Origin of the sequence: Vibrio lamellibrachiae (assembly GCF_050337265.1) — a bacterium.
Lineage (GTDB): Bacteria > Pseudomonadota > Gammaproteobacteria > Enterobacterales > Vibrionaceae > Vibrio > Vibrio kyushuensis.
This window is the reverse complement of the sequence record NZ_JAKJSU010000005.1, coordinates 748,638-797,666: the sequence shown is the minus strand read 5'-3', so window position 1 is coordinate 797,666 and position 49,029 is coordinate 748,638. Positions and strand designations below refer to the sequence as shown.

The following is a 49,029-nucleotide window of genomic DNA, read 5'->3' as shown; positions in this document are numbered from 1 at the left end:
CCTTACAACACCGTGATTGATGTGAAAGGGGTGAAGATTGAGCTCAACGTGGCGGCGATGATTGACTCCGAAGGGAATTATGTCGGTAACACTCTAGAGTGGGATGACGTTACCGAGAAGTTCAATCGAGACAATGATGTGGCGCGATTACAAGCGTCTGTGGATCAATCTCAAACGGCGATGATGATGGTCGACCGAGACTTCCTCATTACCTACGCCAACGCTAAAACGTTCAAGTTGTTGCAAACGCACGAAGCGTTATTCCAAACCGTGTGGTCAAACTTCAAAGCAACCGAAGAGCACTTAATTGGTTACTGTATTGATGGTTTTCATAAAGACCCGTCGCACCAACGTCAACTGCTCGCGGATGTAAACAACCTGCCTTACAACACCGTGATTGATGTGAAAGGGGTGAAGATTGAGCTCAACGTGGGGGCAATGATCGACTCGGAAGGGAATTATGTCGGTAACACCCTAGAGTGGGATGACGTTACTGAGAAGTTCAATCGAGACAACGAAGTGGCACGCTTACAAGCGTCCGTCGATCAATCGCAAACGGCGATGATGATGGTCGACCGAGACCTAATCATCACCTACACCAATGCGAAAACCATTGAGTTACTGAAAACCCATGAAGCCTTGTTCAAAACTGTGTGGTCGAACTTCGAGGCAACGGAAGAGCATTTGAATGGCTACTGTATCGATAACTTCCATACTAATCCTGCGCATCAGCGCCAGTTATTGGGTGACCCTAATAACTTGCCTTTTAGCACTGTTATTGATGTGAAAGGGGTGAAAATACAGTTAGACGTATCCGCAATGCTGGACTCAGCAGGCAACTACGTAGGTAATACGCTCGAATGGGATGACGTAACTGAGAAATACGCAAGAGATAATGACGTAGCAAGGCTTCAAGCAGCCGTTGGTCAAGCTCAAACCGCGATGGTGATGATTGATCGTGACTTCCTGATTACCTATGCAAACGATTCAACAATAACGCTATTCGCAACGATTGAAGATCAATTAAGAACCGTATGGCCAGGGTTCACAGCCTCGGAAGAGTGGTTAATGGGGCGTTGTATCGATGAGTTCCATAAGAACCCACCGCATCAACGTAAGCTGCTATCTGACCCTGCGAACTTACCGTACAAAACCGATATTCAAATTGCGGATGTGCTGATTGAGCTGAATGTAGCCGCAATAACCGACGCAGAGGGAGAGTACATTGGTAATACGCTTGAGTGGGCTGATGTAACAGCCGAAAGAGCGAAAGAGCAGCAAATCGGCCGCTTAGCGTCAGCGGTTGAAGGGATGACCACCAACCTGATGATGGCAGACAGTGAAGGTATTATCCGAGACATTAACCCCTCACTGATGACATTGCTGAAATCTCGTGAGTCGGAACTAAGGGCGGTACTGCCAGCCTTTGATACCAATAAATTAATTGGCGCGAACATTGATATTTTCCATAAAAACCCAGCGCACCAACGCAGTATAATAAGTAACCCTGATGCTTTACCGTTTACTTCAAATATTGCCGTTGGTGGTCTGGAGTTCACGTTAACCTGTATAGCGATGCGAGACTCAGAAGGCACTTACATAGGCCCAGCCCTACAGTGGGAAGATATCACTGAGCAGCAAGATGGCCAGCGTCAAGTAGAGTCGCTGATTCAAAAAGCTATTGTGGGTGACTTGAGCGAACGAATTGATACCACTGTCTATAACGGCTTTATGAAAGAACTAGGTGATGGTGTTAATAACTTACTCGATACGCTTGTTAAGCCACTAGGAGAGTGTATCGATGTTATGAGTGGGGTTGCCGACGGTAACTTAAAAGACAGTATGTCTAACGACTACAACGGTGAATTTGCTCGCTTAGCGGATGCGGTCAATACCTCTATCGTGAACCTAAGAAACATGGCCGAAAAAATCACAACCTCTTCGGCCCGTGTAGCCACCGCTTCTTCTGAAATTGCTGATGGTAATGATGATTTGAGCCAACGTGTTGAAGCGCAGGCTGCCAATCTAGAAGAAACCGCAGCTAGTATGGAAGAGATGACCGCAACCGTAAGACAAAACGCTGACAACGCCAAAGGCGCTAATGAACTGGCTGATGACGCTGCGACGAAAGCGGGCAAAGGTGGTGATGTGGTCGGGCAAGCCGTTGCGGCGATGTCGGGCATTAACAACGCGAGTAAGAAAATTGCAGACATCATCGGCGTTATTGATGAAATTGCCTTCCAAACTAATCTACTTGCACTGAACGCCGCGGTAGAGGCTGCTAGAGCGGGTGAACAAGGTCGAGGCTTTGCGGTTGTGGCGGGTGAGGTTCGTAACCTTGCACAGCGAAGTGCCGCAGCAGCAAAAGAGATCAAAGGGCTTATCAACGACAGTGTTGAGAAAGTGGATGAAGGTTCTCGCTTAGTCGATGAATCGGGTGCCACACTTAAAGAGATCGTTGATGCGGTTGCTAAAGTAACAGAGCTTATCGCACAGATAGCCTCTTCAAGCATTGAGCAATCGAGCGGTATCGATGAAATCAACCGAGCCATTGCCACCATGGATGAAATGACTCAGCAGAATGCCTCTCTGGTAGAAGAAACATCCGCTGCCAGCGCCTCGTTGAAAGACGAAGGGAAAGTTCTGCTTAACCTGATGAACTTCTTCACAACAGACAGCAATGTCGCAACGCTTGAGTCTAAAAAAATAGAAACTAAAGCACCGGAAGCTCCTCAAAATAATGTCAGTGAACTACGCTCTAATAAGGCGGTAAATTCTGGTTTTGATATGGGCGAGGATAGCGACGAATGGGAAGAGTTTTAACTCAGGCTGAGGGCACAGCCACGATGGAAAGAGAGTTCGAGCTTACCGATAAAGACTTTAAGTATATACAGTGGTACATGCATAAACACGTCGGGATTTACCTGTCCGACCGTAAACGAAATATGGTTTACGGTCGGTTAAGCCGACGAATGCGGGCCGCAAGAGTGCTTAAATTTGCTGACTATCGGACGATAATTGAAAGCTCAGAAACCGAGCGGATTAATTTTATTAACGCCCTTACAACCAATAAAACCGAGTTCTTCAGAGAGTACCACCACTTTGAATTTCTAGAAGGTCCAGCTATAGAACAGTGGCGACACCAGGGAAATAAAAGCGTCAACATTTGGTCTGCTGGGTGCTCAACAGGGCAAGAGCCATATAGCTTAATCTCTTCACTGTATGTGGCGGGGGCATTTGATTTTTTTGATAACGTGAACCTGTTTGCCTCGGATCTTGATACCGCCGTCCTAAATCATGCAAAAGAAGGCGTCTACGACGAAGAGGCGATAGAGAGTATTCCAGACCGTTATTTAAAATCGTGTTTTGTAAAAGGAAGGGGGACACACCTAGGCAAGATAAAGATTAAGCAAGGCTTGCAGAAGCAAATTATATTCAATCAGCTCAACTTGTTTGATAAGTGGCCGAAGATGGCAAAATTTGATCTTATCTCTTGTCGCAATGTGATGATCTATTTTGATAGGGATACGCAAGCTAAATTGTTACAGCGGTTTTATGAAGCACTAACGCCCACTGGCATTTTGTTTATCGGCCATTCAGAAAGTGCCGCTTCAAGCAGTGATCTTTTTCATCATCTTGGGCATACGATTTACGTAAAAAAACAAGAAGAACAATAGCTAGCTGCCTCCATCAACAAACATAAAGATAATTGGAAAGGTAGAACAGTCAGTCGGTTTAAGAAAATACGTTTCATACAACGAGGCTCATAAATGATGGCATTTCACGTTCAAAAGCGGCACACAGAAAACGCACACTTTAGCCGCTTTTATCATCCTCGGCATCAAAGTCACGTCGTTAAGGTTATGCCGGGTGGCCTTTATTGTACTGATCATGATGAAGTCATCTGTACTGGCCTTGGTTCGTGTATTGCCGCGTGTATTTGGGATAAAGAGTTACACATTGGCGGCATGAACCACTTTCTCTTACCTTTTGATAGCAGTGACCAACTTCGTCACTGGCACGCAACTGAGGTTGTTTCTACCGCATCACGCTATGGAAGCCATGCGATGGAGATGCTAATCAATACCCTTATCTCAATGGGATCTGACCGATCGCATCTACGAGTAAAACTATTTGGTGGCGCACAGATGCTTGGGCGTTATTCAATGATCGGAGAGAAGAATATTGAATTTATTAACCGCTATGTCGAACAAGAGCAATTGATAGTAGAAGCCCATGATTTAGGTGGCTTAGAGCCGCGGAAAGTTATTTTTGAACCAATGACGGGCAAAGCGTGGCTAAAACGAATTCCATTTACTGAAGTTCATCAATTGCAGCATCAAGAAGAGAAATACGCGACAGAGCTGGGTAAAGAGAGTCACAAAAATCATGATGATGATGCGGAGTTATTTTAATGAGAAAAACCAAAGTACTTGTTGTTGATGATTCTCCTGTTTTTAGAGCCTTATTGACTCAGATTATCAATTCAGACAAAGAGCTAGAGGTAATCGCTGCGGCAGAAGACCCGTATGAAGCTCGGCAAATGATCAAAGAGTTTAATCCTGACATCATCACTCTTGATATAGAAATGCCCAAAATGAATGGTGTTCAGTTTTTACGAAATTTAATGCGTCTACGACCTATGCCAGTGGTGATGATATCCACGTTAACTCAGCATGGGGCAGAAGCGACACTTGAAGCGCTTGAAGCCGGAGCTGTTGATTATTTCCCCAAACCTTCAGTCGAAGAGACCGGTGAGATTGTTGATTACAAAACCGAAATAAATGACAAGATTCGAATGGCGGCGAAAGCCAATGTACAAACGGCTAATTCGGTTGAGGCCGCACCAGAAATCGATCCTTGTAGTAAGCAAACAGATATTGAAATTATTGCTATCGGTGCATCAACCGGGGGAACGGAAGCAGTTAAAAATGTTATGTCTGCACTTCCCGCTGGATTACCACCAATTATCATCACACAGCACATAAGCGCGATGTTTACCCGCTCGTTTGCCAAGCGTTTAGATGATGCCAGTGACATTGAAGTGAAAGAGCTCACCGCGTCGAAAGCCCCGCTTGTTAATGGCTGTGCATACGTTGCTCCAGGCGATAAACATTTGACGGTCTTTCGTCGTGGTAACCATCTATTTTGTCAGTTAGATGATAGCCCGCCAATGAGTCGTCATAAACCGTCGGTCGATATGATGTATCACTCTGTCGCAGAAGTTGTTGGTGATAAGGCGATAGGTGTATTGCTGACGGGCATGGGGAGCGATGGAGCGGAAGGCATGCTGAATATGAAAAACAAAGGCGCCATAACCTTAGCGCAAGATGAGCAATCTTCCGTTGTGTGGGGTATGCCAAAAGTGGCTTATGAAATTGGAGCGGTAAAAAAACTAGTGTCGCTCTCACAGGTTCCAAAACAGTTGTATGACTATATTTATAAGTAAGAATGTAGCAATACGGTAAGCGTTAGAAAATAAAGACGCTGTTGTCTATCAAAACCGTCATATATAGATAAATGATAATTAAAATTCACTGATACGTCAGGAAAAAGGCTTATGAATCAACGTAGACTTTCTAAAAAGTCCAAGAACCTTATCGCATTGGCTGTACAAGTTGCCCTTCTTGCTGTTTGGATGTTCCTATCACAAAACATATTTCACCTAGGGCTGATGCTCATTGTTGCAGCCGTTCCGTGGCTTGTATTGTCAGCTGGTGAGCCTGAGGTCATTGACGATGGCAATAGTGAAGAATCAGAGCTGCAACATAGTATTGCTGAAGAGCTAAAACTTATTTTGAAAGATGGAATTCCTAAAGTAGCTGACCCACTGGGAAAGCAACACAGTATTATCGATGAGTCGGTGGAAACACTTAACAACAGCTTTTTTAGTTTGCAAAAAGCCAGTGAAGAGCAGAGTGCGGTTTCAGGCTCTTTAGTTGATGGGTTACTGGCGAACCAAGACAGTGAATACGATCTCGCATCGGTTCTACCTAAAATTGAAAAAATCATTTCAGAATTTGTTGGCACTATGGTCAATATCTCAGAGAAAAGTATCTCCGCTGTGCACAGTATCCATGATATGTCGGACAAGTTAGGTACGGTATTCAAACTATTAGCACAAGTGAGAGGCTTGTCAGAACAGACTAACTTGCTAGCACTAAATGCAGCCATCGAGGCTGCAAGAGCGGGAGAAGCCGGCAGGGGATTTGCCGTGGTTGCGCAAGAGGTAAGAAATTTATCTAAGCAGGCAGAAGAGCTTAACTCGGAGATTGAAAAAGAGATCAATATTGCTCAAAGCACCGTAAAAGAAGCCAACAGCACTGTTGGGGAGATGGCATCTATTGATATGTCCACGGCCATAGAGTCGAAAGAGCAAGTGGATGATATGTTGAAAGGTGTTCACCAAGTCAATATCGAGATAGAGCAGGAAGTGCATAAGATTCGCCAACTTGGTGTTGAAATGCATCGTCACGTGGGGGATGGGGTTCGGGCATTGCAATTTGCTGATATCGTTATGCAGCAGGGTGATTATGCCAAGGAGTCAATGGAATACTTGATGGAAGTGGTGAATGCACTAGAGACTCACCATGAGGATGCAGAGCTTAAAGAGGTGTTATCAGACATATTAAGCCGCTCAAAAAACAGAAGAGCACCAGCTGCAAGCCAATCAAGTATTGAAGAAGGCGAAGTGGAATTATTCTAAGGAAAGCATATGACGGTTGAAACAAAAATAGACACAACTTCGAAAAAAGTGACTATCGCGATTGAAGGTGCATTTGGCTTTAATTTGGTTCAGGAATTTAGAAAAAGCTACACCGATAGGAAGGAGTATCGTTTTACCATCGATTTACGCAAGGTTGATTACATCGACAGTGCGGGCTTAGGTATGTTGCTTAATATGCAAAACTATTTGAGCCAACCTGATGGATCGATCAACATCACCAACACCTTGCCGCAAGTGAAGAAAATATTGCTTATTTCTCGTTTCGATAAGAAGTTTCAAATTGACTAACCCTAGGTTCAAGGGCTTCTACAAAGTCTATTTTTACTAGGGAAGAGCAAGGGAGAAGAGCAATGCGATTAATGATTGTTGATGATCATGTGACCAATCGAGAGTTATGTGCCTGCATACTAGCGGATCTCGCGACTTCTATTGATACGTTTGAAACGGGCGAAGGTGTCGTCTCTTCTATGAAAAAAATGGAAGAACTGCCTGACGTTATTCTACTTGATGTGATGATGCCGAAAAAAGATGGTTTCACCACTGCTGCTGAGATACGTGAAGCCTTTCCCGATATCCATATCCCTATCATCTTTTTAACCGTACTTGACGACCATACGTCTTATGAACGTTGCCTAACCTTAGGTGATGACTTTATTGCCAAGCCTGTGGAACGTAATGTCATTATTGCGAAGGTTCAAGCACACTACCGTATTGTAAAAATGCACAAAGAAGTGGTCCACCAGCGCGATCAACTGAGCCACTTTCAAGAACAAGTACAATATGATTACTCTATTTCTGAGTCCATTTTTACCAACTTGATGGAAGAGATGAGCTCTCAGGTGAGTCATATTTACGGTGTAAATTATATCTCCACGCCATCCACCGTCTTCAATGGCGACTTAATTGTAGTAGCCAACCGCCCTCATGGCGGCGCTTATGTGATGGTTGCAGATGCGACAGGGCACGGGCTTCCTGCTGCTATCTCTGCCATTCCTGCAACTCGAGCCTTTTTTAGTATGGCGGAGAAAGGGTTATCGCTTGGCGAGATCGTTAACGAGATTAATAACTCGCTGTCAAAATTTCTTCCTATGGGAATGATGCTGGCAGCCAGTGTCTTTGAGATCCGGGCTAATGGTTTTGAAGTTTCTTGGTGGGGCGGAGGCCTTCCTGATACTTATGTACTGGATAAAGATGGACAGATCATTCGCCGATTGAGGTCTAATCATATGCCATTAGGGGTTTTAGATTCCCATGAATTTGAAACAGATATTGTGCATCTCACCTTAGAGCCTGATCAGCAAATCTTAAGTTATACCGACGGCGTTACAGAAGCCATGAATGAGAGTGGGGAACAATTTGGTCAAGATCGTCTTGAAGCGGTACTGCAAAATGGAAAGGCGAAAATACCGACTATCTATGATGCGGTAAGAGAGTTTTCCAATATGAAGGCGGATGATGACCTTTCTGTGTTGTCTATGACATTCCCAATCATTAATGGTAACGACAGTGAATCGATACCGACTGACTTTTACTACAGTCATATTCCATTAGAAACCACACTTCATTTTCCTGCGCACGTGTTAAAAACGGTCAGCGTTCTCAGTGAGGTTCGCCAATACTTATCAGGGATCTTAAACGGTGGTCAACATTTAGATTTGGTTTGCTCGGTACTTTCTGAGCTGTTTGCCAATGCGATAGAACATGGCTTATTGGGGTTGGAGTCCTCTTTAAAAGAAGACCCTGATGGTTTTTTTGAATTTTATCAACTAAGAGAGGAGCGTTTAAAAGCACTGAGAGTAGACGCTTGGGTTAAGCTACACGTCGACTATCAGCCGGAAGATGAGAAGCTTACTATGACGTTAGAAAATAACGGGGCGTCATTTGATTATCATCACCTCAATGATATCGATGAGAGCAACAGCTTAACGCACGGGCGTGGTATCGTCCTCGCAGCTGAGTTGTGTGACTCTCTTAGGTACTCTAATGAAGGTAAAAGGGTCACCGCGGTATATCGCTTTAACTCACCACACGGTTTCCCAAGTTCAGCATAGCGTTAGGTCTAGTGTCTGTGGGACTAGTCTAATAGATAGACAGCGGATTCGACCTAGAAAATTAACTAAGAATCACAGGGTGTCCCTGCTTTGGATGAGGCATCACGCTGACGCTAAAATCATAAACCTGTTCAATAATCGTTTCTGTTAAGACCTGCCATGGTGTCCCATCAGCAACAATACTCCCTTGGTTCAAAATCATCACTCTATCGGCGTACTGCGCCGCGAGATTTAGGTCGTGCATGACAATAACGACTGCCGCCCCTTGCTCAGTTAACCGTTTAGCCAGCGATAAGGTTTGGTGCTGATGAGAGAGATCCAGTGCCGACGTGGGTTCATCTAAGAGCAATATTTTTTGTCCGTTAGACTGCGCCAATTGAGTTAATACCCGAGCAAAATGTACTCGTTGCTTCTCCCCGCCAGATAAGCTTGGATACAAACGGTCTGCTAGATGTTCAGTATCCGTAAGTTGCATGTTCTGTTTTGCGATGTCGGTGATAGTCGAGGCACTTGCTTGCAGTGGAATACCGCCTAATTCAACCACTTCTTTAACGCTAAAATTGAAACTCAAACTGCTCGATTGAGGAAGCACGCCAAGATGTTTTGCGAGGATTTGTGGGGCCCATTGTTCAGATTTTTTTTCGAAGAAGTGAATATCACCTTGTGATGAATATTCACCCGTAATCATTTTAAGCAGTGAGCTTTTACCTGTTCCATTAGGGCCAAGCAAGATGGTCAATTCGCCAGCATTAATGTGAGTGCTTACTTTATCTAAAATCACTTTACTGCCAAGAGTTAGACTTACTTGGTTAATCGATATAACGTGCTCCGAAGTGGCAGATGATTGAGTGACAGATAATTGATTGACCGATTGTTGAGCCATAGAGTGTTGAGTAAGCGAGTGGGACAATTGCGCGGTATGAGACATTAGATGCGCCCTTTCTGTTTTATAAGTAGCCAAATGAAAAATGGTGCGCCAATCAAGGCTGTAACGATTCCTACGGGCATATCAAGTGGTGCAACAGCCGTTCGTGCAATCATATCGGCAATGAGCAGCAGCAACGCGCCAATAAGCATAGAGATAGGAAGTAGTGACTTATGATTAGGGCCAATCATCATTCGCCCAAGGTGCGGAACAATTAAGCCAACAAAACCGATCATTCCCGATAAGGCAACGGTGACGCCAACGCCTGCTGCGGTAAGCAAGATAAGTTGTCGTTTTAGCTTTTGCACCTCAACCCCCATGTGCTTGGCCTCAGCCTCACCGAGCAAAAGAGCGTTCAACGGTTCTGCTTTGCGGTAGAACAGAATGAACAGCGTTATCAAAGTGAAAAACGCGAGTAGCAAACCGCTCCAATTAGCGCCAGCAAGTGATCCCATGGTCCAAAGTGATAGGTCACGCAGTGCTTGATCGTCTGCGTAGTAGTTCATCAAGCCAAGGCCAGAACCTGCTAGAGCCCCGATCGCTACGCCAGCTAGAAGCATCATAGTGACAGACGTACCGTTTGCACTTGTTCCTAGGCGATAAACCACCACGGTCGTCAATGCACCACCAATAAATGAAAACAGCGGTACGGTGCCAAACAGAAGTAATTGTGGGTAGCTTTGAGCCAGAGAGCCAAATAGAACAATGGCAATCGCCGCACCAAGCGATGCGCCAGCACTAACCCCAATAATTCCTGGGTCTGCGAGTGGATTGCGAAATAGCCCCTGCATGACGGTGCCACACAGTGCCAGTATAGCTCCCACAGCAATAGCCAATAAGGTGCGAGGTAATCGAATCTGCTGAATGACTAAGGTGATGTGTGCAGGCAGCTCAGCACTTCTTAATGACGTTGGAAGTAGAGCCTGAATGCTATCGATGATCGATATGTCCATTGGCCCTAAAGCGACTGAGCTGATGATGGCGCAGTAAAGAGCGACAAATCCCGTTAGAAATAATAGGCGTGCTGGAATGCGGGTAATGCTTGATACAGACATAAAAATAACTACTTATTGAAACGTTGGTTGAGCTGCTTGGCGACTTCTAAACTATGCAGACCGAACCCCCCAATTAATGCACTGCTTGGAACTGAGATGATTTGTTGTTTACTTCCCGCTGGTGTTGCGGCAAGCAACGGAAGTTTTTTGAGGATCTCTTCTTGCCCACCAAATGTTGCCCAAGAGCGGTCACTCACAAGGATGTAGTCTGGTTGCAGGGCAATAATGGCTTCGTAAGAAAGAGGCTTATACGAATGAATCATTTCCGCAGCTGGGTTCATAGCGCCGGAAAGAGAAATTATTTTATCGACGGGCGTTTCTGTTCCAGCCGCTGTTGCTGGGCGATCTTCACTGAGCATTAGAAAGATAACGTTCGGCTGTGACTTAAGCGTTTTTTTCGTCAGCTGGTCAATTTCGCTGTCTACTTTTTGTTTTAGTTGTTGAGCTTCTTGCTGTTTATTTGCGATATCACCGACAATATCGATACGCTGATGAAGCGCTGATAAAGAGTTATCCGATGGAAGTGTCATTACTTCAACATTACTCGCTTTTAATAGCTGTAACGTTGTCTCTGGGCCCATTTCACTAGAACCAATGAGACGCGTGGGATTCAAAGCCATGAGGCCTTCAGCAGACAGTTGGCGGTGATAACCGACTTGCGGGATCTCCATGTCTTTGACAAAGCTTTTACTCGTCACATCAACCGCAACGAGTTGATCTTCAGCCCCGAGAGCAAAAAACAGCTCAGTAATGTTCGAGCCAGCGCTGATGATACGTTCTTGAGCGAAAGCAGAAAATGACATTGCCGTACAAGTCAGAGTAGTAACCGTAAGTGTTTTAATTAAAAGTGCTTTTACAGCACGAGAAGTGGGTAGGTTGTTCATTATTTTGTCTCTTCATCCATAATGATGCTGGTGGCGTTCATTTGATTTTTTTGCATAAAAGCAAGCAGTTGGAGCATTTTCTCGACCGGTACATTTTTATCAGAACCGATGACTAGATCTCGTTTAGGATACTTAATTGAGGTTGCAATTAGCGCTTTAGAGAATGATTCCCAATCGCTAAAAGTCTGTTGTTCGATGGCCCAATAGGGAGCTTGGACCATGAGATTGATGGCAATCACCTCTGAATCAACTTGGGTCAGTACACTTTGTTGTTCTGTGGTTGGAATATCAACATCCATAGTTTTGATATCGATATTGGCCGTTAATAGTAAGAACACCATGACGATAAAAATGATATCCAGTAGCGGGGTTAAATCCGGTTTGAGATCATCGCCATTAAAGACTGAATTTTGTTTGCTTGTGATCATGCGGCGTGTTTGCTATCTGATGTTGTTGATTGTTGCGGACAAGCCGAAGATAACGAAGATTGGTGTGACTCCGATGCACTGTTTTTTGGAGCACTCTGTTTATTTCTTAAATGGCACTGTTCATTTCTTAAATCACATTGATCAAAACTTATCCCTTCTAGTAGAAGGTTACAGTGGTTGAGACCGTGTTCAATTTTGCTTAAGTTACTATCAGCCCACAGGTTAAACAGCTGAGCGGCTGTGATGGCGGGTAGTGCAATCAGAAGGCCAGCAGCTGTCGTTGACATAGCAAGCCCCAACCCTTCGGCAAGCAAAGAGGGTTCAATCGAACCTTGAGATTCCCCTAGAGTTTGAAACATATCAATCAGCCCTAATACGGTACCTAACAGACCAACTAACGGCGCAATGACACCAATAATGGAGAGGATTTTTAAACCCGAGGTGTACGCTTGGCGTTTTTTTTGTAGCCAAATACTGACGGCTTCTTCTCGCAATGATTTTTCAAAATAACGATGGCTAAGTAGCATCCCCGCGCCTTGTTCAAGCGTGTGCTTTTTCGCGATGAGTACACTTGAATACTCATTGACACTCTCAGCGTTTTTCATATCAAGCTGACGTAGCGTTTGTAGCAGAGATTTACTTCTTGTTCGGGTATTGAGGAGTAAAAAAACAGAGCGTTCTAATAAGATCATGATGACTAGAAATGACATGATCGTAAGCGGCCATGTCATGAGCCCTAGCTGAGAGTGGATAGAATTAAGAATATGCATAATTAGTTTAGTTTGAAATTGACTGGAATTTGAACACGGTGAGCAATTGCTCGTCCGTCATTTTGGTGTTGGCGAAATTGCCACTCCGAGATCCCTTTGAGTGCAGCACTGTCGAGAATTTGATGCCCAGACGAGTTAACGATCAACAACTTAGTTTGATCGCCCTCAGGGTCAAGCCACACTTCGACTAAGACAACGCCCTGGATATTTCGACGCTTAGCGCTACGCGGATAATCGATCGCAGAAGGTCGAGTTTCAAAGGTTGGTTTGGTGATAAGTTTCGGTGACGCACTTGTCGCATTGGCGGTAGTAACTGGTGACTCTGGTTTTTGCTCAACAGGTTCGCTAAGCATCTTTTGTGATGCGAGTTGTTTAGGTTCAGCCTGTTCTGGTTTGTTTGTTTTTTCTTCTGCTGGTTTCTGTGCTGGCTGTTTAATGGGCTTTTTCGGTGTTTTAGTCTGCGCCACTGGTTCGTTTTTTAGCTGTGGCGCTTCCACAGGTTTCGCTTTTGGTTTCTCTGGCTTTACTTTCGGCTGCACAGACTTAGCTGGAACAGATTGAGCTAGTACAGGTTTTGCCAATACAGGTTCAACCTTAGGGTGCGGCTTTATAGTCGATACAGCTTTCGTTTTAGTGGTGGTTTCAGTCTTACTAACTGGATTCTCTTTAGTTACCTCGGGTGCGGTGCTCTGTTCTACAGCAGGTGCAGGGGCAATAAATTGGATACTGACAGATTTTCCAGCAGTAGAAGCAACAGGTGAAATTGTTATAGGTTTGTAGCTTGCAGAGAATGCAGCACTATGAATTGCAACGGAAAGCCCAGCAAAGATAGCGTACCTTTTTAACTCCATATACCTATTCCTTCTGTCCATATCAATCATCAATAAGACTGATTATCCACTATATGCGAATGAGATCAATTATTATTTACATTACTGTTTGGGCGGTATACCATACAGTCAAATTGAACGGCTCGATAAAATAAACATATAAATCTTATGGTTACGATTGATACCTCTGACGTCGATTTAGTCGGCCTCTCTACACCAGACCCACTTCGCTTTGCATTCGGTAAAAAAAAGGGTGCTCATGCAGGTGGGAACATGAGTGCCGTATCGCCCGATAAAGTGCAGATGCAGCTGAATACCGCTTTAAGTGTTTCGGCGACAAAGTTAGGGTCAGCTCGCTGCCTTTACATCCACATTCCGTTTTGTCGAGTTCGTTGTACTTACTGTAATTTCTTTCAGTACGCTTCATCTAAGCAACTCATGAATCAATATTTCGAAGCACTAGTGAAAGAGATTCGTTGGAAGTCTTCGTTTGAATGGACGCAATCTGCGCCGTTTCAAGCTGTGTATGTTGGTGGCGGAACACCAACGGACCTCTCTGCTGCGCATTTAGAGACGTTGGGAAAGCTGATTCGTTCATCATTTCCTTTAACGGCTGATTGCGAGATTACCCTCGAAGGGCGCGTTAACCGCTTCGATGACAAAAAGTTTGAGTCAGCATTAGAAGGTGGCTTTAACCGCTTTTCTTTTGGTGTTCAGAGCTTTGACAATACTGTTCGATTGGCAGCTAAACGTTTAGACAAAAGCGATTATGTGATGGACAGGCTGCAATCGATGGTGAGCTATAACGCGGCTCCCATTGTTATCGATCTGCTGTATGGGCTGCCGCATCAAACCCTAGAAAATTGGCTGCATGATCTTGATAGTTATATTGAATCAGGTGTAGACGGTGTCGACCTCTACCAGCTTATTGAAATGAAAGGGCTGCCGATGGAGCGTGCTGTTGAGCAAGGCAAGTTGCCTATGCCTGCTGACACGGCAATGAAGGCGAGCATGTTTAAAATGGGCGTTGAGTTTATGGCGAAACACCATCAAAGGCGGTTAAGTGTTAATCACTGGGCATCGGGCAACCGAGAGCGCAGCGTTTATAACAGCCTAGCTAAAACAACGGCTGAAGTGTTGCCCATTGGTGCAGGTGCGGGTGGCAATGTAAACGGTTTTGCCATGATGCAATATCGAGATATGGATAAGTACATTGAGGCGATCGACCAGAAGCTCTTTCCTATTAATGGTTTGATGCAGGTTTCTGAGCAAGCCCCTATCAACAGCGCTATTAAGTCTGCGTTTGACCGTGGCGTATTGTCTCAAACAAGTTTAGATAAAATCGCGGGTTATCCATTATTTTCAGCGTTAAAGCCTTTGTTCGATGCATGGCAAAAGAATGGCTTAGTAGAAGCAGATTATCAATACGTACAACTCACGTTAGCGGGTCAGTTTTGGTCAGTCACATTGGCGCAAAATGCCATTCAAGTGATTCAGTCATTTTCTAAACAAAAGATCAGCTCACAAAAATTAGAAACAGCTACCGCAGTAGCGTAACGGAGATAGGATGTTTGTAAGTAATTCATACCTAGAAGTAAAACAAAAAGTAGCGAATGTGTTAGCCCAAGATAACGGCACGCCAGTCTCTTCAATGGCAGAACAGCTCGGCTTGACCGAAGGTGAGGTGACGTTCGCACTCCCTGATGAGTGTGTGGTAACCATTAATGGTGTCCATACAGAAGCGATCCTAACTCAACTTCCAGATTGGGGAAAAGTAACCACTATCGTGCACTCTTTTGGCTCCATTTTTGAATTTAAAAACCCGTTCCCTAAGGGAAAAGTAGCGCATGGCTATTACAACATCATGGGTAAAGAAGGGTTGCACGGACACCTGAAAATTGACTTGGTGAAGCATATCGCTTTTGTCAGCAAACCTTTTAGGTCAATGGAAAGTCACTACATTGGTTTTTATACCCATGATGGAAACTGCATATTTAAAGTTTACCTTGGTCGCGATAAAAGCCGCCAATTAATCCCACAGCAAATAGAAGCATTTAAAGAGTTAAAGAAGGAATTCATCGCGTGATAGATAAACAGCAAAGACTACAAGACCGTCTAGGACCAGAGATTCAAGAGTTTAGAGACAACTGTCAGACACTGCAACTGGCGACGCTTAATAACGGTGTGCCTCATGTTAGTTATGCTCCTTACGCACACACTGAAAATGGTTACTTTATTTTGATCAGTGATATTGCTCAGCATGGCCAGAATTTAAAGCATACCAAGTGTGTGTCTATCATGATGATCGAAGATGAGTCTCAAGCGAAGTCTATTTATGCTCGCCGTCGTTTAAGCTTTGACTCACAAGCTTCGTGTGTGGATAAACAGTCAGAGATGGGTGTTGAAGGTATCACGGCGTTGCGTCAACGCTTTGGTGACATCATTGATAATCTCAGCACATTAGATGACTTTAACCTTTATCAGCTGGTACCAGAACAAGGCCGCTATGTAAAAGGCTTTGGTAAAGCGTTCAATGTTTCTGGTGATGACCTACTCAGCTTCCTTCATCTTTCGGAAGGGCATATGAGAGATAAAAAAGAGGCTCAGTTGGCAGTAGAGCCAAGCTAGTCACTCGTTATTTCTAAATCACACATTATTTCTAAATAACTTAGCACTAAATAATAGATTAGCTCTACTGCTCAATAGAGCCGTTTAAATTAATTAGAACAATAACAAATCAACAGTTAGACCAGTTCATTGTGAGCTGGTCAGGGGACTTTTCGCCTCAAATTTAGGGAATGGATTAACATGTACAACAAAACACCTTTAGCAGTGATGGTCACTGCGATCTTGGCTTCTAACGCTGTCATGGCTGAAGAAGAGGCATTTACCTTAGATCAAGTCGTCGTTTCATCGACTCGCACCAACCAAACGATTCAAGATACCGCCGCTTCTGTCACGGTAATTAGCGATCAAGAGATCGAAGAGAACATGGCTAACTCTGTGGCTGAGCTGTTTAGCTATACGCCGGGCGTTGATGTTCAATCGGATTCTCGCCAAGGTATTCAGAGTATTAATATCCGTGGCATGGAAGGGAACCGTATTAAGATTTTGGTCGATGGTGTATCACAGCCTAACCAGTTTAAAAACGAGTATTCATTCATCAACTCAGGTCGTGTTGATGTTGATGTCGATATGCTGAAATCGGTTGAAGTGGTCAAAGGTGCGGCATCCTCGCTACAAGGTAGTGATGCTATTGGTGGTATTGTTGCATTTGAAACAAAAGATCCAACGGATTTTCTAAAGGACGGTAAAGACTTTGGCGGCCATGCGAAGTTTAACTTTTCGTCAGCAGATAACACATTTAGCGAATCCGTAGCGCTTGCTAACCGTGTAGGCGATCTTGAAACTTTAGTCGCGTATACGCGTCGAGATGGCGAAGAAGTGGATAACTTTGGCAACATGGACGAGCAAAGCTCAGATGCCAATAACCTGCTTTTAAAACTTCAGTATCAAATCAATCCAGCTCACCGTGTTGAGTTTACTGGAGAGTACGTTAACAGCACGGTGAAAACTGACTTTACCGATGATGCTTACACCAACTACACAGGTGAAGATATTAGCGATCGCTACCGTATTGGCCTTAAGCACATCTGGGATATGCAAGCGGCTGCGGCTGATACACTGACTTGGCAGCTTGATTACCTAGCCAAAGATCAGCAAGGCATTACTAATCGTACCTATATTACGCCGAGCCGATCATACAGTGCTGGTAATGTACAAAAGAAAGATTACGTATACAGCGATAAAGGCGTTCAAGCCGATGTTCAGCTAGACAAGTACTTTGAAACCGGATCAGCAGAACACTTTGTGGTGTATGGTGCTTCATTCTCTAACAAAGACATTTCAAACACTAACCATGAATATAACTCAATTCAAGATGACATCACGGTGTTCTACATGCCAGAAGCCTCTGAAACCCGTTATGGTTTCTTTGCTCAAGATGAAATCACCATTGGTAATCTGATTTTAACTCCTGGTGTACGTTTTGACTCATTTGAAACAGACCCTGGCAGTAACTTCCCTGATGGAACTTATGATCCAACTCTTTACAAAAAGTATTCTGATTCTGCAGTAACAGGTCGACTGGGTGGGCTTTACACTGTAAACCAAGAAAACAAAATTTTTGCTCAGGTTAGCCAAGGCTTCCGTGCTCCAGATTTTCAGGAGCTATTCTATTCTTATAAAAACGCGGGACATGGATATTCGTATGCATACTTACCAAACCCTAATCTTGAAGCTGAAGAGAGTATCTCTTATGAGCTAGGTTGGAGACACGATGTTGCTGCAAGCTCTACAGAACTTGCTGTGTTCTACAGTGATTACGATAACTTTATTGATTCTGAACTAGCGAACATTGCTCAAGACGGAACGATGGAGTATCAGAATGTTAATATAGACAAAGCGATAATCAAGGGTGTCGAGCTAGGAAATACCCTTAATTGGTATAAACTGACGGGTAGTGCGGAAGGTGTGACGACTCGTATTGCAGCAGCTTATACAGAAGGTAAAGATGGGGATGATAAACCATTGGAGTCAGTTAACCCTTGGAATGCGGTGATTGGTTTAAACTATGACGCACCATCAAATCTATGGGGTACTTCGCTTAAAGTGACGTATACCGCGAAGAAGAAGCAAAGCGATGTGACACCAGGTACTGACCGTATGGGTAACCCCGAAGCTGTCTTTACGCCAGAAAGTGCTACGGTTGTTGATCTAACCGCTTACTACGTTCCAATGAAAGACGTAACACTTCGCGCTGGTATCTTTAACGCGACAGATGAAGAGTATTACAACTGGAGTGATGTTCGTGGCCTTAGCGCAGAGGACAAATCTTTGACTCAAGCAGGCAGAAGCTTTGCGGTGACAGCAAAATATGAGTTCTAATTTCTCTTTTTAAATAGGGAATGCTTTTCTTAATAAAGAAAATCCTAAGTTACCGCTCTTCTTATGAAGGGCGGTTTTGTTATATTGGTTCGTTATAATTTTTTAAGGTATAAACTTTGACGACATTATTTATTAATCGAACGTGGCTTATTGAGCAAGCTTCTAAGCATAAACGAAAGCTTATTTCCGCGAATATTGTTGCGGTTTTTGCAACGATATTGAGTGTGCCCATTCCTTTGCTTATGCCGTTGTTGATTGATGAAGTGGTGTTGCACCAACCTGCCTCTGGTATTGCTCTGATTAACCAGATAGTTCCTCTGAGTTGGCAAACCCCTTTCGGTTATGTCGTGATAGTAACGGCGCTTGTGGTGATCATGCGAATTGCTAGTCAAGCGTTGAATATCTATCAGACTAGGCAATTTACACTGATCTCTAAATCCCTCACTGGAAAGATACGTGAGCAGTTACTGACCAAGCTTGGCAGAATTAGCATGCGCCAGTATGAAGAGAGAGGCAGTGGCTCATTGACGTCCCATTTCGTGACTGATATTGAAACGATAGACAAGTTCATTGGCAGTGCATTGAGCCGTTTTTTAATCGCGATATTGAGCACCATCGGCATTGCAGCGGTTTTGTTCTGGCTTGATTGGAAACTGGCGCTCTTCATTGTGTTGTTGAATCCTGTGATTGTCTATTTGTCGCGTTTGATGGGGCAAAAAGTCAAGACGCTGAAAAAGCGTGAGAATAAATCTTTTGAGCGATTCCAGCAGCGCCTTGTTGAAACACTAGAGGGTTTGTATCAGTTACGAGCCTCCAACCGTGAGCAACAATACCTGACCAAGTTAAAGAGTGATTCGAATGATATTCGAGTTGATGCCGATAATTACGCATGGCAATCAGATGCCGCCAATCGCATGTCATTTTTAATGTTCTTGGTGGGCTTTGAAATATTCCGAGCAGCGGCGGTGGTTCTAGTGCTGATGGGCGATTTAACCGTAGGGCAGATCTTCGCTATTTTTGGTTACCTGTGGTTTATGCTCTCGCCAATTCAAGATCTACTTAATATCCAGTATTCATGGTTTGGCGCGAATGCGGCGATGAAACGGATTAATACTATTCTCGCGCTTGAAGAAGAACACCGACCAACCCCAACGGTTAACCCATTTAAAGACAATGAATCCTTCGAGATTGAGTGTCGCAACGTCAGCTTTTCATTTGATGGTGAGCGCAAGGTCTTAGATAACTTGAATATTACCGTTGCTAAAGGCCAGAGAGTGGCGCTTGTTGGAGCATCTGGTGGTGGTAAGTCGACTCTGATTCAACTGTTGTTAGGCATCTACCAAAAAGAGAGTGGCGACATATTGATCAATGGTTACCCTATTGAACAAGTGGGTTATGAAGCTCTACGGTCTAAAATCGCCCCCGTGTTACAGCAACCCATGATCTTCAATGACACGGTTAGGCAAAACTTGACGCTTGGTGAGTCCTACACTGATGCTCAGCTTAACGAGGCACTATCTGTAGCGCAGCTTACAGAGGTGGTTGAAAAAATGCCTGATGGACTCAGTTCTCAGCTTGGAAGGCAAGGGGTTCGCCTTTCTGGGGGGCAAAGGCAGCGGCTAGCGATTGCGCGTATGGTACTGACCAATCCTGATTTTGTTATTTTAGATGAAGCGACATCAGCGTTAGACACTGCAACTGAATCTGCACTTCATCAAGCGATGAGTGAGTTCTTAGTAGGTAAAACCACCCTCATTGTCGCGCATCGACTTTCTGCGGTGAAACAAGCGGATGTGATTTATGTACTCGAGGATGGCAATGTTATCCAATCAGGGCAACATCATGAGTTAGTCGAAGAAGAGGGACTGTATCAAACTCTATATGGTTGATTAGATCGGTAAGAAATTATAGAAAGTGATTTAAGAACCCGTTATTGCATTAATGTAGTAACGGGTTTTTTGTATGCTTTGTCCGTTATGGCTTCATTTATGCAAGTTATTGGTAACGCGTTAAAATGCATCTTAATCTACTATTAAGTTACCGTTACAATTTATGGAATAAAGGTCACCTTAGTGATGCATGCCTTAATTTTGAGAATGATGTATTTTTCACCTAAAATAAATTGTATAAACTGTAAAAAATGGACCCATTCCTTTAACAGGTACGTTGTATGTGGAAAAACTTCATCTCTTTTTCAGATGATAAACAGCAAGTCATTGCGCGATTGACAGTAGATATTACGGTCGATAATAACTTCGATGCGAGAGGTCTGGAAGAAGCTCTCACCAATATCGAGGCGGGACATCTTTGTGTTATTGAAGAGAATGTCTTACGTTTTGTTACGCGTGCCAAAGAGCTAAAAAAAGACGCATACGACGGAATATTAGTGGCAGAAATTCGCAACGCCGAAGCGAAAGTCGATCTCTCTGACCATGATATGTTGGCAAGTATTACTGTTACAGGTGCTTATGGTGGACGTGGTTTAAGAGGCAATGAAATTGTTCATTGCCTGTCACAAGCGCACATCACTAAAGGGATTAATAAACTCGCGCTCAAAAAAGTACTGGTGGTGAGTAATCAGCTGAAAGCGGGAGAAACCTTCACTCAGGTTGTGGCCAAAGGAGTGAGCCAGATTCAAGGTAAAGACTCCAAGTTTATCCCTATGGTAGAAGATGTGACTAGCCAAGTGTTAGCGCCTCAAGCAGAAGGTGATGATGACAAAGTTGATATGCTTAACTTGGGCGAGACGATTACCGTTGATATTGACCAGCCGTTAATGAAGCGTATTCCAGCAACGAAAGGCACCGCAGGTATTACCGTACAAGGCAAAGTGATTCCCCCGAAACCAGGTAATGACAAGCCACTTTCTGCGGGTAAAGGGTCCCACATCTCGCCGACTAACCCCAATCTACTACTCGCTAGTCTATCTGGTATGCCTATCTTGAAAGAGAGAACGGTTGATGTAGATAACGCACTTGTCCTTAATAATATTGGTGTCGCAACAGGCCACATAAAATTCAAAGGTTCTATTGTTGTGAGTGGCAATATTGAGTCAGATATGGTGGTGCGAGCAACCGGATCGATTACTGTTGGCGGTTTTATTGAAAGTGCTGATGTACAAGCTCAGGGCGATATTGAAGTGGCTAAAGGGATTATTGGCCATACTACTTCTGAAGGTGATGCTAAAAGTTGTGTCGTTAAATCAGGCGGGCTAATTCGAGCCAATTACGCTCAGTTCTCAGAGTTGCAGGCTGCGGAAGATATCTTTTTGTCAGTACACTGTTTAAATAACGTTTTGCGCTGTGGCAAAGACCTACACGTCAATGATAGTTCAGACAAGCAGGGAACTTTAAGTGGCGGTATTGCTAAGGTTGGCGGTAAGGTGACGTGTATTAACCTTGGTGTGGAAGGTGATACTGCAACGCATGTAGAGGGTTTTGCTAAGTTCCCTATGTTTAAAGAGCGCATTTCTAAGCTAAAAGCACGCTATAAGCTCGCACAAGAGTCGACCATGGAAGTGATTAGGCGTGAGTTAGAGTTTAAGAAAATCCCAAAATCTCAGCGAACTGAAGAACAAGAGAGCGAGCTTGAGGCGTTTAAGCTTCAGGCCAATACTAAGCTCGAAAAAGCCAAGTTTGCGGTCGATTCATGCAAAGAAGAATTTGACGCGTTATTAGCGACGAATACCGTTGAGGTGAAAAATAAAGTCTATTCGCATGTCACGGTACAGTTTGGCGATGATAAAGTGATTACCAAGCGCAGCCACGGACCAAGCGTCTTTACGTATAACCAATACGAAATTAATTGTGCATCGATGATGGGTGATGAAGCGGTTGCAGAGCTATAATGAAGCGGATAATACCTAATTATTTAGATTCAAAAATACTTACATGATAAAAATACTTAGGCTCTAAAAATGTTAAAGCTGGCTATAAGCCAGCTTCTTTTTGGTTAAACATTTTATTGGTAAGCCAGTTTACGGCTTCTTTGCATCTTTATTGGTGTCTTTCCAATACTGAATTCTGACGCGATGCAATTGTGCTCTTCTTGTTTTTTTCATTATATCCCTCACTTTATACAACAGGGCGCTCTTCACTGAGCTAACTATTGACTCTATCTTCGTTTGAGTCTGTATTGAATTTAGCCTTGAATTGCATATTTCGCCACGATCTATCTCACATTATTTAGTAACAATAGTAAGACATTGAGTCGATATTGTGATCTATATTGATGATTTTTGACTGGGTGGTCAGAGTGATTTTCGAGGTGAATTGAAGCGGGATTTCTATTAATCATTAATATATAAGAAAAAAGGGAGCATATAGCTCCCTTAGTCATCATTATTAAAACGAGTTTAAGAGTTACTCTTCAGAGATAAAGCCACCCGTTTGATGTGCCCAAAGTTGCGCATAGATTCCCTTTTGAGTAATGAGCTCTTGGTGCGTACCTTGTTCAACCACACTGCCTTTATCAAGAACGATTAAACGGTCCATAGCTGCGATGGTGGACAGTCGGTGTGCAATGGCAATAACTGTTTTTCCTTGCATCAACTCATTCAAGCTTTCTTGAATTGCAGCTTCTACTTCAGAATCGAGTGCAGAGGTTGCTTCATCCAGTACCAGTAAAGGTGCATCTTTTAATAGCACGCGAGAGATAGCCACGCGCTGGCGCTGGCCACCAGAGAGCTTAACGCCACGTTCGCCAACTTGAGCGTCGTAACCCGTATTACCAAATGGGTCGGTCAGCGCTTCGATAAACTCATCAGCGTGTGCTTGTTTGGTTGCTTTAATCAACTCCTCTTCAGACGCATCAGGGTTGCCGTATAAAATGTTGTCTCGAATAGAGCGATGCAGCAGTGAAGTATCTTGTGTCACCATACCAATATTGCTACGCAGTGAATCCTGAGTAATATCAGAGATCACTTGGCCATCAATTTTAATTTTGCCACTTTCTACATCATGGAAGCGCAGAAGAAGGTTAACCAAGGTTGATTTACCTGCCCCTGAACGCCCAACAAGACCCACTTTTTCGCCTGGTTTGATATCAAGGTTGAGGTTACTAATCACACCTTTGTTTTCACCATAGTGAAAACTGACATCCTCAAAGCTAATCCCGCCGTGAGGTACGGTCAACGGTTTGGCTTCTGGCTTATCTTGAATATCTACAGGTTTGGCCAATGTTTTCATGCCATCAACGACAGTACCCATATTTTCAAATAGAGCGCTGACTTCCCACATGATCCACATCGACATACCGTTTATACGCAGCGCTAAACTGATCGCAATGGCGATGGCACCAACCGTAATCGAACCGTCCATCCATAAGAATATAGATAATGCAGCGACTGAGAAAACCAGTACGTAATTGGTGATTTCGACTAAAACATCAAAACCAGTTACAAGACGCATCTGTTTATAGACAGTGCCAAGGAAGCCTTGCATGCCTTCTTCAGCGTATTCCGTTTCCCGTTTGCTATGAGAGAACAACTTCACCGTAGCAATGTTGGTATAGCTATCAACAATGCGCCCCGTCATGGTTGATCGAGCATCTGCTTGTTCGGCTGCAATTTTCTTGAGTCGTGGTACAAAATAGAGCTGAATCCCAACATAACAACCAAGCCAAACTAGCATTGGTATCATTAATCGCCAGTCAGCATAAGCAAGCAGCACCACCATAGAGCCGAAGTAGACCGATACGTAAACGAATACATCCATCGATTTCATGACGGTTTCACGTACCGCAAGCGATGTTTGCATCACTTTGGTTGCAATTCTTCCTGCAAAATCGTCTTGATAGAAATTTAGGCTCTGTTTTAGTAAGTATCGATGCGCCAACCAACGGATCGACATGGGATAGTTACCCAACAGCGTCTGATGAATCAATAGGGAGTAACCAATGACAAGCACCGGCATGACGATAAGCAATAGCACGCCATAGCCCATTAATGAGCTGCCGTAATCTTGCCAAAATGTCTCAGGGTTACTGGTCGATAGCCAATCAACAAGCTGGCCCATGGCACCAAAAAGTGACACTTCAACAATTGCGACAATCATAGACATGACTGACATGATTATCAGTGGGATTTCAAATCCACGGGTGTAATAACGACAAAATGCAAAAATACCGGTTGGTGGCTGTCCTGGCTCTTCGTCGGGAAAAGGTTTAGTGAAACCTTCGAATTTTTTGAACATAAATCATCCTAATATTAAGCCCATTCTTAGTGTATTTATCAGTTGGTGATAAGTACATAAGAGAAAAAGTAAGGCCAAGCCATGTTATAACGATTGGATATGAAATGTCATCAATATGTTGTGCTGTGGTGGTTACCCACAACGGGTTATATAAATATTTATCGAATACGAGACAGTAAATTTAACTGAAAAACCCTCAGCGCACAGGGAAAACCAATTGTTGCTGACTAATTTATTAGTAACTTCAGTAAAATCATTCTTAACAATGTGTTTACAATTGCAAATCGTAAGTTAAAAAGAGCCAAGACGATGTTGCAAAATAAAAAGCCGACGGCTGCGCCTGACCAAATTTCAAATATGCGTAATGTGCACATTCAAAACGCGAACTGCGTGGTAATGGTGCCACCAAAAGAGTTCTCTTTTAATCCAGAGACCGCAGCAGACAATGAGTTTCAACATCGACCCGATCTAACACCAGAGCAGGTTCATCAACAAACGATGAATGAGTACCGCACGATGGTTGCGGGGCTTCGCGGTGAAGGGGTACAGGTGATCGATTTTGATTATTCGATATCAGATACAGCGACACCCGATGCTGTTTTTCCGAATAACTGGTTTAGTACCACCTCATCAGGTGAACTCTTTACTTTTCCAATGGCCTGTGAAAACCGACGCCATGAAGTAAGGGTTAATGAGCTTATTTCAGCGCTTAACGATGCTGGGCGAAATGTCGGTCACGTAGATACGTTAGAGAGCTACACAGACCAACAAGCGTATTTAGAAAGTACGGGTGTGATGGTGAAAGATCATGGGAACCGCACTATCTATGCCGCTCTATCACAACGCTGTGACAGAGAAGTGCTAGAAGAGTACGCAAAACGTATCGGCTATCACCGTGTGATTTCGTTTCAGACGGCTTTAGAATCAGGTCTGCCTGTTTATCACACCAATGTGATGATGGCGATTGGTGAAGGGTTTAGTGTCATTTGCGATGAGGTGATCCCTGAGTTCGAACGACGGTTTGTGATTAAGTCGCTGTCGAAAAGCAAGCAAGTGATTTCAATCTCTGTCGAGCAGATGAATCAGTTCTGCGGCAACATACTTCAGCTTGAAACGGTGAACGGAAGTAAAGTGATCGCGATGTCGCAATCGGCGTACAATGCGTTTTCGCCTGCTCAATTAGCTCAACTATCCACGCATGGAAAACTGCTGCCCTTTGATGTCAGTACCATTGAGTCGATTGGTGGTGGTAGTGTGCGATGCATGCTTGGTGAGGTGTTCTTACCAACACGCAAGAAACTGCTGTAAACATGAATAAGGGCCATTAATCTCGTGATTATGGCCCTTTTTGTTTTTGTTACCTTTTACGTTGTGCGCTGTAATTTTCGTTATTTACTCTTCACTATCAAAGACGATATTTCCTCGTAGTAGCGTCATAAGAATTTCAGTTTCTGCAATTTCATTCGCTGGAAGCTGCGTTATATCATTAGCCAAAACAACCAAATCAGCAGATTTCCCTAACTCAATCGAACCTGTAATGTCATCAACTCCTAAGCTTTTTGCTGCATTGATGGTGTAGGCACGTATGGCTGCATCAATATCAGGCAGCCCTGTTTTCCCCATCTTTAAGCTGTTCTCGATGCCAACAAGCGGATTGATATCATGAACATTCCAATCACTGCTTAGGGTGGCGTTAGCACCAGTATCGAAAATCGCTCTCGGGTTCATCAATGAATTTGCACGCTTAGCTCCTATAAACGCTTCGGCCCATTGATGGTCATGCTGCGCGACATAATCAGACCCGACTTGAAAATCAGCAGTAACATTAAGTTTTGAGAAACGAGGGATGTCTTTAGAGTCGACTAATTCGGCATGGGTTAATGTATAGGCTTTGTCGGAACCTTGCTTTTGAGCATGTTCGATAGCGTTTAATGACTCATGAACCGCACCATCACCAATGGCATGAATGTGAGCGCTGTATCCGATTTTATCAAGCGCATCTAGCCACGACTTCATCTTCTGTGGGGGAATGTAATTGATGCCATACGGCTCATCAGGGATATAGGTGTTTAAATAGGGGGCCAGTGTTTTTGCAGTGCCGTTAATCAAGATGCCATCACTGTACATCTTTACTTGGTCAACAATGAGCAAGCGGGACTTATCACTGGAATGGACAGATTCTAGGAACTCCAATTGTGGAGGCATAGAGTCGGTTGGGTAAATCCACGGACGCAAAGATACTCGAGCGGTTAACTCATTATTCTTTTCGGCCTCTTTCCATACTTCATACCACCCTCGCTTCCAATATAGGCGTCCATCGCCAATGGTGGTAATACCATGTTTTGCCGCTTCCTCAAGGCCGTTCATTAATCCTTGGTAGCTTTGAGAGAACTGATTATCAAGGCTATTCCACGCCATTTCCATCACGAGATCCCCTGCATTATCAAAGAGGATCCCATTAAGTTCGCCGCTTTGATTGTCTTTGAGGATCTTTCCCCCTTGAGGCTCAGAGGAGGTCTTAGTTATCCCCGCTTTTTTGAGCGCGGCCGAGTTCACCCACATCGAATGCGACGTTTGTTCCATTAGTACAACGGGTTGCTTTGGAAAGATACGGTCAATGATCTCAAGAGGCGTGTAGCGATCTTCGTCACTCAATATGGCTGCCAAGGAAAAACCATAGCCCATGATCCAGTCGTCTGATTGGGCGTTTTCACGACATGCGTTTAAATAAGGGATCTGCTCTTCCAGTGTGGCATCTAAGCTTAGTTCGCAATTTCCGCCTGCTTCTGAAGCCGCTTCGAAAACATGGTTGTGATTATCAATAAAGCCGGCCATGACATAGGCGTGTTCAAGGTTGATGACCTCTGTTTTGTCCGTCATGTAAGGCTTTATTTCTGAACTCTTCCCAATAAACATAATCTTGCCATTGTTAATCGCAATCGTATCAGCCTGATTGTGTCCGTAAATAATGGCGTCGGTTAACAGAGTATCGGCTTTCATCGCGGCTTGAGTGAAAGGACTCGTGGTTAGGCTTGCGATAATAGCCAATAGATAAGCGTGCTTCATGCTTCTTCCTTATGTATGACAATCATTGTGAGTATAGATTGTGATTCCGTATGTTTAAAAAAGAGCCAACTATCGTGGTCAATAAAAATTGCAGCGTATGTCTCGAAGGCTATTATGCTAAAATCCTTTTATCAGCACTATGAATGTTCAATACATCTCATTTTCAACTGAGCACATTGAAATAGTACAACGATTAATTAAACAGGATATGAGAGATGAGCAAGTTAACAGCCGCAGAACGTAAAGCTCGTGATGACGAACGATTTTCGCAGCGAGTGAGTGAGCGTAGAGAAAAAGGTGAAGACGTCATTGCCTATGCGCTTGCTACTAAAAAAGCGGTGAAGTTTCTTACTAAATCAGAGCGTAAGGCGATGAATGTGAGAAAAGCAGAACTTCAAGAAGAGAAGCGCCTTAAAGAAAATGAAGAGCTTGCAAGGATTGAAGCGTCGTTTAATGGTCAGGAAGATCAAGAGTAAGCAGACTCCAAGCCTTAAAACAATAACCCCATTTATTATTTCAAATAAATGGGGTTTATTTTTATCTATTCACAATGAAGCCTGATGAGGATACCCACTGACCCTATTAAGTAATGCTTAGGTTTGATGTTAAACAATTCCTTTTTGGAATAGGTTTCTATCCTCTATTTCGCTAGTGTTGTTTTTATTAATGGGTAACATTACGTCATCATTTTCAATTTAGTGGATGTAATGGATATCACATTAGACGTACTCGCGATGCTTTTTTTCATCGCAGGCCTAGCGGGCTTTATTGATGCAATGGCTGGCGGTGGCGGGCTTTTGACTCTACCTGCGCTGCTTTCGGTTGGTGTTCCTCCGACTCAAGCGCTTGCAACCAATAAATTACAAAGTTCATTTGGTAGCTTCTCGGCCTCTTGGTATTTTGTGCGTAATGGCATCGTAAACCTAAAAGAGATGCGACTTGCGATCTTGTGTACATTTATCGGCTCCGCCATCGGTGCGGAGTTAGTTCAACATATCGATGCGGGCGTGCTGACGAGCCTCATTCCCATTCTTCTACTTGGTATTTCACTTTATTTCTTATTAGCACCACAAGCCGGTGAGGGCGGTGGAAAGCCGAAATTATCGGAATCGATGTTTGCTTTTTCAGTAGGGACGGGCGTTGGTTTTTATGATGGTTTCTTTGGCCCCGGTACGGGTTCAATTTTTACTATCTGTTTTGTTGCTATTGCGCAGCTTTCAATAGTTCATGCGACAGCTAGAACCAAAGTGCTTAACTTTACCTCTAATTTGGCGGCACTGTTGTTCTTTATTATGGCGGGTTTACCTATCTGGGAGATAGGACTAGTCATGGCAGTAGGTGGTTTTATTGGTGCAAGAATGGGCGCAAAAATGGTGGTCACCAAGGGTAAAAAGTACATTCGTCCACTGGTTGTTGTGATGTCGATGGTTATGGCGTTAAAGCTACTTTGGGCACAGAATTCTCAATGGCTGCTATCACTAATTTAACACGGGGAAGTTTAAGAGCTGAAGGGCGATACACAACATGAACTGGGCGAGTTAGCGAGGCCAAAAACTCAAAGTCAAAACAGTGAGCTTCACTTATATGCAGCGTTTTGATGATAGAAAGCGGTACTAAGGCTGGCGATACACCTTGAATTGCTAATTGCGCCGCAGCAGTATACGAATCCATCTGCATGCTTGGGGTTATGCCCGCTTGTTGTAGCAAACCTGCTTGGTAAGTGTTCGCTGGATTATTTAAATCGTTAGTGATTAAACTCGGCGGCGGGGTGGTAAGTAGGGACTTACTCACCACCTTAAAGGGTTCATTAAACAGGTGAGTCGCATGAAGGCCGATTCGTGCATTGAGATGTCCTGCGCACAGACCAATTAGTGCATCACCAGATTTTACGTGCTCAATAATTCTAGGCGTGTGATTGGTGGTGATCGTGACATATGGATCTTGTTTGAGAATGTTAGGTAACACTTCACTTAGATAACCAGCCACTAATGTTTCTGAACAATCGATACGAATGACCGAGTGATCATCAATCGTTTGCTCTTCTGCTATTAAACCTCTTAGCTCATTAAGGCTTGGACCAATTTTCTCGATCAATGCGATAGCATCGGAGGTTAACTTTATCTGCCGACCTTCAGGCTCAATTAACTTTTTCCCAAGCTTCTTTTCAAGGTTCGCTATGCGTTTGCTAACCGCCGATTGTCCAATATAAAGCCGGCTTCCAGTGCGGCTCATTGTTTTTTCTTGAGCGAGAACTAACAGGGTTTCGATGCCTTCTAGTAGCATGGTTATCTAATGAAATTTTGGAATGATTTTCATATATTAGCATGACAAAAGCTTATTCACCCAAAGTCCTAAAAACTGGATACATACAAGCACCTAAGGTGTTTAACTCTTTACCTACCTGTGATGGTGACAGCGAAGCCATACCGTAATCGAAAGCCGTTTCTTTCCACATATGCTCCAATCCCATCTTGTCGATAATGGCTTGGCTCAAATAAGTAGGGCAAGAACCACCAATAATAATACAGTCCGGGTCGAACCAAGCTTGTGAAAGTAAGATAACAGGAGCCATTTTCTCCGCTACAAATTCAATCCATTCGCTAACAACCGGATGATCCAGACCTGGCAGGTTAGCAATATCCGAAATTGGTTCCCCATGCTGTTCTAATCGCCTTAATAGCTCCCGAAGTGATGGTCTGTGAGGACCGCAAAAATTCGAGAAATAAACCCCTATTTCTCCTGCGTTTTGATATTTACCACGGTACAGATTTCCATTAATAATGACACCAGTACCTACGCCATGCCCTAGCTCAAACAACATCATATTCTTTGCTTCTGGCCATAAACCAGAGAAATATTCACCGACCACAGCGACATTGCAGTCGTTGTCGATCCAAACAGGCCACTCGAACTTATCACCAAAAAGCTGAGCTAAGTCTTGGTCGCGCCACTGAGAAAGCCAATTGATGGTGTGAATGTACTTTCCATTGCCTTTGTGTGGTCCAGGCATTGAAACACCAACCCCTAAGATTCTTGCGTGGCTTAATCGGTGTTTATCGATAAGCCTATCAATCTTACTATGTAGCATCTCAAGGACGTTAGTGACCGATTCTTGTTCTTTATAGTTCAAGGTAATGCTATCGATAATTTCACCGCTAAAATTCGCTAACGCGACTTCAATACGGTAAATATGAAAGGCAATCCCAAAAGAAAAGGCAGCATAAGGGTTTAACTCTAATGGAATGGTTGGCTGCCCGCGACCTATGCGCACTCGCTCACCTTCTTTGATTAAATTCATTGCCAGTAGCTCTTTCGATAGGCTAGTCACAGTGCCGCTTCTAAGACCGGTCTCCTCAGAAATTTTTGCTCTGGATATAGGCCCTTGATTTCGACAGATGGTCAATAGCTTCTTTTGACCTGGTGTTAATTCAATTTGTAAAGGTTTTAGTGGGGTTAGCATAGAGTCTATTAATGGGCAGCTTTCTGCCTTTTGGGGTTAATTAATATTCGTTTAAATAGCGATAAGATCAGCTTGTTTAGCCAGTCTTTTAAGCATTTCAATATCATCGTGGCTAATCATATCGATCAAGCCTAATTTGAGCCACTCAATTATTTCACTATGAACGTCGTATCCAAAATGTTCGTTAAACCACTCTGTCGTATCTATCTCTTTGGTTGGCAAATATAAGCGTGTGCAAAGTCCTGCAGCTTTATAGGCACGTAAATCATCGATATGGGCATGAGGATACTCAAAACATACACAATCAGCGTTTGATTCTATTACGGCATCAATTTGATTTTTATAACGAGCCAAGGTGACAACCTGAATTTTTAACTCAGGTAGCAACAATTTAGCTCGATTAACTAAGGTGTGATCAAAACCTAGAAGCTGAACGTGTGAAATAGCGTCAGGTACCTCACGCATCAAGGCAACAAATACCTCTGCAAACTCTTGGTGACGACGTCGTTGCTTAGTTTCTACTACAAGGCCTACATCATTTTTGATTGCCCAATTTAGCAAGGTTCTATATTCAAGAATTTTGGTGTTTTCAAAAGTAGCGCTAAACCAATGGCCGTAATCAAACTGTTGAAGCTCTGCAAGGGTCATTTGCTCAACATAGCCTTTCCCGTTTGATGTTCTATCAATGCTCGGATCGTGTATGACGACTAAGTGATTATCTGATGTCATTGCTATATCTATTTCGATGCATGAGGTTTTGGCCTCAAGCGCACTGACAAAAGCTGGCATTGTATTTTCAGGGCAATTGAGGCTGTCACCTCGATGGCTATTTATGAGTACTTTCCCCTGTTGCGCGACATCAAAAGTAAAACACATATTCTTCTCTTATTAAGTTTTTATATAAAGTTTAATTTAGTTTATTTCTCATCGAGCACTTACGTCAATTGAAATAATATGAAGCTTTTGTTTAAGGTACTTTATGTGATTCTCTTTATAATTGGGTTTTTAGCTCAATAATAAATTGTAATAAAAGTGTTCTTGTCTTGTCATAAATCGTATCTAGTATTCCAATTATTGATTACTCTTTTAAGTAAAGGTTAATGGTGGCGATTCTAGAATTACGTGGTTTGACCAAGATGTTTGAAGAATTCCAAGCTTCAAACAATATATCCTTTTCAGTAGAGCCAGGAGAGTTTGTCACTTTACTCGGCCCAAGTGGTTGCGGAAAAACGACTCTGTTGAAAATGATTGGGGGTTTTGTGCAACCAACATCTGGTGAAATTATGATTAACCAACAGGTGGTTAATCATATACCCCCAGAAAAACGTCAAACCGCGATGTGCTTTCAATCTTACGCGCTTTTTCCTCATTTAAGTGTTTCGCACAATATCTGTTTTGGCATGGTCCAGCAGAAAGTTGAAAAATCAGAAATATCTCGTCGTTTAAGCGAGATTCTTCAGCAAGTTGGCCTGGTCGATCATAAAGATAAGTTTCCAGCCCAGTTATCTGGAGGCCAGCAGCAGAGGGTTGCTCTAGCACGAGCAATGGTCACAAGACCTGAAATCATTTTATTTGATGAACCGTTATCGAACCTTGATGCCAAAATGCGTGAAACGGTGCGATTTGAGATCAAAGCTTTACAGAAAGAGCATAAGTTGACTTCAATCTATGTCACTCATGACCAAGCTGAAGCTCTGGCGATGAGCGACCGAATTGTTGTATTAAATAAAGGCCAGATTGAGCAAATAGGAACACCCAGTGAAATCTATTACCAGCCTGCTAATTGTTTCGTTGCCGATTTCATTGGGGCAGCCAACATCCATGAAGCAGAAGTAAAAAAAGGCCACGAACCTGATCACTACACAGTATCGACCTCTTTTGGTGAGTTGAGTGTGTATTCAGATAGTGTTCCAAAAGCAAAGCACATATACGTTTGCTGGAGGCCAGAGGAAGCTACGTTATGCCAACGTGGCGACGAGAATAGCTTCGCGATTCAAGTAGACTCTACCGCCTTTCAAGGCAACTGCTTAGATGTATTTGGTCGAACTGGCGATCAAAACGTTCGCTTGCAGTTGAGCGGACGTGTCTCAACAAAACTGGACGATACTATTTACGTCTCATTACCAAAAAATAGCATACGTTTTTTGGAAGAGGTTAAATCATGAGGCCATACCTACTTTTGCTGCCTGGTTTAGGCACCATTTTATTTCTCATGGGTAGTGCTCTTTATGTTGTGGTAGCTCAAAGCTTCGGTCTTTATGGATTTTCAGGAGAGAGTCACGCCACACTTGAGCACTGGAAAGTGATGCTGTCTGACCCGATATTGTGGCGCTCAGTGAACTATTCCCTGCGTACCTCGATATTTGGCACTGTAGGCGCACTGCTTGCGGCGTATCCCATTGCTATGTGGTTACAACAAAAGGTACCTGGTAAGTCGGTGATCATTGCATTGCTAAGAGCACCGATGTTTGTTCCGGGCTTAGTTGCCGCGTTCCTCTTTATGAATGTGATCGCTTTTCATGGAGTGATGAATGAAACGTTGATGTTTCTCGGCATCATAGAAAAACCACTACGTTTAGCCAATGATACATTCGGATGGGGCGTCGTGATATTACAGGTATGGAAGAACCTCCCTTTTGCCTTAATTCTTATTACAGGGTCCATAGCGGCAATTAGAACCGACTTATTAGACGCGGCACTTGATTTGGGCGCATCTCGTTGGGCTCGCTTTCGACAAGTTATCTTCCCATTGACGATACCGGCTCTTCAAGCATCCGCGATACTGATCTTTATTGGTGCCCTAGGGGATTTCTCGTTGGCGTCTATCGCTGGTTCGAGAAGCAGTTACTCATTGGCAATGCTAATGAATGTGACGGCTACCCAATACTACGAGTGGCAAAATGCGGCTGTTACTGCACTCATTATCATGTTGTTAGCGGGGCTGTGCTCTATCTTAATTGCCGCGACTACTCAGCCATTTGCGACAAACCGAAAGCCGGTAATAACTCTTCCAAATAATACTCTGGAGGCGAAATGATGAAAAAACTGACGAACTCACAATGGGTAGTTGTACTGTCACTTTCATTTTTTGCTTTAGTAAACGTTGTGTGGCTTGGTATTCCGTTTGCGATGGCCATTTTGTGGTCGCTGGTTGACCCCGCGCATCCATGGAGTTACCCGGATGTTCTACCTCAAGTGATTTCATTTGAACGCTGGGCATTGGTTTGGAATACCACATCGCTCCCAGAAGCTTTACGTAACAGCTATTTAGTCGCTCCTGCGGTTGCATTGTTAACCGTAACGCTCGCGATGCCTACCGCCTATGCATTTGGACGGCTGGAATTTAAAGGTAAAAAACTGGCTGAACTAGCAACCTTACTACCTATGGTTATGCCTTCAATGATTCTGGCGGTGTTTTTCAGTGCAATGTTGTTGGATTTGGGTTTGAACAATGCGTACATCAACATAGTAATAGCCCACACTGTTTTGGCTCTTCCTTACGCCATCCGAATTTTATCGGCTGGCTTTAAGGCGATACCTCAAGATCTTATTGATGCCAGTGCTGATATGGGCGCGGGAAAGTGGGGCACTTTTAAACACGCGTTTCTTCCTATGTTAAAACCCAGTTTATTAGCCTCGTTTATCTTCTGCTTAGTGATCAGTATTGAAGAGTTCAACATGGCTTATGTGCTTGGCGCACCGGATTTCATCACTATTCCCACCATTTTATATTCATTTTTGGGCTACTCATTTATTCGACCTGACGCGGCTGTTGTCTCTCTGATTTTGGTGATTCCCAATGTTTTACTCATGTTAATTATTGAACGTTTATTGAAGGGCAATTACCTGTCTCAATCGACCGGTAAAGCCTAACCCTACTTAAGGACATCTCATGAAAAACAAATTAGCTACAGCCATATTGGCAACTCTAGCTTTCTCAGCAAATGCTTATGATATTGATGCAATGAGCTGGCAGGAAATTCAAGTTCAGGCCAAAGAAGAAGGCCAAATAACGTTCTCTGTGTGGTATTTGCAACCTGCATGGCGTGAATTTGTAAAATCGTTTGAAGAGGATACGGGCATTAAGGTACGTATCCCAGAAGGAAGCCACGACGGTAACCGCAATAAGTTACAAGCAGAAAGCCGTCGCAATTCTGGCTCAATGGATGTTGTTGCATTAGGTGCAAGTGCTGTCGAAATGTTGGACACAGAGTCAACATTTCAAACATTGAAAGGCTTGCCTGAGTTTGACAAGTTATCGACACGTACCGAAGGCGTCGAGTCTTCAGGTTATGGTGTTGTATTCTGGGGTAACCAAACTGGACTGGCCTACGACCCATCTCGTCTTTCTAAAGCTGACTTACCGCAGAGCTTTGAGCAATTAAATCAGTTTATTAAAAATAACCCGAATGCGATGGGGGTCAATGATCCTAACCATGGCGGCGCGGGTGGTCGATTTGTGGAAGCGGCTATTCGCCATGTATCGGGTGATTTTGAACAACAAGATGAGATCAATGACGACGTTGTAGAGTCTTGGGGCAAGACTTGGGATTGGTTCCAAGGCTACAAAAGTGAAATTCTTATTACGGCTTCCAATGCAGACAGTTTAACTCGAATTAATGATGGTGAAATCGTCATTGCTCCTGCTTGGGAGGATCATTTAGCTGGGTTGCAAAAACGTGGTGCAATTACTGACCGATTGAAATTCTATATTCCAGAATTTGGTATGTCCGGTGGCGGTAACTTCGTCACTATCGCAGATAACAGTAAGAATAAAGCAGCCTCTATGGTGTTTATTAACTGGTTGACATCACCTGATGTACAAAGTGCCCTTAATGCTGAATTTGGGGTCGCTCCTCAACACCCAGATGCAAATGCAGGTTCAGCGTTGGCGACGAACGAAATGCGCGAGCTTGCTACCGATACTTTTAGTGCTTCATATGGTGCGGAAGTCAAAAAGCAATTCACTCGTAACGTGTTAATGCGCTAAGCCCCTAAGTGTATCTATTCAATGAGCCAGCATTCGCTGGCTTTTTTACAAGCTTAATTCCGATTATTGATGATTCAAGGAAAACTGATGTTAAAGAAAACCTTACTAAGTACCGCTGTTATTCTCGCTTTGGTTGGTTGTAATAAAAGCAGTAGTACAGGCGACAGAGATGGTGATATTGATGGGGAACACTTAACTGGCCTGCGCCTGGCTCTATCAACACTTGATGATAACAAGATGATTGTGGCGCACCGTGGCCATCATAATAACTTGCCTGAAAATTCACTGTTGTCCATTCGTTCTGCTATTGATGAAAATATTGATTTTGTGGAACTGGATATTCGCACCACATCAGATGGAAAACTTGTTCTACTACATGATGAAACGCTCGATAGAACCACGAACTGTAATGGTGCGATCAGCCAAACTGCGTGGGTCGTTGCTTCTCAGTGTTTATTGAATGATAGAGATAACCCAGAAGGTGAAATGGTTTCACTTTTCTCGCAAGCGTTAGAGGAAGCGAAAGATCAGGTATTTATCGATATTGATATAAAGGCTCTGGACCTAGCTCAGCTTGTAGATGAAGTGGAAGCTGCAGATATGATGGAACAAGTCATATTCACTGTTTATGACCGTCAATCTGCTTTGGAACTACAGGCGTTGAGCGATGAAGCGATTATTTTCCCGCTAGTGCGCGACGAGGACGATCTACAATTTTATCTCGACAATATTTCTCGTCCGGCCGTATTTCAACTTAACACTGCGTTACTCGATGCTATTCCATCATTGGATGAGCGAAACATCAGAAGTTTTGTTAACACGCTTGGCGTAGGTGATACACAGATTGCGTCAGGACAGTTTCATGTTGTAAATCGCTTTCTCGATAAGCAGGCTTCCTTGCTTCAGACTGATTACCCCGTAGAGCTAAAAGAGTATTTAACCACCCAACAAGCGCAGGATGCCATTGATGGCTATTACCCATTGGCGGACTTTGACGCGCCGATAAAGGCTTCTGTGGGTCAAGTTATTTCGTTTGGTGACCGTTCGAGTGTTAGAACCGGTGAGATTACGCAATGGCTTTGGGATCTGGGTGATGGCACAACGTCAGCACAGAATACTCCTAGTCATAGTTACGCTAAATCAGGTTCATACGTTGTTCAACTAACGGTAACGAGTGAATCAGGTGCAACGGATTCAAGCGCTCATGTAATCGATATTGTCGAAGGACAAATGGATTACCAGGTAAGCTGGTCTGCAACTCAAGATGGGATTATGGAAACCCATTCTGCTACTTCTGATAGTGCAGGCAATATTATCTTCCCGGCAAAAGACGCCAACCTTTATAGTTTAGATGCACAAGGAAAGACTAATTGGGTATTTAACGATGGAACGTACTCTGAATATAAGAGCTCTCCTGCCTATTCTCAGGCAGCCGATGACGTTGTTATTAGTGGCTATCGCTCCGAGTTAATGAGTATCGATGCAGTAACAGGTCAATTAAGTTGGAAGTTTGATGGTTCTGACTGTGCACATGGTGATTACTCTGGACCGAAATATGGGTCTCCAGCAGTAGATACAGAAGGCAATATTTATTCAGGAAGTTACTCTCCTCGTTTCTACAGCATTTCAGTTGATGGTGAGATGAACTGGTGCTTTACAGGTAAAAATGAGATGCGTGGAACACCTGCACTAAGTCGAGATGGCAGTGTGGTGTATGCACTCGATAGAAAGGGTATTTTAACCGCACTTGATACTGCGACAGGCGTGGAGAAATGGAGTTTTGATAACAGCGATTCATACACGGCTTCTCAGGTGGTGATAGGTGAAGATGATCAAATTTACTTAGCCGTTAAAAAATCTGGTGGTGGTGATATGAATGGCTTCATTGGTCGCTTGTATGCGATTAACGGTAATGGCGATGTACTATGGTCTCAAGATCAACGCGAAGATGGTACGGCACTAGGTAACGTTGAGCTAGGTGCTTCAGCGCTGAGTGGAGATAACAAAACGCTATATATTGCAGAAACCTTTGCTAAAGACATAGGCAGTGAGCAAACGAACAATGCCCAGCGTTTATTAGCGCTTAACACAGCAACAGGAGATGTTGAATGGTCATACACAGTGGGTGGTATTACTACTGGCGCACCAGCTGTTGATAACGATGGGCGTATATATCTACTGTCTCAATCTGGTCGATTGTATATTTTTACTCCAACAGGTGAATTGTATGATGTGATCAGTGACTTAGGTGGGCTTCCGGGCAGTATAAACAATATGCCTTCGTCACTGCTTATGGATGAAAGCGGTAACCTATATTTTGGTATTTTGACTGAAGATAAAGGGGACTGGGATGGCGTCACGACGTGGTATGGCTTAAGAACCGATAATGGTGGTGTAAATAATCTTTCTGCATGGCCGCAAAAAGGCCAAAACGTTTTCCGTACTGCGCAGGGTGAATAATGTTTTCTGTTTAAGAAATACATAAATAATTAGGTGTTAATGTCGATGGGTATTCTATTGTTCGAGTAAACTCTTACGGTGGAGTACCCATTATATTTCATGATGATGCCGAACCTTGCAATATGGCATCAAGTTTTGTTCTATGATCCATTAATAAATTCATCGCATCGAGATACTGATACAAACCATTCCCGTCTAGTTGATATGCAGTGATTTCCCCTTCTTCATTAACTAAGCCACTGTTCTTAATGTCATCATCTAAGCCTGCTGCGACTAATAAGCGGTGTAAGCAACCACTTTGCTTATTTTCCACAGCCAGAGCCTCTTGCCTAAGCTTATTGTTGAGTGTGAATAGCTCTGCTCTTTCCTTAGGCAGCTCTATTTCGGGTGAAAACTTATGGTGCAGCAAACAGCCGATGAAGTAACTGAATATCAAGCCGACAACAGTAAAGACATTAACCCCCGTAGCGAAGTGGCTGACCAAGATAATCAGCAATGATAATGAAGTGATCCAACCCAATCGATACAGCTTTTGCTTTCTAGCCTGCTTACGTTCGGCGGTAAGTGTGGCTTTATTTAATTCAAGCAGCTTTATGCAGCCCGGCTTCAAATGAGAATCGTACAGTTCAATGGCGGCTGAAATATCTTCAGTTAGCGTCTGTTTAATTGATTGTTTTTTGCTTTCATCGACTTGAGAGGGGAGAGGCTCTATGGTTATTTCGGTATCTCGTGCGCTTTCTTTGTGATTCATAGGCGATCTCTTACTGTCTTAGTTTGCTCGGGTTTAGTTAGATGCTAGCAAGTAGGAAGGGTTTGAATGGTGACTGACAAATAAGATTAGTGAAAAGAAAAAGGTGTTATCGAATTTTATGATTTTAATCCTTCATCTGACTTTTACACTGTAAAGCCGCACTGTTTATTGGTGGCAAATATCAATTAATTGTTCAAACGAAGTAGCCCTAAACTCGTTGTTTCGAATAAGAGTTCAGGGCTTTTTATTGCGCATATATCTAGACAGATCTGTTATTTATCTAAAGAACCTTAGATAAATGGCGTAGGTTATTCGACACGCTCAATAATAGTAGCAATGCCTTGTCCCATACCGATACACATGGTTGCTAGGCCGTAACGACCTCCGCGTTGTTCCATTATATTGATAAGTGATCCAACAATACGTGCTCCAGAGCAGCCCAGTGGGTGCCCAAGAGAAATTGCGCCACCGTGAAGGTTTACTTTGTCTTCACGTGAGTCCCATAAACCTAAATCTTTTAGACAAGGAATAGCTTGCGCGGCAAAGGCTTCGTTCACCTCAGCAAAGTCTATGTCGCTGATTGATAAGTCTGCTTTTTTAAGCGCGCTGTTGGTGGCTGGAACTGGTCCGTAACCCATAATTGCAGCGGGTACGCCTGCTGTTGAAGCCGCAATGACACGTGCTCTTGGTTTTACGCCCAATTCACGCGCTTTGTCTTCACTCATAACAAGTAAACAAGAGGCACCGTCAGACAATGCAGATGATGTACCTGCCGTCACCGTACCGCTCACCGGATCGAAGACAGGGCGTAGCTTCCCAAGTGACTCAACAGTTGTTTCTGGACGAATTACTTCATCGTACTTCACCAGAGTAGGGCAGCCATTCTCGTCGTGACCCATCATAGGTACTATTTCATCATCAAAACGGCCCTCTAGCGTCGCTTGATGTGCCAGTCTGTGTGAACGAGCGCCAAGCTCATCTTGCTCTTCACGACTGATCTTATGCATTTTACCTAACGCTTCTGCGGTTAACCCCATCATGGCAGAGGCTTGCGCCATGTGTTTATTGAACGGGTTCATGCTGATGCCTTTCGTCATCGGAACGTGGCCCATATGTTCTACACCGCCGACTAAGACAATATCTGCATCTTCGGCTTTAATTGCTCGCGTTGCCATGTGCAGCGCATCCATCGAAGAGCCACACAAACGGTTAACCGTAGTTGCTGGTGTTTCCTCGGGTAATCCGGCTTGCAGCGCAGCGGTTCGAGCCAAGTTAGCACCTTGCTCTTCTGTTTGCTGAACACAGCCCCAAATGACATCATCAATTAACGATGCAGCCACTTTCGGCTGACGCTCAAACATTGATTTCATTAGGTTTGCAGATAAATCATCCGCACGCGTGTGTCTGAATACACCATTTTTTGAACGCCCCATCGGAGTACGAATCGCGTCAACAATTACTACATTTCTCATTGTTCTTCTCCGAAGTTAAGCGTAAAAAGCTTGGTTTTTGGTGGCGCGTTCAATAAGCCCTTTCGGTACTTTGTAAAGCTCGCCAAGGTGTTGGTATTTCTCGGCAACGGTAAGCAAGTTATCTAAGCCAAATTGGTCCATGTAGTAGAACAGACCGCCTCTGAATGGAGGGAACCCTGTACCATAGACAAACGCAATGTCTCCCTCAGCAGCGGAAGCAATGATGCCTTCGTCTAAACAACGAATTGCTTCAAACATCATTGGTAGCATCATACGCATTTGGATATCTTCGCTAGTGAGCGATTGTGGTGCGTTTACATGCTCCGCTAGAAGAGCGTTGGATGATTCACTTGCAACAGGCTTGATGCGACCACGGCGGTCGGCTTCGTGCGCGTAGAATCCGCAGTGAGATTTTTGACCAAGCTTACCGTTATCAACGAATTTCTGAATCAGATTCACTTTTGGAGTCGCCAAGCGCTCACCAAATGCCTCATTCATGACGTCGATACAGTGAGAAGCGGTATCCAAGCCAATAACATCAAGTAGTAACCCTGGTCCCATCGGCCAGCCAAACGACTTACTCATCACTTTATCGATGATTGTAAGGTCGCCACCGTCAACGACGAGTTGGTTGAAGGCAAGGAAGTATGGGGTTAAGCAGCGGTTGACGAGAAAACCTGCGCAGTCGTTGACTACGATAGGCGTTTTACCTAGTGACAGCACGTAGTTTACTGCTGTTGCAATGGTTTCATCAGAGGTCTTCTCACCTCGAATCACTTCAACCAATGGCATTTTATGTACCGGGTTGAAGAAGTGGATGCCGCAGAAATTTTCTGGATGCTTCAGCGCATGAGCAAGGCCGCTGATCATCAAGGTTGATGTGTTTGAAGCGATAACTGCGTTGGGAGCGACTTGCTCTAACTCTGTCAGTACTTTCTCTTTGATGATTGGGTTCTCAACGACTGCTTCAATAACAAGGCTGTTTTTCTCCAAAGAGATATTATGTAGCGTTGGCGTGATGCGGTTTAGAACCTCCCCCATAGCAGCTGGCTTCTTACGGCCTCTTTCTACTTGCTTGGAGAGCAGTTTGTTGGCCTCTGCTAAACCTAACGCGAGGCCCTGTTTATTGATGTCTTTCATCACCACATCAATGTTTTTGTCAGCGGTTACATAGGCGATTCCACCGCCCATGATACCTGCGCCAATCACGCCTACTTCATCAATTGATTGGGCAGACTTAGCCGTAGATTTGGCTTTTGATTTCACGTTCAAATCACTGACATAAACGTTAACTAATGCGCCAGCAACGCCTGACTCTACGCACTTCACCACGCCAGCGCGTTCAAGTGATAATGCTTCGTCACGACCTAGTTTAGCCGATTTAAACATGGTGTTTAAAATGACGTTAGGTGCAGGGTAGTTCGGCCCTGCCACCTTTGCAGCCATGCCTTTTGCGACGGTAATAGACATGGAAACTTCGTGGTCATTCATTGGAAGTGGAGAGCGCTTCTCTTCCTGACGTTGACGCCAATCCAAATCACCATTCAAACAGGATTGTAGAATTTTCTCTGCTTGCTCAAGTAGGCAGGTGGTTTTAGGGTTGATGACACCATCGATAACGTGATGCTCTAACGCTTGTTCCGCTTTAAACTGCTTACCTGTGGTGATCCATTGAATAGCAGTATCGAGCCCTGCGATTCGAGGTAAACGTGTCACACCACCCCAGCAGGGCATGATGCCAAGTTTAACTTCAGGTAGTAGTAGCTTTGCTTTCGGTGTTGCTATTCGGTATTCAGCCAGAAGCGACAGCTCTACCGCCCCACCTGCTGCAAAGTTATTGATCACAGCGACTTTAGGTATATCAAGATCTTCTAAACGATTGAGAATGCCTTGTGACCACGCAAGGTAGCGATCAATGGCATTTTCCCCGCCATCAAAAATACCTTCAAACTCTTTGATATTTGCGCCAGCGCTAAATACAGTTTTGGTCGAGTGAAATATGAGTCCAGCAGGTGTGTTGCTCTCTAGCTGTTCAATGCACGTTTCCAGCTCGGTTAATGCACTTTCACTCAGCGTGTTCATGTGATCTTTTTGCGAGTCTAAAACGAGTTCGATAAACTCACCGCGTTGAATCAGGCTAAAATGTTGGCCTTTAAACATAATGACAGTCCTATTATTTGATTAAGCCACACGCTTTAGCGTCAGACAGGAGTGATTCACGAAATTCAGGATGGGCGATGTTGATAAGAGCCAAAACGCGCTCTGGTGTGTTTAAGGCACGTAAATCCGCGGCGCCGAATTCAGTCGCTACCACTTGAACATCATTTCGTAGGGTGGTGACAGGTGTGCCAGCAGGAAGAGCTGTTCGAATCGTCGATTCTAAACCTTGCTTGCCTTTGTGGGTCGATGCCAGTGCTAGAATACTGATGCCGCCTTTAGACATGCGCGCTCCACGCACGAAGTCGACTTGACCACCAGAGCCAGATATTTGAGAGTGACCAACACCTTCTGAGGCTACTTGACCAACTAAATCAACCATCACGCAGGTATTGATTGAGGCAAAGTTATCGTTTTTAGCAATGATGTTAGGATTGACCACATCGGTGACACAACCCATCTCTATTTGGGGGTTACCATCAATGTAATCGATGAGATCTTGTGACCCTGCCGCAAAGGCTGTCACAATTTTATTTGGCTTGTAGTTCTTGCTTGCACAGCTTACCGCGCCCGCTTTACATAGCTCCATCATCGACTCAGTAAACATTTCGGTATGAATACCTAGATTAGCGTGACCTTTCAAAGCCATACCCAATGCATTTGAGATAGTGCCGATACCGATTTGTATGGTCATGCCGTCTTTAATGTAGGGTGTTACGTGCTCAGCGATGGAGATCTCTAAGTCAGAAGGCTCCGCCCCTTTAGGGCCAGCGATTGGATGGTGGCCTTCGGTTAAGAAGCTAACTTCATCAACATGAATCAAATTGTCTTTATTGGTAATTTTGGGCTGGAACTTATTCACCACAGCGATGATTTTTGTTGCGCTTTGCAAAGCGACTTTATTGCCAACGCCTCCGCATGCACCCATGCTCATGTAGCCATTTTCATCAGGTTCAGTTACTTCAACCATCATACAATTAGGTTGAATACGGTTGAAAATTTCATCGAAGTTTGAGAAATGGAAGTTGGTGACTTCAATGTTGCCATGTGCTTGAATTTTTCGCTCAAGTGGCCCCATAAACAGGCTTTTATGATGGACGATAGATTTATATTGCGGTTTTAAAAAATCGAAGGGGTGAGTCAATAGACCGGTATAAAGCTCGAAAGGCTCCAGTTTATCTAGGTGTTTATCTAATTCAAGTAAAAGCATTATTGGTGAAGATAATAAACCACCAGCCCAAACCTTATCGCCTTGCGATAACTTATTAACTGCTGAATTAAGGCTTATTGTTTTTTCACTGTAACGTTCTTGCCATTTGTTCATAATTATCATCTCTATAGTAATTAAATAACTGAATATATTAATTGTATATTTATAAATATATTAAGTTCCTAATGTAGGGTAGAGACTTTCCATGTCTTCTCTTTATAAATTACATGGATACGAATATCGATACTTGGCTTAATAGGTCAGTAATTTAACTAAACTAGACAATGTTTTTTTCTATGGATTAGATCACAAAACACTCAAGTAAAACTGGTTGTATATTAGTGGTTTGTTTGTCGTGAAAATAACTATATTTCTTTGGCACTTTAGGACATTCGTTATACTTATTTGGTCACAAAAATAGAAATTCGATCAGCGTCAATAATTGATATTTTTATCGATTTAGACTGGCCTCAAATTCAATTGAGGATTAATGATGAGACGACTTAAGAAGTGCATGTACCCAATAGTGTGTGTGGCAGTGTTACCGTTGAGTGCATATGCACAAGAGACAACAGAAGTTGACCCTGGAGATATGACAAAAGTCTATACCCAAGTGGGAGCATCCATTGATAGTGATAGCAACATAAAACTGTTGGGCTCAATTTCAGGCACGTATGACAATAATGATAGCTTCCTTCTCTATGGTGAAGCTGCCTTTGGTGATGCGGGTTTCGATAATGAAGATTACGGTGTTAGCTACAATAACGGGCGCTTGCAATATTTTCATGTGATGGACAGTGGGGTGACAAGCTTTCCTAAAGTTGGTTTTTCCGTTGATCTTATTCATAGCGTTCTTCCTCAAGTCAATAATGAAGATGATATGACGCTCGCCTCGGTCGGTGTTGTGGGTATGGTAAACCCAATGTATACCGAGAAGTTTATGGCATTCCCAAATATCGCTTATACAAAAGGAAAAATGTATGGCGAAGATGTTGATGGGTATTTAGCGACGCTATTCTTAACACGTCGTATTTCAGAAAATAGAAGCTATATTGGCTTCTTTCCTGAATATATGTCTATTTCTGGTGATGATATTGAGCGTGAAAGCGTTAAATTAAAGTTCCAAGTCGGAACACCTATTACTGATAGCCAGAGACTTTGGATGATGGCAACGTATGAGCATCAGGAATCAAAATTAAATTATTTAAATATAAATCAAGGGTGGGTCAACTCTTCACGCATAGAACTTGGATTTAAATATTACATCTAATGTTGTCAAATTATTAATATAACCAACAAAAATAGGTATCCGCATGAAAAAATCAATTATTGGTTCCGCTTTACTTGGTGCTCTAATTTCTTCAGGGTCAGTACTGGCTTGTTCAAATGTATTTTGGGATAGCCCAGAAGGTGTTGTTTTAACACGGACAATGGACTGGATGGAATCAACGCAACCATTACTATTGACCGTAAGGGAAGGAGAGAAGCGATACTTCCATGGTAGTGAGTCTGAAAACTCATACACGGTAAAACATAACTTTTTGGCTGTTGCTGGCTATGGAAAATTAGTGGGTGAAGGGGTGAATGAAGAAGGACTTCATAGCAGTTTACAGTATTACCAAGATATGAGTGCAGAGAAGGCATCTGAAACTCAAATTAGCCAGAACGAATACGTTGCTTACATTCTTGCTAATTACGCATCGGTACAAGAAGTACTCGATAACGTCGAAAGTATTGATTTCGGTCTGACAACCATTCCTACGATGGCAGAGCCTCCGCTTTGGCACTATATCGTTTCAGACAAATCCGGTGACCGTGCTGTTATTCAATACGATAAGGATGGCATCAAGATTCACCGAGGTGAAGATGCTCGAGTTGTTACTAACACTAGCCAAGCCGGTTTACTTGAATCGTGGAATAAAAAAGAAAAAGAGCTAAAAGACTCTGGTGGGTATAACAGCACTTTTGCACTAGGGGCGGGTAACACGGAATCAGAGCAAAGATTCCTTTACGCGAATTACTATGTGTCTCAACTAGAGACGGCTACCTCACCGCTGAATGCAATGATGGCAGTAGAAGGAACGGCTTTTAAAGTGCCTCAACAGGCAGCGTATAAGCCGGGTACTGTACTAGCGACTTATGCTACGGAATACACAATTACTTATAATCTTAACTCTGGTGATGTGGTGTTCAAATACAGCGGAGAGAATTGGTCTCAAGAGCAGTGGAACTACAAAACGATCCTAGCGTCTGATGTCGATTTAGCTAAGCCGCTTTATTTGTAATAAAGAGATGTAAAAAGGTGAGTAGTAGAAAGGAAGCGTAAGAAAAAAGAGCAAGGATAGCAGGTAAGCTTTTTAGCGCAGTTAGCGTCGAAAGGCAGATCTGTGGATAGTCGAAGTAGAGTCTATTCACAGATTCGCTTTTTGGAGTTTGTTTTTCAAATAAAGTTTTTTATCATCAAAGGGCTCTTTTATTAAGGTGTTATTTGTATGAACAGTTCGATTCCTCCTTCCTTGTCGGTACACAAAGGGTGGTTAACGCTCATTGCTAAAGGGTCCAAGGAGTGCGGCCTAAATATACATGATCACTTTCCTGGCAGTTTTAATAAAAGTCTTCGTCATAACGTGTTGGATATGCGCAATACTCTTCAGCACATGCATGCAAGTCAATCGGGTGATCTCGTTTGTCTCAAAAGCGCCAAATATGTCGACCCTTTAACTTTCGGTTCGTATTCTTTAACACTTTGGACTGCCCCTGACCTAAAAACACTACTTAAATATGCTTGCGATTATTGCGCAGTGCTAGGAGCGCCAGTACGCCTTAATTACCACGAAAGTCAGATAGGAGATGCCGAACTCTGGTTGTCCAATAATGAACCGAAAAACAAAGAATCCCATGTGACCTATTTAGGGATCACCTTATATTTGGCAACGTTGGCCACGATGATTCAGGCGATTGTTGGAGATGAGTCGTTAAAGGTTCATTTCAAGTTAGTCGATTTCCCATATTCGGAAAGCAAAAAGTCTCTGATCGAGCAGCATTTAAACTGCATTATTTCTGAAGGCAGCCCAATTAGAAAGCTCTGTATTGAGAGAAAGTATCTTCACTTACCTTTACCGGGTTATGACCAAGAGATACATTTTAATGCGATGAATATCTTAAGAAGAGAGGCTGCTGAGCTAGAGAAGAATGACATCGTTTTACAAGTGTATAATACGCTCAATCAGTTCAAAAACTTAGAAAATATGTCGGGTGAAAAAGTAGCAGGGGCGATGCTACTTAATATCAGAACCTTGAACCGAAGGCTGGCAGAGGTAAATACGAGTTATCGTGGTGTATTAGAAAAATACAAGCTTGAACGTGCACTTCATTTACTGGAAAACCCGGCCATCAATATGACCGAAATTGCTTTTCAACTCGGATTCTCTGATCTCAGTACTTTTTCTCGCGCCTTTAAACGCTGGACCGGAAAAAGCCCAACCAAGATTATTCAATGAGACTAAGTTGTACGACTATAGTTACTAAAAGGTTATACAATTCAATGGCTTTTGGTCTTGCCTCTGACTGGGCTAATGATCTAAATCAAAGCAATGTGTATCGTGACATTTTGGCCAAACCTATGTCCTATAGAGCCAAACTTGAATGCTGAAATATTGATTAAATAGCTCCAGATTCTGCAAATCTACGATATTTGCATTTAATTTACTGGAGCAATATTGATGCTAAAAACAAATCACAAAACCTTATTTGAACCCATGCATATCGGTAAAGTGAAACTTAAAAACCGATACTCAATGGCACCAATGGGGACGCTCGGCTGTGTTGACGCTGATGGAGCCTATAACAGTCGCGGCGTTGAGTATTACGCAGCGCGTGCCCGTGGCGGTGTAGGTCTTATTATCACGGGTGTGCAGATGGTTGAGAATGAACTTGAACAGTTCCCTATGCCCTCACTCCCTTGTCCAACCAATCACCCAACAGCCTACATCCGAAGTGCTAAAGAGATGACCGAACGTGTTCATACATACGGTACGAAAATCTTTGCCCAGTTAACTGCAGGGTGGGGCCGTTCATGTATTCCTGGTTTTACTCCTGTAGATAAATCGATCGCCCCTTCTGAAGCACCCAACCGTTTTGATCCTTCGATTACCCATCGTGAATTAACCACGGAAGAAGTGCAGTATTTTATCAGTAAGTTTGTTGAGTCGGCCGCCATTGCGCAGAAATCTGGTTTTGATGGGGTTGAAATACACGCAGTACATGAAGGTTACCTACTTGACCAGTTCACCATGAAGTTCTTTAACCAAAGAATGGATCAATACGGTGGCAGTTTTGAGAATCGATACCGTTTTGCGGTTGAAATCGTTCAAGGCATTAAAGCGGTATGTGGTGAAGACTTTCCTGTATCACTGCGTTACTCAGTAAAAAGTAACATGAAAGAGTTCGGTCAAGGAATTCTGCCTAATGAAGTGGCGGTAGAAGTCGGCCGTGATATGGAAGAGGGATTAGAAGCAGCTACGTTCTTACAAAACGCGGGTTACGATGCGCTGAATGTGGACGCCGGAACCTACGATTCTTGGTACTGGAATCATCCGCCGAACTATTTTGAACCGGGGATGTACCAACCTTATTGTAAAGCGGTATCTGAGGTG

40 protein-coding genes (1 of these 40 cut by a window edge) are annotated in these 49,029 nt (G+C 43.5%); 25 read left to right on the top strand and 15 right to left on the bottom strand.

Annotation, left to right across the window (positions count from 1 at the left end; all coding sequences use genetic code 11):
• The 7 genes from aer2 to L4C54_RS09110 form a co-directional block, all read left to right on the top strand.
• Window positions 1–2,823 (top strand): aerotaxis transducer Aer2 (gene aer2 / locus L4C54_RS09140; RefSeq protein ID WP_428807935.1); only part of this gene is annotated, 2,823 nt, incomplete at its 5' end.
• On the top strand, window positions 2,808–3,677 hold the full coding sequence (locus tag L4C54_RS09135) for a CheR family methyltransferase (RefSeq protein ID WP_428799518.1): 870 nt from the start codon (window positions 2,808–2,810) through the stop codon (window positions 3,675–3,677). The genes aer2 and L4C54_RS09135, both read left to right, overlap by 16 nt.
• Before the next feature lie 96 nt (window positions 3,678–3,773).
• A complete protein-coding gene (locus tag L4C54_RS09130; protein WP_428807968.1) occupies window positions 3,774–4,415 on the top strand; it encodes a chemotaxis protein CheD in 642 nt (213 codons plus the stop codon).
• Window positions 4,415–5,449, top strand: coding sequence for a protein-glutamate methylesterase/protein-glutamine glutaminase (locus L4C54_RS09125; RefSeq protein ID WP_428807934.1), 1,035 nt, complete (start codon window positions 4,415–4,417; stop codon window positions 5,447–5,449). The genes L4C54_RS09130 and L4C54_RS09125 overlap by 1 nt, the downstream gene beginning before the upstream one ends.
• A gap of 111 nt (window positions 5,450–5,560) precedes the next feature.
• On the top strand, window positions 5,561–6,706 hold the full coding sequence (locus L4C54_RS09120; protein ID WP_428799520.1) for a methyl-accepting chemotaxis protein: 1,146 nt from the start codon (window positions 5,561–5,563) through the stop codon (window positions 6,704–6,706).
• 9 nt (window positions 6,707–6,715) lie between these two features.
• Window positions 6,716–7,015, top strand: coding sequence for an STAS domain-containing protein (locus L4C54_RS09115; RefSeq protein WP_428799521.1), 300 nt, complete (start codon window positions 6,716–6,718; stop codon window positions 7,013–7,015).
• A 62-nt stretch (window positions 7,016–7,077) separates the two neighbouring features.
• Entirely contained in the window at window positions 7,078–8,778 is a 1,701-nt protein-coding gene (locus L4C54_RS09110; RefSeq protein WP_428799522.1) for an ATP-binding SpoIIE family protein phosphatase, read from the top strand.
• Between the two features lie 61 nt (window positions 8,779–8,839).
• On the opposite strand, the gene L4C54_RS09105 is transcribed toward L4C54_RS09110, so the two are convergent.
• The 6 genes from L4C54_RS09105 to L4C54_RS09080 form a co-directional block, all read right to left on the bottom strand.
• Window positions 8,840–9,661 (bottom strand): heme ABC transporter ATP-binding protein, encoded by an 822-nt coding sequence (locus L4C54_RS09105; RefSeq protein WP_428807967.1) that lies wholly within the window; start codon window positions 9,659–9,661, stop codon window positions 8,840–8,842.
• Window positions 9,662–9,705: 44 nt separating this feature from the next.
• A complete protein-coding gene (locus L4C54_RS09100; protein ID WP_428807933.1) occupies window positions 9,706–10,758 on the bottom strand; it encodes a FecCD family ABC transporter permease in 1,053 nt (350 codons plus the stop codon).
• Between the two features lie 8 nt (window positions 10,759–10,766).
• The gene (locus tag L4C54_RS09095) at window positions 10,767–11,561 is read right to left on the bottom strand and encodes a heme/hemin ABC transporter substrate-binding protein (protein WP_428807966.1); all 795 of its coding nucleotides are present in this window, start codon (window positions 11,559–11,561) and stop codon (window positions 10,767–10,769) included.
• An 80-nt stretch (window positions 11,562–11,641) separates the two neighbouring features.
• On the bottom strand, window positions 11,642–12,070 hold the full coding sequence (locus tag L4C54_RS09090; protein ID WP_428807932.1) for an ExbD/TolR family protein: 429 nt from the start codon (window positions 12,068–12,070) through the stop codon (window positions 11,642–11,644).
• Window positions 12,067–12,840: a MotA/TolQ/ExbB proton channel family protein gene (locus L4C54_RS09085; RefSeq protein WP_428807931.1), complete on the bottom strand. Its 774-nt coding sequence runs from the start codon at window positions 12,838–12,840 to the stop codon at window positions 12,067–12,069. The genes L4C54_RS09090 and L4C54_RS09085 overlap by 4 nt, the downstream gene beginning before the upstream one ends.
• A 2-nt stretch (window positions 12,841–12,842) precedes the next feature.
• The gene (locus L4C54_RS09080) at window positions 12,843–13,691 is read right to left on the bottom strand and encodes an energy transducer TonB (protein WP_428807930.1); all 849 of its coding nucleotides are present in this window, start codon (window positions 13,689–13,691) and stop codon (window positions 12,843–12,845) included.
• A gap of 147 nt (window positions 13,692–13,838) precedes the next feature.
• Here L4C54_RS09080 and hutW point away from each other — a divergent pair, with 147 nt between their 5' ends.
• The 6 genes from hutW to L4C54_RS09050 all read left to right on the top strand — a co-directional run bounded on the left by hutW (window position 13,839) and on the right by L4C54_RS09050 (window position 22,464).
• Window positions 13,839–15,227 carry a heme anaerobic degradation radical SAM methyltransferase ChuW/HutW gene (gene hutW / locus L4C54_RS09075; protein WP_428807929.1) on the top strand — a complete coding sequence of 463 codons (1,389 nt, stop codon included), beginning with the start codon at window positions 13,839–13,841 and terminating at the stop codon, window positions 15,225–15,227.
• A gap of 10 nt (window positions 15,228–15,237) precedes the next feature.
• A complete protein-coding gene (hutX, locus tag L4C54_RS09070; protein ID WP_428807928.1) occupies window positions 15,238–15,756 on the top strand; it encodes a heme utilization cystosolic carrier protein HutX in 519 nt (172 codons plus the stop codon).
• The gene (hutZ, locus tag L4C54_RS09065) at window positions 15,753–16,298 is read left to right on the top strand and encodes a heme utilization protein HutZ (RefSeq protein WP_428799529.1); all 546 of its coding nucleotides are present in this window, start codon (window positions 15,753–15,755) and stop codon (window positions 16,296–16,298) included. Before hutX ends, hutZ begins: the two co-directional genes overlap by 4 nt.
• Window positions 16,299–16,478: 180 nt before the next feature.
• Window positions 16,479–18,617 (top strand): TonB-dependent hemoglobin/transferrin/lactoferrin family receptor, encoded by a 2,139-nt coding sequence (locus L4C54_RS09060; protein WP_428807927.1) that lies wholly within the window; start codon window positions 16,479–16,481, stop codon window positions 18,615–18,617.
• Between the two features lie 182 nt (window positions 18,618–18,799).
• Entirely contained in the window at window positions 18,800–20,506 is a 1,707-nt protein-coding gene (locus L4C54_RS09055; RefSeq protein WP_428807965.1) for an ABC transporter ATP-binding protein, read from the top strand.
• A 281-nt stretch (window positions 20,507–20,787) separates the two neighbouring features.
• Window positions 20,788–22,464: a flagellar assembly protein A gene (locus L4C54_RS09050; protein WP_428807926.1), complete on the top strand. Its 1,677-nt coding sequence runs from the start codon at window positions 20,788–20,790 to the stop codon at window positions 22,462–22,464.
• A gap of 514 nt (window positions 22,465–22,978) precedes the next feature.
• On the opposite strand, the gene L4C54_RS09045 is transcribed toward L4C54_RS09050, so the two are convergent.
• A complete protein-coding gene (locus L4C54_RS09045; protein ID WP_428799532.1) occupies window positions 22,979–24,808 on the bottom strand; it encodes an ABC transporter ATP-binding protein in 1,830 nt (609 codons plus the stop codon).
• Window positions 24,809–25,165: 357 nt separating this feature from the next.
• Between L4C54_RS09045 and L4C54_RS09040 the strand changes: the two genes are divergently transcribed.
• Window positions 25,166–26,116 carry an arginine deiminase-related protein gene (locus L4C54_RS09040; RefSeq protein ID WP_428807964.1) on the top strand — a complete coding sequence of 317 codons (951 nt, stop codon included), beginning with the start codon at window positions 25,166–25,168 and terminating at the stop codon, window positions 26,114–26,116.
• An 84-nt stretch (window positions 26,117–26,200) separates the two neighbouring features.
• On the opposite strand, the gene L4C54_RS09035 is transcribed toward L4C54_RS09040, so the two are convergent.
• Entirely contained in the window at window positions 26,201–27,874 is a 1,674-nt protein-coding gene (locus L4C54_RS09035) for an amidohydrolase (RefSeq protein WP_428807925.1), read from the bottom strand.
• 215 nt (window positions 27,875–28,089) lie between these two features.
• Between L4C54_RS09035 and L4C54_RS09030 the strand changes: the two genes are divergently transcribed.
• Entirely contained in the window at window positions 28,090–28,350 is a 261-nt protein-coding gene (locus L4C54_RS09030; RefSeq protein WP_428807924.1) for a DNA polymerase III subunit epsilon, read from the top strand.
• Window positions 28,351–28,581: 231 nt separating this feature from the next.
• Window positions 28,582–29,361 (top strand): TSUP family transporter, encoded by a 780-nt coding sequence (locus tag L4C54_RS09025; protein ID WP_428799536.1) that lies wholly within the window; start codon window positions 28,582–28,584, stop codon window positions 29,359–29,361.
• Here the strand turns inward: L4C54_RS09025 and L4C54_RS09020 are convergent.
• The 3 genes from L4C54_RS09020 to L4C54_RS09010 are packed head-to-tail and all read right to left on the bottom strand — an operon-like array spanning window position 29,303 to window position 32,210.
• Entirely contained in the window at window positions 29,303–30,157 is an 855-nt protein-coding gene (locus L4C54_RS09020; protein WP_428807923.1) for a LysR family transcriptional regulator, read from the bottom strand. The genes L4C54_RS09025 and L4C54_RS09020 overlap by 59 nt on opposite strands.
• Window positions 30,158–30,209: 52 nt before the next feature.
• On the bottom strand, window positions 30,210–31,334 hold the full coding sequence (locus L4C54_RS09015) for an ROK family transcriptional regulator (protein ID WP_428807922.1): 1,125 nt from the start codon (window positions 31,332–31,334) through the stop codon (window positions 30,210–30,212).
• A 51-nt stretch (window positions 31,335–31,385) separates the two neighbouring features.
• Complete coding sequence (locus L4C54_RS09010) at window positions 31,386–32,210, bottom strand: glycerophosphodiester phosphodiesterase (RefSeq protein WP_428807921.1); 825 nt, start codon at window positions 32,208–32,210, stop codon at window positions 31,386–31,388.
• A gap of 224 nt (window positions 32,211–32,434) precedes the next feature.
• Between L4C54_RS09010 and L4C54_RS09005 the strand changes: the two genes are divergently transcribed.
• The 5 genes from L4C54_RS09005 (at window position 32,435) to L4C54_RS08985 (ending at window position 38,784) form a co-directional block, all read left to right on the top strand.
• Complete coding sequence (locus tag L4C54_RS09005) at window positions 32,435–33,499, top strand: ABC transporter ATP-binding protein (RefSeq protein WP_428807920.1); 1,065 nt, start codon at window positions 32,435–32,437, stop codon at window positions 33,497–33,499.
• A complete protein-coding gene (locus tag L4C54_RS09000) occupies window positions 33,496–34,371 on the top strand; it encodes an ABC transporter permease (RefSeq protein WP_428807919.1) in 876 nt (291 codons plus the stop codon). The genes L4C54_RS09005 and L4C54_RS09000 overlap by 4 nt, the downstream gene beginning before the upstream one ends.
• On the top strand, window positions 34,368–35,207 hold the full coding sequence (locus L4C54_RS08995; RefSeq protein WP_428807918.1) for an ABC transporter permease: 840 nt from the start codon (window positions 34,368–34,370) through the stop codon (window positions 35,205–35,207). The genes L4C54_RS09000 and L4C54_RS08995 overlap by 4 nt, the downstream gene beginning before the upstream one ends.
• Window positions 35,208–35,226: 19 nt before the next feature.
• Complete coding sequence (locus tag L4C54_RS08990) at window positions 35,227–36,324, top strand: extracellular solute-binding protein (RefSeq protein WP_428807917.1); 1,098 nt, start codon at window positions 35,227–35,229, stop codon at window positions 36,322–36,324.
• Window positions 36,325–36,411: 87 nt separating this feature from the next.
• Window positions 36,412–38,784: a glycerophosphodiester phosphodiesterase family protein gene (locus L4C54_RS08985; RefSeq protein WP_428807916.1), complete on the top strand. Its 2,373-nt coding sequence runs from the start codon at window positions 36,412–36,414 to the stop codon at window positions 38,782–38,784.
• 97 nt (window positions 38,785–38,881) lie between these two features.
• On the opposite strand, the gene L4C54_RS08980 is transcribed toward L4C54_RS08985, so the two are convergent.
• The 4 genes from L4C54_RS08980 to L4C54_RS08965 form a co-directional block, all read right to left on the bottom strand.
• A complete protein-coding gene (locus tag L4C54_RS08980; RefSeq protein WP_428807915.1) occupies window positions 38,882–39,535 on the bottom strand; it encodes a hypothetical protein in 654 nt (217 codons plus the stop codon).
• Between the two features lie 308 nt (window positions 39,536–39,843).
• A complete protein-coding gene (gene fadA / locus L4C54_RS08975) occupies window positions 39,844–41,007 on the bottom strand; it encodes an acetyl-CoA C-acyltransferase FadA (RefSeq protein ID WP_428807914.1) in 1,164 nt (387 codons plus the stop codon).
• Window positions 41,008–41,022: 15 nt separating this feature from the next.
• Window positions 41,023–43,167 carry a fatty acid oxidation complex subunit alpha FadB gene (fadB, locus tag L4C54_RS08970; RefSeq protein WP_428807913.1) on the bottom strand — a complete coding sequence of 715 codons (2,145 nt, stop codon included), beginning with the start codon at window positions 43,165–43,167 and terminating at the stop codon, window positions 41,023–41,025.
• Between the two features lie 13 nt (window positions 43,168–43,180).
• A complete protein-coding gene (locus L4C54_RS08965; RefSeq protein ID WP_428807912.1) occupies window positions 43,181–44,488 on the bottom strand; it encodes an acetyl-CoA hydrolase/transferase family protein in 1,308 nt (435 codons plus the stop codon).
• A gap of 376 nt (window positions 44,489–44,864) precedes the next feature.
• Between L4C54_RS08965 and L4C54_RS08960 the strand changes: the two genes are divergently transcribed.
• The 4 genes from L4C54_RS08960 to L4C54_RS08945 form a co-directional block, all read left to right on the top strand.
• Window positions 44,865–45,644, top strand: a complete 780-nt coding sequence (locus tag L4C54_RS08960; RefSeq protein ID WP_428807911.1) for a hypothetical protein — start codon at window positions 44,865–44,867, stop codon at window positions 45,642–45,644.
• 43 nt (window positions 45,645–45,687) lie between these two features.
• Window positions 45,688–46,659, top strand: a complete 972-nt coding sequence (locus L4C54_RS08955) for a linear amide C-N hydrolase (protein WP_428799543.1) — start codon at window positions 45,688–45,690, stop codon at window positions 46,657–46,659.
• Window positions 46,660–46,866: 207 nt separating this feature from the next.
• Complete coding sequence (locus tag L4C54_RS08950; RefSeq protein WP_428807910.1) at window positions 46,867–47,874, top strand: helix-turn-helix domain-containing protein; 1,008 nt, start codon at window positions 46,867–46,869, stop codon at window positions 47,872–47,874.
• 222 nt (window positions 47,875–48,096) lie between these two features.
• Window positions 48,097–49,029: the beginning of an oxidoreductase gene (locus L4C54_RS08945; RefSeq protein ID WP_428807909.1), read on the top strand. The gene runs 1,092 nt beyond the window's last position; the window shows 933 of its 2,025 coding nt (coding positions 1–933); it begins with the start codon at window positions 48,097–48,099; its stop codon lies beyond the right edge, outside the window.

Excerpts from the sequence above, each read along its gene's own strand:
- L4C54_RS08995 (WP_428807918.1), top strand. The coding sequence starts at position 34,368 with ATGATGAAAAAACTGACGAACTCACAATGGGTAGTTGTACTGTCACTT.
- L4C54_RS09015 (WP_428807922.1), bottom strand. The coding sequence starts at position 31,334 with ATGCTAACCCCACTAAAACCTTTACAAATTGAATTAACACCAGGTCAA.
- fadA (WP_428807914.1), bottom strand. The coding sequence starts at position 41,007 with ATGAGAAATGTAGTAATTGTTGACGCGATTCGTACTCCGATGGGGCGT.
- L4C54_RS09110 (WP_428799522.1), top strand. The coding sequence starts at position 7,078 with ATGCGATTAATGATTGTTGATGATCATGTGACCAATCGAGAGTTATGT.
- L4C54_RS08960 (WP_428807911.1), top strand. The coding sequence starts at position 44,865 with ATGATGAGACGACTTAAGAAGTGCATGTACCCAATAGTGTGTGTGGCA.
- L4C54_RS08955 (WP_428799543.1), top strand. The coding sequence starts at position 45,688 with ATGAAAAAATCAATTATTGGTTCCGCTTTACTTGGTGCTCTAATTTCT.
- fadB (WP_428807913.1), bottom strand. The coding sequence starts at position 43,167 with ATGTTTAAAGGCCAACATTTTAGCCTGATTCAACGCGGTGAGTTTATC.
- L4C54_RS09135 (WP_428799518.1), top strand. The coding sequence starts at position 2,808 with ATGGGAAGAGTTTTAACTCAGGCTGAGGGCACAGCCACGATGGAAAGA.
- L4C54_RS09080 (WP_428807930.1), bottom strand. The coding sequence starts at position 13,691 with ATGGAGTTAAAAAGGTACGCTATCTTTGCTGGGCTTTCCGTTGCAATT.
- L4C54_RS09060 (WP_428807927.1), top strand. The coding sequence starts at position 16,479 with ATGTACAACAAAACACCTTTAGCAGTGATGGTCACTGCGATCTTGGCT.
- L4C54_RS09005 (WP_428807920.1), top strand. The coding sequence starts at position 32,435 with ATGGTGGCGATTCTAGAATTACGTGGTTTGACCAAGATGTTTGAAGAA.
- L4C54_RS09125 (WP_428807934.1), top strand. The coding sequence starts at position 4,415 with ATGAGAAAAACCAAAGTACTTGTTGTTGATGATTCTCCTGTTTTTAGA.
- L4C54_RS09000 (WP_428807919.1), top strand. The coding sequence starts at position 33,496 with ATGAGGCCATACCTACTTTTGCTGCCTGGTTTAGGCACCATTTTATTT.
- L4C54_RS09090 (WP_428807932.1), bottom strand. The coding sequence starts at position 12,070 with ATGATCACAAGCAAACAAAATTCAGTCTTTAATGGCGATGATCTCAAA.
- L4C54_RS09010 (WP_428807921.1), bottom strand. The coding sequence starts at position 32,210 with ATGTGTTTTACTTTTGATGTCGCGCAACAGGGGAAAGTACTCATAAAT.
- L4C54_RS08965 (WP_428807912.1), bottom strand. The coding sequence starts at position 44,488 with ATGAACAAATGGCAAGAACGTTACAGTGAAAAAACAATAAGCCTTAAT.
- hutW (WP_428807929.1), top strand. The coding sequence starts at position 13,839 with ATGGTTACGATTGATACCTCTGACGTCGATTTAGTCGGCCTCTCTACA.
- L4C54_RS09020 (WP_428807923.1), bottom strand. The coding sequence starts at position 30,157 with ATGCTACTAGAAGGCATCGAAACCCTGTTAGTTCTCGCTCAAGAAAAA.
- L4C54_RS08985 (WP_428807916.1), top strand. The coding sequence starts at position 36,412 with ATGTTAAAGAAAACCTTACTAAGTACCGCTGTTATTCTCGCTTTGGTT.
- L4C54_RS09100 (WP_428807933.1), bottom strand. The coding sequence starts at position 10,758 with ATGTCTGTATCAAGCATTACCCGCATTCCAGCACGCCTATTATTTCTA.
- L4C54_RS09040 (WP_428807964.1), top strand. The coding sequence starts at position 25,166 with ATGCGTAATGTGCACATTCAAAACGCGAACTGCGTGGTAATGGTGCCA.
- L4C54_RS08950 (WP_428807910.1), top strand. The coding sequence starts at position 46,867 with ATGAACAGTTCGATTCCTCCTTCCTTGTCGGTACACAAAGGGTGGTTA.
- L4C54_RS09105 (WP_428807967.1), bottom strand. The coding sequence starts at position 9,661 with ATGGCTCAACAATCGGTCAATCAATTATCTGTCACTCAATCATCTGCC.
- L4C54_RS09025 (WP_428799536.1), top strand. The coding sequence starts at position 28,582 with ATGGATATCACATTAGACGTACTCGCGATGCTTTTTTTCATCGCAGGC.
- L4C54_RS09035 (WP_428807925.1), bottom strand. The coding sequence starts at position 27,874 with ATGAAGCACGCTTATCTATTGGCTATTATCGCAAGCCTAACCACGAGT.
- L4C54_RS09130 (WP_428807968.1), top strand. The coding sequence starts at position 3,774 with ATGGCATTTCACGTTCAAAAGCGGCACACAGAAAACGCACACTTTAGC.
- hutX (WP_428807928.1), top strand. The coding sequence starts at position 15,238 with ATGTTTGTAAGTAATTCATACCTAGAAGTAAAACAAAAAGTAGCGAAT.
- L4C54_RS09095 (WP_428807966.1), bottom strand. The coding sequence starts at position 11,561 with ATGTCATTTTCTGCTTTCGCTCAAGAACGTATCATCAGCGCTGGCTCG.
- L4C54_RS09115 (WP_428799521.1), top strand. The coding sequence starts at position 6,716 with ATGACGGTTGAAACAAAAATAGACACAACTTCGAAAAAAGTGACTATC.
- L4C54_RS09120 (WP_428799520.1), top strand. The coding sequence starts at position 5,561 with ATGAATCAACGTAGACTTTCTAAAAAGTCCAAGAACCTTATCGCATTG.
- L4C54_RS09085 (WP_428807931.1), bottom strand. The coding sequence starts at position 12,840 with ATGCATATTCTTAATTCTATCCACTCTCAGCTAGGGCTCATGACATGG.
- L4C54_RS09045 (WP_428799532.1), bottom strand. The coding sequence starts at position 24,808 with ATGTTCAAAAAATTCGAAGGTTTCACTAAACCTTTTCCCGACGAAGAG.
- L4C54_RS08990 (WP_428807917.1), top strand. The coding sequence starts at position 35,227 with ATGAAAAACAAATTAGCTACAGCCATATTGGCAACTCTAGCTTTCTCA.
- L4C54_RS09050 (WP_428807926.1), top strand. The coding sequence starts at position 20,788 with ATGTGGAAAAACTTCATCTCTTTTTCAGATGATAAACAGCAAGTCATT.
- L4C54_RS09030 (WP_428807924.1), top strand. The coding sequence starts at position 28,090 with ATGAGCAAGTTAACAGCCGCAGAACGTAAAGCTCGTGATGACGAACGA.
- L4C54_RS08980 (WP_428807915.1), bottom strand. The coding sequence starts at position 39,535 with ATGAATCACAAAGAAAGCGCACGAGATACCGAAATAACCATAGAGCCT.